Here is a 56,478-nt window from a genome sequence, read left to right on the forward strand (position 1 = left end):
CCGACTTTTTCCCCTGTGGGCAGGCTTTTCAGGATCGTACTCATGTGAGCTTCCAATCATCGTAAGGGCTGATGCGTCCGGCGAATTGGGGCGCGAATATCAAATTTCGCAAGCTTGGGCACCACGTTTGTGCGCCATGACCTACCCTCACGCCGCCGGGCTCGCCCGCGGTTCGCGCCGGCGGCGCAACAGCCGCCGCATCAGCCGGTAGCCGGGCCAGGCGAAGCGGGTCAGCGCGGCATCGATCGCCTCATCCGACAGGCGGGTCGACGGCCAGCGATAGATGTAGCCATGCGCGAGCCAGATCACGAGGAAGGTGACGAGGCCCGCGGCGGCGATATCGGTAAAGAAATGCCCGCCGAAGGCCATGCGCAACACCGAGGTGGCAAGGCCGAACAGGGTCGCGGCCGCATAGGCAAACGGCCGCACCGCGGGTGGGGTCAGCGCGGCCGGCGCCAGGGTCCAGAACGCGGTGGCGCCCTCGCCGGAGAAGAACGAGCAGTTGCGGCCGCAGCGGCCGCGCGGGTCCCACCACGGCACGAACGGCAGGTCGCCCGCGAACTCGGTCACGACGACCGGGCGCGGCCGGCCCCAATGGGATTTAAAGGTGAGATTGGAGAGCACGATGGCCGACAGCGACAAAGTGAGCAGCAGGAAGGCCATGGTGCGGCCCCTCACCAGCAGCGGCCGGTCTGGCCGGATCAGCTTCACCACCAGAGCGATGATCGAGGGCAGAGCGAGGCCCCACGCGACCCACATCGCAGCATCCCGCGCGAACGAGGCGTAGCCATCGAGCTTCAGCGGAAAGCTGTGCGTCTTCGGATCATAGAACAACGCGGCGAGCTTGAGGTCGAGCTCGGGATAGATCCCGAACACGACCCCGATGATCAGCGCCAGCGATAGCGCGACGAAAAGTCCGGTCCGGTTCATGGCTTGCGTTTAGCCGACAACGGGAAACGTGGAAAGTACTGCTGTCCTCTCACCGCACCGAGCCCGACGGCAGGGGCGGAGGTGGCGGCGTTCCAGCGGGCGGCTCGCGCCAGAGCCCCGCACTGCGGCCGGCGATCAGCCAATAGACCAGACCGCCGACGATGCCGGCACCGGTCATGATCTCGAGATGCCGCCGCACGATGCCTTCAAAACGAAAGGTGTCGGGATCGAACGGCACCAGGCCGAGATAGCACGCCAGGCCGACCACGCCGCCACCGATGGCATAGGCGAGCACACTGCGGATCGAGAACGCCTCGGTGATCAGCGCGATCAGAATGGCCGGGATCAGCGCAAAGCCGGAGACGAAGATGAAGCCGAAGCCGATGATCACGTCGAGCGCGCCCTGATCGATCGGTCCTTCGCCAAGATCGGAGAATTCAGGAAACAGGATCGCGGTGACGACGATCATTCCAGCCACGAAACACGCGGCGAGGAAGCCGAACACGATCACGAACAGCCGGCCGATCAGCGCCATCGCAGAAAACCGATGCTAGGCAATCGAAGCTCCGCTTCCCTTCTCGTCATGCCCGGGCTTGTCCCGGGCATCCACGTCTTTCTCTCCTGAGCAGGCACGTGGATGGCCGGTTCAAGCCCGGCCGTGACGACCATGATCAGCAGACGAGCGCACCGATCAATATTCAATCCGTCATCGCCATGGCGCGCAACGCCTCGCGCTCGCGCGCCGAGAGCTTTTCGGTCTCCGATTTCAGCTGACCACAGGCCGCGAGAATGTCGCGGCCGCGCGGCGTGCGCACCGGCGAGGAATAGCCGGCGTTGAAGATGTATTCGGAGAATTTCTCGATCTGCTCCCAATCCGAACATTCATAGGCCGAGCCGGGCCAGGGATTGAACGGGATCAGGTTGATCTTGGCCGGAATGCCCTTGAGCAGCTTCACCAGCAGGCGGGCATCGTCGAGCGAATCGTTGACGCCCTTGAGCATCACATATTCGAATGTGATCCGGCGCGCATTGGAGGCTCCGGGATAGTCGCGGCAGGCCTGCAGAAGTTCGGCAATCGGATATTTGCGGTTCAACGGCACCAGCTCGTTGCGCAGCTCGTCGCGCACCGCATGCAGCGAGATCGCCAGCATCACCCCGATCTCCTCGCCGGCGCGAAGGATGTTGGGCACCACGCCGGAGGTCGACAGCGTGATGCGGCGGCGGGAGATGCCGATGCCCTCATTGTCGGAGGCGATCAGCAGCGCGTCGCGCACCGCATCGAAATTATAGAGCGGCTCTCCCATGCCCATCATCACGATATTGGTGACGAGCCGGTTGCCATGCGGCGTCTCGCGGTCAGCCCAGTCGTTGAGCCGGTCACGCGCGACCATCACCTGGCCTATGATCTCGCCCGCGGTGAGATTGCGCACCAGGCGCTGCGTGCCGGTGTGGCAGAACGCGCAGTTCAAGGTGCAGCCGACCTGCGAGGACACACACAGCGTGCCGCGGTCGGTCTCGGGGATGTAGACGCACTCGACCTCATGGGCCTTCTGCAGAGTGTCGCCGCTCGGCAGCCGCAACAGCCATTTGCGGGTGCCATCATTGGAGATCTGCTCGGCGACCACCTCGGGCCGGTCGACCGTGAAGTGCTCGGCCAAGGCGGCGCGCGTGTCCTTGGAGACGGACGTCATCTCCTCGAAGCTCCTGGCGCCGCGGAAATAGATCCAGTGCCAGAGCTGCTGAACCCGCATTTTCTGCTGCCGCGGCGGCACGCCGATGTCGCCCAGCCGCGCCGCGAGTTCCGTGCGCGACAGACCGAGCAGCGACGGCTTGGCCGGCGGCACGTAGCTTTCGAGCGGAATCTTTTCGAGGGGCGCAGAGCTTTCGCGCAACTCGGCAGTCGATGTCATGTGAAGGGACCCAAATTCTGCGCGCTCGCCGACACTGCCGGCCCAAGGCGCCCATACTCGCTCTATATAGCAAGTTCCGCTGCAATTGCGACCGGAACCGGCACGGTTTGGAGCGATCCGTTAACGCTTGCAATCCTGGGCGATGCGGTCGAGCGCCTGCGCGAGACCTTTCAGCGAGAACGTATCGGTGGTCTCGGTCCCCTTAGCGGAGAGCCCCTTCACCACGGCCTCAGGGGCCCGGCGCATCGCGTCTACCATGCGCTCCTCTTCAGCCGCGTTCTTGATCCACAGCCCGTCGCCCTGGGTGTACATCGCGAAAGACGCGCCGCCGACCTCCAGTGTCGATTCCGAACCGGGCTTCAAGGCGTAGCCGATCATGATCGACACCTCGTTGAACACCTTTTCGGAGGGGCGGGTCGAGACGAAGGCATAAGCCGGGTCACGCGGCCGGTTGGGGGGATTTGTCTTGGACGCGGTCGGCTTGGCCAGCGCGAAGCAGACCTTCTTTCCGTTCGGCGTCGCTGTATAGGCGCCCCAGCCGCCGAACTGGCCGATCAAGGTCGGCTCGGCTCCGCCGACACTTGGCACGGCCGTTTTCGCCTCCTGCTTCGGCGCCGCCTTGGGTGCAGCTTTGGGCGCTGCGTTCTGCGCCGCTGCGAGGCTCGCACCGCCGAACACAAGCGCGGCGCCCGCCGCCAGCGCTGTCAGTCGTCGCCCGAAGACCATGATGAGACGTGCTTCCCCCTAGTGCACCGATTCCGGAGTTCGTACCCTATCGCGACGCCCTCGGCTGCGAACTTTGGAATCGAAGAGCACTAGCAAACCATGAATGAGTGCGGCTTTGAATTGAAGTTCCGATGACGCGCGTGGTGAACCGACCGGAACCTCAAATTCGCGGCACCCAGTCTTGGTTCCATCAATATTGTGACTGGAAGATGGCCCGGCCTGATCACCCTGCGCGACGGATATCGCCAAAAAGGTGCGCTGTTGCAAGGCGAACGCAACTCCCATCGACCGCCTGCCGGCAAAAGATCGCAATGTCTCGCCGCAAACAGGAAGGCGATTGTGGCGCATTCGCAAATCCGGCATGAGAACAATGCGCCGGTTCCCCTCGCGAACTCGCACAGCAGCCTGCCGCAAGCTTCGCGACATTGGGAAACGCTACCAGCATCGTTCGACCAACAAGAAACATCAGGAGCGCCCATGAAAGCCATTCTGTGCTCGCAATACTGCCAACCCGACGACCTCGTCCTGGCCGATGTCGCCGATCCGGTCGCGGGACCCGGTGAGGCGGTGATTGCGATCAAGGCGGCTGCGCTGAATTTCTTCGATATCTTGATGATTCAGGGCAAGTACCAGATCAAACCGCCGTTTCCATTCTCGCCCGGCGCAGAGGTCGCGGGCGTGATCGAGAGCGTCGGCGACGGCGTGACGGATCTGAAGGTGGGCGACCGCGTGATGGCCTCCTGCGGGCACAACGGCGCGCGGGAAAAGATTGCGCTGCCGGCAGCATCCATCGTGAAGATCCCGGACAATCTCGATTTCGACCGTGCGGCCGGCATCATCATCGTCTACGGCACGGCGCTGCATGCACTTGAGGATCGCGCCAGTCCAAAGCCCGGCGAAACGCTGGCCGTGCTCGGCGCCGCCGGCGGCACCGGGCTTGCGGCGTGCGAGCTCGGCAAGCTGATGGGCCTGAAGGTCATCGCCTGCGCGTCAAGTGACGAAAAGCTCGCCTTCGCCAAGGCGCATGGTGCCGAGCTGACCCTGAACTACGCGAAAGAGGATCTAAAGGAAGGCCTGCGTCGGCTGACCGACGGCAAGGGCGTCGACATCATCTTCGATCCGGTCGGAGGCGCTTACGCCGAAGCCGCGCTGCGCTCGATCGCCTGGGAGGGGCGGTTTCTGGTGATCGGCTTTGCCGCGGGCGACATTCCAAAGATGCCGCTCAACCTCGCGCTTCTGAAAGGCTGCGATATCCGCGGCGTGTTCTGGGGCGCCTGGACGAGGGTCAACCCGGCCAAACACCGCGCCAATCTGGAAAAGCTTGCGCGCTGGACGGCCGAAGGCAAGCTATCGTCCCATGTGGACCGCGTCTTCCCGCTGTCACAGACCGCCGATGCCTTAAAGGTTCTCGGTGGGCGCCAAGCCATGGGCAAGGTGATCTTGCACCCTTGAGCGGCGCGGCAGATCGCGGGACGCGCGTCATTGCGTCACATCCGCGGCCGCAACCTCAGCAGAAGCATGCTGAAGAAACATGCCTGCCGCGCGACGCCGTGTCGCGCGGCCACATTTGTGGCGTTGCCTTATTCTGAAAAACTGAAAAGAACGCAAGTAAACCGTGTATTCTGTGGAAATACACGGAATGGACGCAGTCCACCGATGCGGCGAAGCCACAGCGAGCGTGAAATCGACATCGAGCCAGATCAATTGGAGGACGAAAATCACGATCCGTGTATTTACGGATAAATACAACCGAGAAAAATTGTGGCATGGTTAATGTTAACACTTAGTTACTGTTCTCCTTACGATTCCGGTTTTAACTGCACGCTGTTTTGCATGTCTATGCCGCAATGAGATCAAGGATTTTCCAGATTCACGCCAGCGGTCGTCCACTTTTGGGCCGATTCGGATAGTCAATTAGGCAAGGCAATGGGGTGCCTCTAGCAAAAGCGACTGGCCTTGAAGTCTGACAGCTTGAAGGTCACAATTGTTGCGTGAAGATGATGGGGAATAGCTATGGGTGAGCGTACGACCTACGGTCGGTCACACGACAGAGTTTCAGGCGGTCCCGAATATAGTTCGTATCCCGAGGAGACCGCCCAAGAACGGCCGGGGGTCTACCGTTTCGGACGGTCATCTCAGGACACCTATCCTTCCGACGATTCAATGCCGATGTTCTTGTCGGACTACGACGATGAACATGACGGGGCGGGCCTTCCCTATGAGGAGCATTGGCCAGCGCGCCCGCGACGCGCGTCCTTGTCGTCGCGCATCCTGCTCGCCGTTGTCGCTGCTGCCGGCGTGGCGATGTTGTTCGCCCTCGTGACGTCGGATGCGACGCGCGACCTGATCGCCACGGCCAAGGCCTCGATCATCGGTGCGCCCACCGATCCGACCGCGCCGCCGCAGCCAGCCGACACGCAATTGACCGCGCGCGACCTGCAACTGAATGAGCCGGCCCGGCTGCCGCCATCGCAGGCGCCGGTCAGCACCCCGGTGCAGACCGCCTCGGTCGCGCCGAGCCGTGAGGACATCGCCAACGCCTATCAGGCCGCGTTGCAGAACCGCGCTGTGGTCGAACCGGTGGTCGCTGCTGCGCCGCCGGCACCTGTCGCGCCGCCACCGGCCGCGTCGGCGCCGGTTGTCACCGCGCCAAATTCGATCACCGCTCCGGGTGCGGCGACCGCCATCGTGGCCCCCGCCATCGTGGGACCGTCGGTGACCGCTCCGATGCAGTCCCAGCAGCCCAGAGCCCGTCGCATGGATGCCGACGAGCTTGCCGGAATCATGAAGCGGGCCAGGAGCCTGCTGGCGGCCGGCGACATTCCCGCCGCGCGGCTGTTGCTCGAGCGCGCCGCCGACGCGCAGGAAGCCGGCGCAGCGCTGATGCTGGCCCAGACCTACGACGTTCAGGTGCTGGGGACGAGCGACGTCCGCAACATCAACGCCGATCCGACGGCAGCGCGCACTTGGTATCGTCGCGCTGCCCAGCTCGGCTCTGCCGAGGCGCAGCGACGCCTCGATCAATTGCAGAACTAATTATAGACTTCCAAGGCAGGGGAACACATGACACGTTTCAGTGGGCTGGCAGCCCTTGCTGCCATCATGATGACGGCCGCGTTCAGCGCTCATGCGGCAGAAGAATACGATCCGGCTAAGGTCAGCGACAGCCTCAAGGCCATCTTCCAGTTCGGCTCGGCGCAGACCAAGCAGGCGCTCAACGCCAACACCGTGACGATGATCACCGGCACCATCGGCGGCACCTATGTGCAGTTCGGCGCCGACCTCTCCTCGGTGCTCGATGAGGGCAACAAGCTGCGCGTGCTGCCGATCGTGGGCCGCGGCTCGGTGCAGAGCGTGGCCGACATTCTGTTCCTGCAAGGCGTCGATCTCGGCGTGGTGCGCGCCGACACCCTCGATTATCTCGAGCGCAAGGGCTTCGCGCACGACATCAAGAAGCAGTTCACCTATGTGACCAAGCTCTACAACGAGGAAATGCAGGTGATCGCGCCGCTTTCCGTCCACAGCCTGCGCGAACTCGACGGCAAGCGGGTCAGCGTCGACCTTCCGGACGGCGGCACGTTCGTCACCGCGTTGACCACCTTCGAGCGGCTCGGGCTCAACGCCTCCAACTTCCGCTATGTTGAGCAGCGCATCGCGATGGAGAGGCTGAAGAAGGGCGAGCTCGATGCCGTCATCGTGGTCGGCGGCAAGCCCTATAAGTCGGTCAGCAACTTCGTCAATGACGGCGGCCGTTTCCATCTCGTGAATGTCGACTACGAGCGGCCGCTGCAGACCGATTATCTGCCGGCAACCCTCACCTCCAAGGACTATCCGAACCTGATCGCCGAAGGCGACAAGGTCGACACCATCGCGGTGCCCGCGGTGCTCGCTGCCTACAACTGGGCGCCGAACACCGACCGTTATCGCAAGCTCTCCCTTTTCGTTGACGCTTTCTTTTCGAAGTTTCCGGGCTTCCAGAAGCCGCCCTTCCATCCGAAGTGGAAAGAGGTGTCGCTGTCGGCGCCGCTCGCGGGCTGGCAACGCTTCCCCTACGCGAAGCAGTGGCTGGAGACCCATTCCTTCGAAGGCTCGGCGCGCGACCGGTTTGATGATTTCATGAAGCAGAGCAACGCGGCCAAGCGTGTGCAGTCCGACGCCGATCGCGAAGCCCTGTTCAAGCAGTTTCAGGCCTGGGAAGCCGAACGGACCGGCAACACACGCGCCCAGACGGGCCAGCGCTGAAGACACGAACGCTTAGCTAGCTCAGGCAAAGCAAACAGAAGCCCCGCGGCATCACCGCGGGGCTTCTTGTTTTCGGGCTCGCTTGCTTGGCAACGGCCCTGTTACCGGGAGGCGTATCGACGCAGGTCAGGTCGTCTCGTCCGCCTTTGCCGCGTCGTCCAGCCCCCGCTTCAGGGCAGCGCGGGCGGCGGCGCGATGGTCCGGCGTGATGTGCGAGGCGACCATGCGAATGGCGGTGGCGAGCACCGCCGCGTCATCGGTGAAGCCGAGCACCGGCATCATGTCCGGAATGAAGTCGAACGGCAGAATGAAATAGGCGATCGCGCCGAGCAGCGCGACCTGCACATGCCGCGGCGTCTCATGATCGAACGCGCAGTAATAGGCGGCCAGCAGGTCCTCGGCGAAGGGCAGCTTCGCCATCACGCGCTTGAATTTGATCCAGAACCTGCGGCGCACGCTGTCGCGGTCCCGCGCCAGGCGCTCGGCCGGTTCGAAACCCACGGTGTAGTCGGTGCTGTCGGATGCCACGTCTGGTTCCCCTTCTGTCATACGTCGACAGTGTCCCTGCCAAAATGTGGTGACGGCAACGCTGCCCGCAAGACATGCAGGAGCAGCGCTTGAGCAAGGAAGACCGACGGCTCAAGCGCCCATCTGCGTGGCGATTGCGTCCATCGCCCGGGCCAGCTCGATATCCAGGGCGGTGACGCCACCGGCGTCATGCGTCGCCAGCACCACCTCGACGGTGCGGTAGACATTGCGCCATTCCGGATGATGGTCGCGCTTTTCGGCCACCAGCGCGACCCTGCACATGAAGCCGAACGCGGCGTTGAAGTCCTTGAAGGTGAAGGTCCGGGTGATCGCTTCACGCCCGGTCAGTTCAGTCCAGCCGGAAAGCGTCTCCAGGGCTGAGGCCCGTGCGTCGGCCGACAATCGCTCCGCCATGATCGGACTCCCTCTCGTTCATTTTCCCTCATTTGTCCCCGATGAGGGCACAGCCCACGCCGGACACGGCGCGACCGACAGATCCGGTACAAACATACTTCTGCCCGCGCCCGTTCGCCGCAAGGGGAACCTTCACCGGAACAGACCCGAAATCATGGATCTGTCGCATTCAGACGACTTGCGCACATCCGAGTAACCATGACGCAGATGTAACCCTGCTGTTGCAAGATATTTGCTACAAGTTTGGTCTAGCGGCTTGGAACCAGACCCTCGGCGATTGTTGCCAGCGCGATCATGGGAGGATTGGACCTGGTGGAAGCTCAGACCCCAGCGACACCGCGCGTCACGGTGCGTCCTGCCGTGTTCATCGTCATCGCGGGCCTCCTCGCGATTATCGGCGCGCTGGCTGGCGGCTACTACTTCGCGATGCGCCCGGTGCCGCTGAAGATCGCGGTCGGCCCCCCCAACAGCGACGACCTCAAGGTGGTGCAGGCGCTGACCCAGGCCTTTTCGCAAAATCATTCTTATGTGCGGCTGCGACCGGTGCAGACCGAAGGCGCCGCTGAAAGCGCGCAGGCGCTCGCCGACGGCAAGGTCGATCTCGCCATCATCAGAGGTGACCTCAACGTGCCGAAGAATGCGCAAGCCGTTGCGACCTTGCGCAAGAATGTCGTGGTGCTGTGGGTGCCGGCGGGTCGCGGCAAGGGCAAGAAAGGCGGCAAGATCACCAAGATCTCGCAGCTTGCCGGCCACAAGATCGGCGTCATCGGCCGCACCCCCGCCAACGTCAACCTGCTCAAGGTGATCCTGCAGCAATATGGCGTCGATCCCGGCAAGGTCGAGATCCTCCAATTCCCGGTGACAGAGGCCCTGGATGCGGTGCGCAGCCAGAAGGCCGACGTCTGGCTGGCGGCGGGGCCCGTCAACAGCAAGATCACGACCGAAGCGATCGCTGCCTCGACCAAGGACGGCGGCACGCCGACCTTCCTTGCCATCGACTCGGCGGAAGCAATCGCGCAGAACCACCAGGAATATGAATCGGCCGACATCCCGGCCGGCGCCTTCGGCGGCTCGCCGGACCGGCCCGATGACGAGGTGAAGACGATCAGCTTCAACCACCACGTCGTGGCGCGCAAGGGCCTGTCGGAATCGACGGTTGCGGCCTTCACCCGCCAGCTGTTCTCGGTGCGTCAGCAGCTGATGTCGGAATTCCCGCTGGCCGCCAAGATCGAGACCCCCGATACCGATAAGGACGCCGCCATCCCGGCGCATCCGGGCGCGGCCGCCTTCGTCGACGGCGAGGAAAAGACCTTCCTCGACCGCTACAGCGATTTCATCTGGTGGGGACTGATGGCGCTGTCCGCGATGGGCTCGGCCGGCGCATGGTTTGCCGGCTACCTGAAAAAGGATGAGCGGATCATCAACACCTCGATGCGCGACCGGCTGCTCGACATGATCACGATCGCGCGCAAGAGCGATTCCTCCGAGGAGCTCGACAATCTGCAGAGCGAGGCCGACGATATCCTGCGCAACACGCTGGCCTGTTTCGAGGACGGCGCGATCGATCACGCCGCGCTGACCGCCTTCAACATCGCGCTCGAGCAGTTCCACAACGCGGTGGCCGATCGCAAATTGATCCTGATGAGCATGCCGCAAAATCTTCAGCGCACCGGCGCGCAATTGCGCGCCACGGGCACCTAGCTGGATCAGCATCGCCGGCGCATACCGGACAGGCGGTCATCAATCGCAATCCGCCACAGCGGCGTTCCGCTGTAATCCGGATGTCACGGAGTTTTCCTACCTGTCTTGCGCCGTTGCGCCGGCACAGTCCGTCGGCCGACCCGGGAGATGTCCATGACGATCCGAATCCCACGCCACAATTTGCGCAGGCTGTCGCGCCGCCGCTTCCTCTCCACCGCGGCCGCTGCCGGCGTCAGCACGCTGGCCCTGCCCTACCTCAGCCGCGCCTCCGACCGGCCGCAGGTCACCCACGGCGTGCAGTCCGGTGACGTCACCATGGATGGCGGTGTGATCTGGTCGCGCGCCGACCGCCCCTCGCAGATGCTGGTCGAGGTCGCGACGTCAGACACGTTCAAGGATGCCCGCGCGCTGCCGCCGATCGCGGCGCTGCCGGAAAGCGACTACACCGCCAAGATGCTGGTCGAGAACCTGCCGGGCGGCCAGGATATCTTCTACCGCGTCAAATTCCGCGACCTGTCGCATCCCGATGTCGAAAGCGAGCCGGTGACCGGCCGCTTCCGCACCGCGCCGTCGGACAAGCGCGACGTCAGCTTCGTGTGGGGCGGCGATGTCGCAGGGCAAGGCTGGGGCATCAATGCTGACGACGGCGGCATGTTCACCTTTTCGGCGATGAAGAAGCACCGGCCGGATTTCTTCATCCATTCCGGCGACACCATCTATGCCGACGGCGTGATCACCTCCGAGGTCAAGCTGTCCGACGGCAAGCTGTGGAAGAACCTGACCATCCCGGAGAAGGCTAAGGTCGCCGAAACCCTCGACGAATTCCGCGCAGCGCATAAGTACAATTTCCTTGACGACAATGTCCGCGCCTTCAATGCCGAGGTGCCGATCTTCGTGCAGTGGGACGATCATGAGGTGACCAACAACTGGTCCGCCTCGAAGGATCTCCCCGCGACCTACAAGGAGCGCAACATCCAGCTGCTGGCGGCGCGCGCCGCGCGCGCCTTCCACGAGATGTATCCCTTGCGCGAAAGCATCGTCGAGCCCGGGCGCGTCTATCGCAGCATCTCCTACGGGCCGCATCTCGACGTCTTCATGCTGGATGAGCGCTCCTATCGCGGCCCCAACGGTCCGAACCAGCAGAGCGAATATGGCCCCGACGCCTATTTCATTGGGCCGGAGCAGATGCGCTGGCTGAAGCGGGCGCTGTTGAACTCGCGCGCGACCTGGAAGGTGATCGCCTCCGACATGCCGCTCAGCCTGATCGTCTATGACGATGCCGCCAACAAAAAGGGCTCCGAAGCCTTCGCGCAGGGCGATGGCCCGCCGCGCGGCCGCGAGCTCGAGATCGCCGAGATCCTCCGCTTCATCAAGACGGCGCCGATCCAGAACACGGTGTGGCTGACCGCCGACGTGCATTACGCCGCGGCGCATTACTACGATCCGAACAAGGCGCAGTTCCAGGATTTCGAGCCGTTCTGGGAATTCGTCTCCGGCCCGCTGCACGCCGGCACGTTCGGGCCGAACGAGCTCGACAACACCTTCGGCCCCGAGGTGCGCTTCATCAAGGCGCCCGGCCTCGACAAGCAGAACCTGCCGCCGTCAGCCGGCATGCAGTTCTTCGGCCACGTCAAGATCGAGGGTGCCACCGGGCAGATGACCGTGACATTGCGCGATCGCACCGACATCGCGCTGTGGTCGACCACGCTCGATCCGAAGCTGGGGTAAGCGACATCTGCTGACCCGGCCATCGCTCGCACAGTTCGTCCCTCTCCCCGCGCGGGGAGAGGCTTTCAAGCAAGCTCCTGGCACCGAGCGGCGGCGTCAGCCCTTCCGCCGCAGCGCCGCTTCGAGCGCATCGAGGGAGCACGGCTTCGGCAGCCGCGGCCGGTCGGCAAATTCCGCCGGCACGCGGTCGGCGTCGTACCCCGTCGCAAACGCAAAGGGAATCTGCAGCGCGGCGAGCCGCTCAGCCACCGCAAAGCTGTTCTCGCGGACGAGGCCGACATCGAGCAGCGCGAAATCCGGCGCACGTGCATCGATCATGACAAGCGCTTTTGCAACGCTTGCGGCGACGCGCACGGCCGGCACGCCGAAGCCGAGGATCGTATCTTCCAGACCCAGCGCGATGATCGGATCGTCCTCGACGATCAGAACGTCCTGATAATACGCGGGCAAGCCGGGCTGCGAGCCGGTCATAAGCGGGGTTCCAGATATGGAGGACGGCCCCCGCAGCCAGCGCCTTCGCACAAGCACGCCGGCGGGTTCCTGGAACGAAACCACCATACCAGAGTTCCTTTGTCGGTGCACTTGTGAACACAAGGTGCACAGATCACGCATGCGTGCCGCAGGGGAGCCGAGATGCTGAGCCAAGGTGTGACGACACTTGCCCGGGAACGCCCCGACAACAATCTCCTGCGGCGGCTGAGCCCGGCGGACTACGCGCTGATCGCACCCTACCTGACCGAGGACCGCGCGACGCCGAACGAGCTGCTCTACAGTCCGGGCGACGACGTGCAGATCGTGCATTTTCCCTGCGGCCCGGCGCTGACGTCCTATCTCGTTGCCAACGAGGACGGCCGTGACGTCGAGACCATTCTGGTCGGCCGCGAAGGCGCAGTCGGCGGTATCGTCAGCGAAGGGTATCTGCCAGCCTATACGCGCATCGTCGTCAAATTCGGCGGCCCGTTTGCCCGGCTTCCCGTCGCCCGGCTGGCCGCCGCCAAGCTGCAATCGAAGACCTTGCGAAACGTGTTCGCCCGCTACGCCGACTGCATGCTGGCGCAGATGTTCCAGTCCAGCGCCTGCAATGCCATCCACTCGATCGAGCAGCGCACGGCGAAATGGATCATCTCGGCCATGGAGCGCACCGATGGCAACGGTACGGTGCCGCTGACCCACGAGCAGCTCGCGACCCTGCTCGGGGTCGGGCGCAGCTATGCCAGCCGCGTGATCCAGACCTTCAAGGCCGAAGGCATCCTGGACACCCGGCGCGGTGCGATCATGGTGCGCGCGGCAGACGCGCTGAAGCACCGCTCCTGCCTCTGCAACGAAGCGGTGAAGAGCCATTTCGAGGAGGTGCTGCGCGGCGTCTATCCGACCGATCAGGCCGCGGTCGGCTAGCCGCCCTTGCAAATGGCATTTGCCATCCCCGAGCGGAACTTGCCATAGTCCGGACCGCTAGCCGGACGATGGGGGGTCATGGACGGGGCGGCTCTGCATGCGACCTTCGACGTTGTTGCCTGGCTCGCCGCGGGCGCCGCGGGCTGGTGGCTGTCGCGCGTCCAGCGCCTGAGCTTTCCGCAGCAGTCGACCGCGTGGCCCTACGTCGCGGCGCTGTTGTTCGGCGCCGGCGTTGGCGCGTATCTGTTCGGCACCCTCAATCTTTGGCTTTCCGGCCTTGCCGGCGTCGCGCGCTCGGTCGAAGGCGCGCTGGCCGGCGGCATCGTCGCCGTCGAGCTGTACAAATGGCGGCATGGCATCACCTTGCGCACCGGCGCGCGTTTCGCGCTGCCGCTGGCGCTCGGCATCGCGGTCGGCCGGATCGGCTGCTATGTGGCCGGGCTCGACGACTTCACCTACGGCACGCCGACGACGCTGCCCTGGGGTCATGATTTCGGCGACGGCATCCCACGTCATCCGGTGCAGCTCTATGAGAGCGCCGCGATGGCCGCCTTCGCGGCCGCTTACGTCGCCGCCGTGCTGCGGCGGAACGAAGCCATCATCGCCAACGGCTTCTACCTCGCGCTCGGCTTCTACGGCGCCCAGCGCTTCCTGTGGGAACTCCTCAAGCCCTACGGTCCAATCGTCGGACCGCTGACGCTGTTTCACCTGCTGTCGCTCGGCATTGTCGCCTACAGTGCCGCCATGCTGGCGACAGCGCCGCCAGCAAAGGTCATGCATGAACGCGCCGTTGCGTAAATCCCGGCCCTACGTGTTCTGGGGCCAGACCGAATCGCTCTGCGAAACCTGCCTCGCTTTGGTGCCGACCAAGATTCAGATCCTCGACAATGAGGTCTGGTACGAGAAGCGCTGCCCGGAGCACGGGGTGCAATCGACGCTGATCTCGAACGACGCGGCCTATTGGCGGCGCTGCAAGGACTTCATCAAGCCGGGCGACACGCCGCTCGCCTTTCAACGCCGCACTGAATTCGGCTGCCCCTATGATTGCGGCCTCTGCCCGGATCACGAGCAGCATTCCTGCTTGGCGCTGATCGAGATCACCGACCACTGCAATCTGACCTGCCCGGTGTGCTTCGCGGAGTCCTCGCCGCAGCGCTCGCATTTCACGCCGCTCCCGACGATCGAGCGGATGCTGGATGCGCTGGTCCGAAGCGAGGGCGAGCCGGACCTGGTGCAGATCTCCGGCGGTGAGCCGACCCTGCATCCGGATTTCTTCGCCATTCTCGCCGCGGTCCGGGCGCGCCCGATCCGCCATGTGATGATCAACACCAACGGCTTGCGGATTGCCCGCGAGCCGGATTTCGTAGCTCGGCTGGCGGAAAACAAGCGCGGCCTGGAAGTCTATCTGCAGTTCGATTCGCTCTCGCGCGAGGGGCTCACCGAGCTGCGCGGCGCCGATCTGCGCCGCATCCGCCAGGAGGCGCTGGAGGCTCTCGAACGGCACGGGCTTTCGACCACGCTGGTCGTCACTGTGAAGCGCGGCGTCAACGATCACGAGATCGGCGACATCGTCCGCCACGCGCTGCAATGGCGCTGCGTCCGCGGCGTGACGCTGCAGCCGGTGCAGGATGCCGGCCGCAACGAGAACTTCAACAAGGATACCGACCGCATCATGCTGTCGGAGATCCGCCGGCGCGTCGTCGAGACCGGCGTGTTCGGCGAGCAGGACATGATCCCGCTGCCCTGCAACCCCGAAAGCATCTCGATCGGCTACGGCCTGCGCAACGGCACCACCGTGCTGCCGCTGACCTCGATGATTCCGCAGGAGGAGCTGCTGTCGGTGATGCCGAATACGATCAGCCCGGAAAAGTATCCGGCGCTGCGCGAGAAATTCATCGAGCTGTTCTCGCTGTCGTCAGGTCCCCTCAACACCGGCCAGCGCGTCGCCGAGTTTTTGTGCTGCCTGCCGGCGGTCGAAGTGCCGGAGAACCTCGGTTACGAAAACGTCTTCCGCGTCACCATCGTGCAATTTCTCGACCGCTTCAATTTCTGCGTCGGCAACGTCAAGCGCTCGTGCATCCATTTCGTGACCGAAAGCGGCGAGATCATCCCGTTCGACACATACAACCTGTTCTATCGCAACGGGGCCATTGACGGCATCCGTAAGCGGCTGGCGAAAGGCCGGGCATGAGCGATCCGGATTCCGGTTCATTCTCACCGCAGCAGAAGCCTCGGCCCTCTGTACTGGGAGGCTGCTTCACGGCAGTATTCGCTGTCTTTCTTGTACTGATCGCGCTTGCGTTGCTGGTACCGGGGTTATGTCTCGTCGGCGGCTTGCGTGCGTCCGATCTCGCCACTTCGTTCGGTTGGCTCGTGCTCGGCGCGATCTCTCTCGGCGGGCTCCTGATTTTCTTCGCAATCTGGCTCATGAGGCCGCGCCGCCATGAGTGAGCACGACAGCACCCCGCCGCCACTCCCACCTCGCCAGCCCTACCCGCCCGAGCAGCAGGGCGAGGGTTGCCTGACCGGGTTGATGGTGCTTGCCGGCCTGGTCCTGATGTTTCCCAGCGCCTGCGTCATCCTCGTGTTTGGCCAGCAGCTAAAGTCCAGCGATTGGACCAGCCCGATCGGGCTGATCTTCCTCGGCGCGGCTGCCGCAGGCCTAGCGCTGTTCGTGCTCGCGCTGCGCCGCTGGCGCTGACGGGCTACGCATGACCTTGGTTCCCGAGGAGCCAGCTGCTGGGCCGAAATGAACGGCGGCGGCACCGGTACGAATTCGGATCGGAACCGGGACTGATTGTCATTGTTTTTTGGTAGTTTCTGCCTATATTGCGCCGCAACGCGTCAGGTTTGCCCGGTCCCTTTGGCCGGGCTTCCTTTTTGGAGGGCGGGACGCCCTCCGCCTTGGACGCGTTTCGCGAGCGCGCCCCATAGCTAAATGATTGATTTCCCTGTAGGAGCGCGCGCCGCCGGGGACACAGCCCGAGCTTAAGAAAGCTTAAAGAAGCCCGACCATGAACCTTCGCAACATCGCCATCATCGCCCACGTCGACCACGGCAAGACCACCCTGGTCGACCGCCTGCTGCAGCAATCCGGTACCTTCCGCGAAAACCAGAAGGTGGCCGAGCGCGCCATGGACTCCAACGATCTCGAGCGCGAGCGCGGCATCACCATCCTGGCGAAGGCCGCCTCGGTGCAGTGGAAGGACACCCGCATCAACATCGTCGACACCCCCGGCCACGCCGATTTCGGCGGCGAGGTCGAGCGTATCCTCAACATGGTGGATGGCGCGCTGGTGCTGGTCGACGCCGCCGAAGGCCCGCTGCCGCAGACCAAATTCGTGGTCTCCAAGGCGCTCAAGGTCGGGCTGAAGCCGATCGTCGTCATCAACAAGGTCGACCGTCCCGACGCGCGGCCGACCGAGGTCATCAACGAGGTGTTCGACCTGTTCGCCGCGCTGGACGCCAGCGAAGAGCAGCTCGATTTCCCGATCCTGTACGGCTCGGCCAAGCAGGGCTGGATGGCCGACAGCCCCGAGGGTCCGAAGGATCAGGGCATGCAGCCGCTGTTCGACCTGGTGCTGCGCCATGTGCCGGCGCCGTCGGTCGAAGAGGGTCCGTTCCGGATGATCGGCACCATCCTGGAAGCCAACAACTTCCTCGGCCGCATCATCACCGGCCGCATCACCTCGGGCAGCATCAAGCCCAATCAGGCGGTCAAGGTGCTCAACGCCGAGGGCAAGGTGGTCGAGCAGGGCCGTATCTCCAAGATTCTGGCGTTCCGCGGCATCGAGCGTGTGCCGCTCGACGAGGCCGGGGCCGGTGACATCGTGGCCATCGCGGGCCTGACCAAGGGCACCGTCGCCGACACCTTCTGCGATCCGACGGTGGAGCAGCCGCTGGCGGCGCAGCCGATCGATCCGCCCACCGTGTCGATGTCCTTCATCGTCAACAACTCGCCGCTGGCGGGCACCGAGGGCGACAAGGTGACGAGCCGCATGATCCGCGACCGTCTGCTGCGCGAGGCCGAGGGCAACGTCGCGCTGCGCGTCATCGAATCCGCCGACAAGGACGCGATGGAAGTGTCCGGCCGCGGCGAATTGCAGCTCGCCATCCTGATCGAGACCATGCGCCGCGAGGGCTTCGAGCTTTCGGTGTCACGCCCGCGCGTCGTCCTGCAGAAGAACGAGGCGACCGGCCAGTGGCTGGAGCCGATCGAGGAGGTCGTGATCGACGTCGACGAGGAGCATTCCGGCGTCGTCGTGCAGAAGATGAGCGAGCGCAAGGCCGAGATGATCGAGATGCGCCCGTCCGGCGGCAACCGGCTGCGACTGGTGTTCTACGCGCCGACCCGCGGCCTGATCGGCTATCAGGGTGAACTGCTCACCGACACCCGCGGCACCGCGATCATGAACCGGCTGTTCCATGGCTACGCCCCCTACAAGGGCGAGATCCAGGGCCGCCGCAACGGCGTCCTGATCTCCAACGACCAGGGCGAGGCCGTGGCCTACGCCATGTTCAAGCTGGAAGACCGCGGCCCGATGATGATCGAGCCCGGCTGGAAGGTCTATCGCGGCATGATCGTCGGCGAGCACACCCGCGACAACGATCTCGAGATCAACGTGCTCAAGGGCAAGCAGCTCACCAACATCCGCACCACGTCGAAGGACGAAGCAGTCAAGCTGACGCCGCCGATCCGGATGACGCTGGAAAAGGCGCTGGCCTATATCGAGGACGACGAGCTTGTCGAGGTGACGCCGAAGTCGATCCGGCTGCGCAAGAAGCACCTCGATCCAAACGAGCGCAAGCGCGCGGAGAAGGCCAAGGAAGCCGTGGCGTAACGCCCACGGCGTGGGCGCGCCGCGGAAGCGCTGTAGGGCACGGTGGCTCAACTACCACCGTCGTCATGCCCCGCCACCCGGTCCGGCCCTTGGCCGGCCGGATGACAGGCTCCGGCGGGGCATCCAGTAATCCGCAGCCTCTCGGCGTCACACGCTCGTCTCGGAGTACTGGATCACCCGCCTTCGCGGGTGATGACACTGATGGGTGGGGCGGCTGCATGGCCGACGGCGAACGAGCTGGAGTCGACTCGTGAGTAGTCTCCCCTCCTCCATCGACGTCGCGATCATCGGCGCTGGCGCTGCCGGCCTTGGTGCCGGGCATGCGCTGAAGGACTCAGGCCTGTCGTTCATCGTGCTGGAGGCGCGCGACCGGCTCGGCGGCCGCGCCCACACCGTCATGGCCTCCCCTGAGGTGACGTTCGACCGCGGCTGCGGCTGGCTGCATTCGGCCGACCAGAACTCATTCGTTGCGATCGCCAAAAAGCTCGGCTTCAAGGTCGACAAGCGCCGCCCGCCCTGGCGCGAGCAGGCCTATGACGCCTGCTTTCCGCGTCCCGAACGCGAAGAATTTTTGACCGCGCTGGATGCGTACTACACGCGCAGCGCTGAAGCGGCGGCGGAGGCGGTGAGAACGGGCCATGACGCGCCGGCCAGCGACTATCTGGAGCCGGGCAATCGCTGGAATGCGATGATCGACACGATCGCCACCTATGTGAACGGATGCGAGCTCGATCAGACCTCGCTGATCGACAGCGAGGCTTATATCGACAGCGACGTCAACTGGCGCGTCCGCCGCGGCTATGGTGCACTCGTCGCCGCCTACGGCACATCGATTCCGACGGCGTTCAACTGCAACGTCACCCTGATCGATCACGCGGACACCCGCCTCCGGATCGAGACCAGCCGCGGCACGCTGACCGTCGACAAGGTCATCATCACCGTGCCGACCAATCTGATCGCGGACGAAGCGCTGCGCTTCTCGCCGGCGCTGACCGACAAGATCGACGCCGCAGCGGGCCTGCCGCTCGGTGTCAACAACAAGGTGATGCTGGCGCTCGAAGGCTACGACCATCTGCCGAAGGACAGTGGGCTGCGCGGCATGAACGAGCGCGTCGGCGGCGGCGGCTTCCAGCTGCGCCCGTTCGGCCAGCCCTGCATCGAGGGCTTTTACGGCGGCAGCTTCGCGCGCGAGCTGGAGGATGCCGGCGACGGCGCTTTGGCCGCGCAGGCGATCGATGAGGTGGTGGCCCTGCTTGGCAACGACGTCCGGGCGAAGCTCAAACCGCTCGCGGAATCCCGTTGGGCGCATGATCCGTTTGCGCGTGGCGCCTATTCGCACGCCCTGCCGGGCCACGCCGGCAAGCGCGCGGTGCTGGCCTCGCCGGTCGACGACCGGCTGTTCTTCGCCGGCGAAGCCACCCATCCTCACTTCTTCTCCACCGCCCACGGCGCCCGCGACTCCGGCGAACGCGCCGCGCAAGAAGTGCTGAGGTCGTTCAAGAGGCCGTAGCTTTCTCCTCGTCATTCCGGGGCAGCCGCGTTAGCGGCTGAACCCGGAATCTCGAGATTCCGGGTCTGGTCCTTCGGACCATCCCGGAATGACGTGCCCTGATCAGCCCACCTCACCCGCCATCCGCAGAAATTCCCGCATCGCCTGGGTCTGGTGATGCTCCTTGTGGCGCAGGCTGAAGAAATGCCGCCGGGGCAGTGGGAGGTCGGCCACAGCCAGCAGGCCAGCCTTCAAGGCGCGGATGACGACAAGGCGGGAGATCACGGTGACACCCGCGCCGGCCTCGACCGCGCCGCGGACGGCCTCATTGGACGGCAGATCGAAGGCGACATCGAGTTCGGCAGGATCGACACCGAGCTGTCTGAGCGCCGCCTCGAACACCGACCGCGTGCCGGATCCCGCCTCGCGCAGCACCCAGCGCGCCGACCTCAGATCGCTGGCCGTGACCGATGACGCCCGGCAGAGCGGATGACCTGGCGGGGTGACCAGCACCAGCTCATCCTCGGCCACGGGGGTCGCTGCGAGCGCGGGATCGTCGACGTGGCCTTCGACGAAGCCAAGGTCAGCCGAGCCTTCGCGCACATCAGCCGCGACCTGCTCGGTGTTGCCGATCGACAGCGACAGCGTAATCGCCGGATGCGCGGCATTGAACTTGTGAATGAAAGCCGGCAGCCAATAGCCGGCGATGGTCTGGCTCGCAGCCAGCGCAAGCGAGCCGCGCTTGAGGCCTGCGAGATCATCGAGCACGGTCTCCGCGCTGACGACGCGGGCAAGAATGCTTTTGGCTTCGACGAGAAACGCCTTGCCGGCGGCGGTAAGCACGATCCGGCGACCGACGCGATCGAACAATCTGGTCTGATAGCGCGCTTCGAGCGCGGCCACCGCCGCTGACGTCGCCGACTGGGTCAGGTTCAGGTCGCGCGCGGCCTGCGTGACATGCTCGCGGGTCGCGACGGCAACGAAGATCCTGAGCTGCTCGAGCGTCATGTCGCCCTATGTTGTGAGCTTCACCAGCGCCAGGCTGAAGCTTGCGATGAAGAGGAAGGCGAGCAGGCCGAGCGTGAGCGGCCGCAGTCCCTTGGCTTTCAGCTTGGCGAAATCGGTCTCCAGCCCCATCGCGGCGAGCGCCATCGACAGCAGGAAAGTGGTCGCGGTCACGATCATTGTTCGGACGTCAGCGGGAATGGTGATGATGCTGTTGACGCCCACCAACGCAACAAAGCCCAGGACGAACCACGGCAGCGGCGCTTTCGCGCCGGCATGACCATGACCGCCGTGCCGCGCACGTCGCGCGGCCAACACGCCGAGCGTGATCACGACCGGAGCCAGCAGCATCACGCGAGCGAGCTTGGCGACAGTGCCGAACTCGCCGGCCTGCTGCCCCTGCTGGAAGGCGGCCGCGACCACCTGCGCGATCTCGTGGATCGACGCGCCGCTCCACAGTCCGTAGTCATGCGCATCGAGGTGCAACAACGCAGGCAGCAGCGGATAGCTGAACATCGCGACCGACCCGAACACGGTCACGCACGCCACGGCATAGGCGACGTCCTCGTCAGGTGCACGGGTGACCGTGTTGGTGGCAATGACCGCAGACGCGCCGCAGATCGAGGTGCCAGCCGCGATCAGCTCGGTCAGCTTGCGCTCGACCCCGAGCAGCCGACCCATCCACACGGTGAACAGGAAGGTGCCGGTCAGGCTGAGCGCGATCACCGCAAGCCCGCGCGCGCCGACCTCGACGACCTGCTCTGCGGTCAGCTGCAAGCCGAGCAGCACGATGGCAAGCCGCAGCACCCGCCGCAGCGAGAAGGTCACGCCGGCTTTGGCCCGGTGAGGGGTGCCAATCAGGTTATGAAAGGCCATGCCGCTGACGATGGCGAGGATCATCGGACTGAACACGGCGAGCCCCGGCAACTGCCGCAAGCCGAAACCGGCGCCGGCGATCGCGGCTGACAGCAACAGACCGGGCAACAGCTCCGGCACGCCATGCCGGACCGAAACAGAAACGGGATGATGATGGGGGACGATGGCGGATGCATCGGCAGCCAGGTCAGGCGAAGGGGCGGTCATGAAACAATCTCCCAAACCGGAGTTCGGAGGGAGAATTTCATCCTCAAATCAATCGATCCAACGCATTATAATGCACAAATCGTTCGATTGAAACGATCAATTATTCGAACGACGCGGTAACGCAAGCCTTACTGTCGTCCCGGCGACCACGATAGAGGTCACTCCAGCACCCGTTTCCGCAGCTCCGCATCCGGCACGAAGCAGGACTCGTACTTGCCGAAGATGCGGTAGCGGTTGCGCGCGACCAGGCCATAGACCATGTCGCGCAGTGGCTTCGGCACCGCGAACAGCGTGCGCGTCCAGCCCCAGCCCGGCAGGTTCGAGAGCACCGTCAGCGCCGCATCGGATTTCAGATGCGCCTTGCCGCCATGCACGACGGCATTGGTGTCGGGATCACGGGGATCGATGCCGAACGCCCGCGCCAGCTGTGTGCCGTAAGCCGACTGGATCGGCGTGAAGCGGAAACGCTTGTCGCGATCGCGCGCGATCACGAACTGCACCCAGCGCGAGCAGAACACGCAGACGCCGTCGTAGAGGATCACGTCATTGTCGGGCCATTGCGTCATCATCTGTTGTCCAAGGTCGATAGCGCGACCAGCATCAGCACGATCGCGGGCCCGGTCTTGACCAGCGCGCCCAGCGGCTCGAGCCAGAGATCTGGCGTGAAAATGGCGCAGCCGATCAGGTAGCCGAGCGAGACCACGATGCCGGCAACAAGGCCGAACGCCGCCGTGCGGCGAACCGCAATCAACAGGCCGATACTGATGTCCATCATGCTGGTGATAGCCGCAAAAGGCGTCGCAATCGCGTCCGGCCAGCCGCGGCTGGTCAGGATCGCAGTCGTCGCCGGGAACGAGATCAGGAGCGCAATGACGCCGGAGGCGACCCAGAACAGCGAAAGGCTGGCGATTGTCAGCGCCTTGATCAGGTACAGCCGCGCGAACCATTTGTCCTGAATGCTGGCGCCATGGGCGCCAATGGTGTCGTCGATCGCCTTCGGCACAATACCGGTCGCGGCCATCCAGGCTTGCGGATCGCCGTTCACGCCGCGCCGCAATTCGGCCAGCGCCGTCGATCGCAGCGGCGACATCCAGCCGAGATAGCTGACGCAATCGCCGAGCCGCGCGCCGACATCGAGCAGCATACGCGGCAGCGCGATCCGCCGCAGCCTGCTAGTGCCGAGCGCGATCCGGAATCGTTCGATCACGCCGGCGATCGTGACCGGTTGAGGCTGCATCAGATCCCAATTCACCGCGCGGGTCGCATCCTCGTCCAGGGGACGCGCCGCGAGCCAGGCAATCGTCACCGCGATATCCTCGACCGCGACCGGTTGGAACGGCGTTGCGCGGTCTTTGTCCGGCAGTTCAAACGGCAGCGCGGCGAGCGCGCGCACCATCGCGCTGCCGCCATAGGCGCTCGGTGCGATCACGAAGCCGGAACGCAGGATCGCATGCGCGACACCTGACGCCGCGATCAAGCGCTCCGCCTCGCGCTTGGTGGTGGAGAACGCGGTGCGGTCGTCATCCGCGCTGCCCGGAATCGAGATGTGGATCAGGCGCACCGCGCGTTCGGAGCGCGCGATCGCCGCCAGCAGGCGCGCGACGAACTCGCAGTGCACGGCACCGGTGTCGCTGCTAGGGGCGTCCTGCAGCACGCCCAGGCAATTCACGACCACGCCGATGTCGTGGGCGACGAGCAGCCCAGCCATCGCGGAGGCATCGAGCGATAGGATTGGCACCTGCAGATCGAGCGGCGAGACACGCTGCGACGCCGAGAACTTCCGCGCGGCACCGACGACATGGAAGCCGCGCCGACGCAGATCGTCGGTAACAAAGCGCCCGATCAGGCCGGAGGCGCCGAGCACGAGGATGCGGGGGTTTGGCGTGACGCTCATCGCTACCAGCATCAAAATGGCTTCGCGATCATCAGCCAGAGAATGGCCATGACCGAGCCGAAGCCGGGAATGCCGCAGAGAAACCAGCGGCGGAACACCGTGAAATAGCGCGCTGGCAGCGGCATCGATTCCGCTTCGGCCTTGCGCGCGAGATCGCGTAGCTCGATCTGCATGAAGATCACGGGCACCCAGAACAATCCGGCGATCGCATACAGCAGGAGCGATGTAATCAGCCAGCGCTCTTCAAGGCTGGTCGAGCTCAGCCACATCAACAGACCTCCGCTGACCGGCTGCAGCAGCACCGCCGACAACGTGAACAGCATGTCCGCGGTCACCACCACGCCGGCGCTGCGCGCGATGAAGGCAGGCTCACCGCTGCGATGCGCCATCAGCATGAAGAACGCGATACCCGTCCCGGTGCCGAGAATGACGATGGCACCAAGCACGTGCAGATATTTGACCAGGAAATACAGCGTCATCGTGGCTCGATCATCTGACTTGACCGGTGTCGCGCGTCACGGCCGTGCCGCGCTTGAGCGCGCGGTCCAGCGCATAGGCCGCCAGCGCCACGCCATCCTCATGCTCGACCAGCCAGTGTCCGTCCTCGCCTGCGGCCGGCAGTATCGAGAATGTCACCTTGCCGCCACCGTCCTTGAACGCCTCGGCCAGCTGGCCCGAAAATGCCGGCGGGAAATAGCTGTCATTGGCCGCCGCGAGCCAGGTCACTGGCACCCGCGCGTGCCGGCCGAATTCGCGTGCCGCTTCGACCAGCCGCTCGGGCGAGCAGAAGCGTCCGGCGACATCATCGGCGTGACCGCCGCGGCCCGGTGCGAACACGACGATCGCGGCAAGGATTTTCGGATCCCGCCCGGTCAGGGCCAGTGCGCCCCAGCCGCCGGCGGAATGGCCGATGATCACGGCGCCCTCCTTGCGCACGAAATCCTGATCTCGCACGAACGTGAGCGCGCGCCAGATCTGCGCTGCCGTGGCGCGGCCGGAGTTGAGATAGTCGGCCTCCTCGCAGCCGCCCTGGTCCTCGAGATACGCCCCGCCGGTCGCGCCATGGCCAAGCCGCTCCGGCACCAGCACGGCGAAGCCGCGCGCCACGAGCAACGCCGCCAACGCATGATAGTCCGGCTGCGGCATCTGGGCGCGGCGCAGGGCATTCTGTGTCGAGGCATGGGCCACGACCGCGAGCCGAAACGGCCCGGCGCCGGCAGGCCTGTAGAGCAGCGCCAAAGCCGGCCGCGCCGGATCTTGTGACGGAATCCGCCAGACCTGTGCGCCGGCCGGGCCATCACCGACCGGGCCGAACGCCTGTGCGCGCGCGACCGATCCCAGCGGCATCAGCAGCGCCGGCAGCAACAAAAAGCCATAGGCGAAGTGCATCGCGTGTCCGGAAAGTTAGCCACTCTGTGGAGCTTAGCCGAACCGCGACCGAATCAGGCCGGCTTTTGCCGACCTCGGCAACGACGACAGCGCGACCATCGTCGCCCGCTCCGGTGTTGCCGAATTGTCCCCTTTCGGCACAGCTTTCTTACCCTGTGATGCAGAAAATCCACAGGTTAACCGATCTTTAACGTTGGACCTTGAAGCGGCGCCGCCGACTTGCTTTGATCCCGCCATGAGCACAACCCTGATCGAAGTCCGTCCGGCCAAGGCTGCAGATGCGGCGGCGGTGGCGTCTGCCCATGACGAAGCCTGGCGCTCCGCCTATCAGGGCATCATTCCCGGCGCCGAGCTGGAAAAGCTGATCAATCGCCGCGGCCCGCATTGGTGGGACAGCGCGATCCGCAAGGGCAGCCGGGTCAGCGTGCTGGTGTTCAACGACAAGATCGCAGGTTACGCCAATTACGGCCGCAATCGCGCCCGCAGCCTGCATTTTGACGGCGAGATCTACGAGCTCTATCTGCGACCGGAATTTCAGGGGCTGGGGTTCGGTCGCCGGCTCTTCACGGCAGCCAAGCGCGACCTCGCGCAAAGCGGCCTGAAGAGCATGGTGGTGTGGGCGTTGTCCGACAACGACCCCGCCACTGAGTTTTACCGCACGTTGGGCGGTCGCATGGTGGCGCGCTCCTCCGAGCGATTCGGGCCGAAGTCGCTCGACAAGGTCGCCTTCGCCTGGACCAATTAAGCCTAAACGCGATTGCCGAACTGGACGCATCGTCTGGCGTTGAAGTAGTTATTGCAGAGCCGCAAATTTTTTGCGACTGCGAATGAGTGCGTTTATGCTTTGAACGCCTCACCTTCACGTCTCCAGTCTTCAGGTTTCCAGTCCAAACGGAGTCCCCCATGCGCATCGACGCCATCCCGATCGGGAAAGATCCGCCGCGCGACGTCAACGTCGTCATCGAAGTACCGGTGGGTGGCGAACCGATCAAATACGAGCTCGACAAGGACGCCGGCACGCTGTTCGTCGATCGCTTCCTCTACACGGCGATGCGCTATCCCGGGAATTACGGCTTCATCCCGCACACGCTGTCGAACGACGGCGACCCCTGCGACGTCCTGATCGCCAACACCCGCGCCATCGTGCCGGGTGCTGTCATGAGCGTGCGCCCGGTCGGCGTGCTCCTGATGGAGGACGAGGCCGGCGGTGACGAGAAGATCATCGCAGTGCCGTCCTCCAAGCTCACCCAGCGCTACGACAAGGTGCGCACCTACAGCGACCTGCCGGACATTACGCTGGCGCAGATCCAGCACTTCTACGAGCACTACAAGGACCTCGAGCCCGGCAAATGGGTCAAGGTGCTGCGCTGGGGCAATGCCGACGACGCGCATCAGCTGATCGCCGAAGGCATCGCCCGCGCCAAGGCGGCGAAGAAGTAGGCGCGGCTGCCACGCAACCCGCGATAGACTTCTTCACAAGCTTTGAGGCAAGGTCAACGACGTCGCAAGCGAGGCTTGCGGCGTCGTTTTGCTGTGGGGGTAAGTGCGATGGGCCGGCTGCTCAGGATCGTGAGGACTATCACTCTGCTCGCAGTGTTCGCCGTGATAGTCGTGCTCGCGGTCCTCACCTTTAATACCGAGCGCCAGGGATCGCGCCAGCTGCAGGTCACTGCGCTGCCGAAAATCTCGATCGAACCGCAGGCCGCGGCACAGCGACTGGCCGAAGCCGTGCGCTTCCGCACCATCTCCAGCTATGACGATCCCGAGCAGAATGCCGACGCCTTTGCGGCCCTGAAGGCGCACATCGAAACCAGCTTTCCGGCATTTCACGCCGCCGCCAAGCAGGAGGTGATCGCAGGCCATAGCCTGCTCTACACATGGCCCGGCAGCGATCCCGCTCTGAAGCCGATCGCGCTGCTCGCGCATCAGGACGTGGTGCCGATCGCACCGGGCACGGAAGCCGACTGGAGCGAGCCGCCGTTCGCGGGCCACATCAAGGACGGCTTCATCTGGGGCCGTGGCGCCTGGGACGACAAGGGCAATCTCTATGCGATGCTCGAAGCGGCTGATGCGCTGGCGAAGGCCGGCCTCACACCGAAGCGCACGATCTATTTCGGCTTCGGCCATGACGAGGAGGTCGGCGGCACCAGGGGCGCCAAGGCGATCGCAGCATCGCTGGCGGCGCGCAATGTCCGGCTCGACTTCGTCCTCGACGAAGGCCTGCTGATCTCCGAAGGCGGCATCAAGGGCCTCGCGAAACCTGCGGCGCTGATCGGCGTCGGCGAGAAGGGCTATGCGACCCTGATTCTGACAGCGAAGGCGACGCCGGGCCATTCCTCGATGCCGCCGCACGACACCGCGATCGGCATGATGAGCGCGGCGCTGGCAAAGCTCGAGGCCGACAAGCTACCGATGCGGATCGACGGCGTGGTCGGCGAAATGTTCGCGACGCTGGCGCCGGAGATGAGTGGCTTCAACCGCGTGGCCCTGTCCAATCTCTGGCTGTTCAAACCGCTGCTGCTACGCGAATTCGAAAAGACCGGCCCCACCGAAGCCATGGTGCGCACCACCACGGCGCTGACGATCTTCAACGCCGGCGACAAGGACAATGTGCTGCCGGGCGTGGCATCGGCCACGGTGAATTTCCGCCTGCTGCCGGGCGACACCCAAGCCAGCGTGATCGATCATGTCACGCGCACCATCGCCAATGACCACGTCGCGATCGCGCCGGTTGCGAGCAACACCGAGCCGCCGCCGGTGACCTCGATCGCAAGCGCTCCCTATCAACTGATGAGCCGCACCATCCGCGAGATCTTTCCCGATGCCGTGGTGGCGCCGGGCCTGATGATCGGCGGCACCGACTCGCGGCATTATGTCGGCGTTGCCGACAACCTCTTCCGCTTCTCGCCGCTGCGGGCCACCAACGAGGATCTCAAGCGCTTTCACGGCACCAACGAACGGCTCTCGGTCGACGGCTATGCCGACATGATCCGCTTCTACCGGCGGCTGCTGGAGGCGAGCGCCTCCTGAGGCAAGCCAAGCCCGCTGATAGAAGACGCATGGCGCCGCCAGGCGGCCGCGCCTCGTCTTGCGCCCCCGGTACATTTACGGGTTCTTAGCCATCCGGCTTTACGCTGTTTCGGATCAATCCGTGCGCCCCAGCGCGGGGCGGAGTGGAGGGTCCGATGGCAGAACGGCAGAAGGGCGAGCGCGTCGTTTTCGAGCGCGGCATCCCCGCCTTCATGATGGGCATCGACGGAACCTGGCGGCGCAATTGCACCATCGAGGATGTGTCCGAGACCGGCGCCAAACTGACTGTCGACGGCTCGGTCGAGGGATTGCACCTGAAGGAGTTCTTCCTGCTGTTGTCGTCCACGGGCCTGGCCTATCGGCGTTGCGAACTCGCCTGGGTGAACGGCGACCAGATCGGCGTTAACTTCTTGAAGCTTGGCGACCGTAAGAAGAAGGCCAACCGCCGCGCGGCCGAGGACGCCTGATTGCCGGGAGCCGCGGCGCTTTAACGCTGCCAAACTACCGTAGAATCCGCGTCGCATAATCGTCATCACGGCTCGCTATCGCAGCGGGTCGAGACGATTCATGCCCGCCGTGGTATGATTCGGGTTCCCTGGTTCGAGACGCCGAAGGATGCCTGTGAAGCCGCACAAAGCCATGGTTCTCGCCGCCGGTCTGGGCCTGCGCATGCGCCCACTGACGGACAGCGTGCCGAAGCCGCTGGTACGCGTTGCCGGCCGGCCGCTGCTCGACCATGTGCTGGACCGGCTCGCCGAGGCCGGCGTCACCGAGGCGGTGGTCAATGTGCATTATCTGCCGGACCAGATCATCGATCATGTCGCGAGCCGCAGGGCGCCGCGGGTGATCATCTCCGACGAGCGCGACCAGGTGCTCGGTACCGGCGGCGGCGTGGTGAAGGCGCTGCCGCTGCTCGGCCACGAGCCGTTCTTCCATGTCAATTCCGACACGATGTGGATCGAAGGCGTGCGGCACAATCTGACGCGGCTGGCCGATGCCTTCGATCCGGAGCGGATGGACATCCTGCTCCTGATGGCGCCGACCGCCAGCTCGATCGGCTATAGCGGCCAGGGCGACTATTCGATGCTGGCCGACGGCGCCTTGCGCAAGCGCCGGGAACATCAGGTGGTTCCGTTCGTCTATGCAGGCGCGGCGATCATCTCGCCGGCGATCTTCGATGGCGCGCCGCAGGGCGATTTCTCGCTGGTGACGATGTTCGACAAGGCGAACGAACAGGACCGTCTGTTCGGCCTGCGGCTTGATGGCGTCTGGATGCATGTCGGCACGCCCGAGGCAGTCAGCGCTGCGGAAGAGGCGCTGCTGGAGAGCGCGGCGTAGTTCACGCTCCGCCCCGAGCTCCGCTGCTGTCCCGGGACCCATATCCATCGGCGGACATGAGAGACACGCTGCAGAGGCACGCTGCTTGACAAGCTCGCGCCCGCAAGGACGCGACCGTGATCGAGGCTGCCCGGCGGGCGAATCACATCGACGATTGCTCCTGAAATAATTCGCGACGACGACTGATCCGGCTCGAAATGGCTGCGCCGAAAAACTCATTTCACGGGCATCTTCAAGACGATCCTTCCCTCCGGGTCCTGCTGCGGAAAAATATCTCTTTCGCTTTTTCAGAAACAATGCATTCTTGCTTCGTCCCGCCTCGTTGCGAGGGGCGTACGCGTCGTCACGGACGTTGAGCGCGGGATGCGATGGACGTGTTGCTGCCGGAAGACGAACGGCGGCGATGCGGACGGCGAAATCGCGTGGTCCTGACACCCCGACGCTGGTGTCCCGCGCAATGCGCGTCAGCGCGTTGTCGCGGACGTGACGAAGCTTTCGCTTTGCGCGGATATGGTGGCCAACAAGCCCGGTGCACCAGGGAGAGCGCGTATAAGCCGTAAACCATTCGCGCAGGGAAGGCCGGTGCTATCCGGCTGGACCTGTGGTTCCTGCCCCGTGCACTTTTCACGCACGGGGGCCACGGGCATCAGCCGATGCCCGGCCTTCCCTGCGCCCTCCTGCTCGGTGAGGGTGACAAATGCGCAAAGCTCGGACGCGATAGGCGCCGCGAGGACGCGGATCTGCGATTTCTCCAACCGTCATGCCCGCGAAGGCGGGCATCCAGTACGCCGCGGCCCCACGATCGGCAACTGCTGCCTCTGGGATACTGGGTCACCCGCCTTGCGCGGGTGACGACACCAGAATCTTGGCCATAGGGACAACGAAAGAGCGGTCATGACCTATCAACACCCATCCACAGGCCGTACATGACCGCGCCCCGCTCGCTGCCTATATAGACGCTGAGGAGCCCGAATCAGCGGATCATGCGCGTCTTCACCGTTCCCATCTCAGCGCCGTTCCTGCGCACCGTGATCGCGGCGCTGATTGACGGCCGCCTGGTCGATGGCTTCGAGGCGCGCTCCGATCCGGGGCGGCTGGCGAGCGCGACGCTGTATCTGCCGACCCGGCGCTCCCTGCGCGTGGCGCGCGACATGTTCCTCGAGGAACTCAAGACCGATGCCGTGGTGCTGCCGCGGTTGGTCGCGCTCGGCGATATCGATGAGGACGAGCTTGCGTTCGCCGAGGACAGTGAATCCTTCGCCGGCACGGCGCCGCTGGAGATTCCGGACAAGCTCGGCGAGCTCGAGCGCCGCCTGACTCTGGCACGCTTGGTCGCGGCCTGGGCCAAGACGCCGGTCTCCGCGCCACTGGTGGTCGGCGGCCCCGCCTCGACATTGGCGCTCGCCGGCGACCTCGCGCGGCTGATCGACGACATGGTCACGCGCGACGTCGCCTGGGATGCGCTCGACGGCCTGGTGCCCGATCAGCTCGATCGCTATTGGCAGCATTCGCTCGACTTCCTGCGCATCGCGCGCACCGCATGGCCGGCTTACCTTGAGGAGATCCAGCGCATCGAGCCGGCGGCGCGGCGCGATCTGCTGATCGCGGCGGAAGCTGCGCGTCTCACCGCCCATCCGGATGGACCGGTGGTTGCGGCCGGCTCGACCGGCTCGATGCCGGCAACGGCAAAATTCCTGCAGGCCGTGGCGAAGCTGCCCCATGGCGCCGTGGTGCTGCCGGGGCTCGATACCGACCTCGACGAGGAAGCGTGGCGCAGCATCGGCGGCATCAGGGGCGCAAACAAGACAACTAACAAGGACGCGAAGAACGACGCGGTCGGCCGCGCGCAGGCCTCCTACAATCATCCGCAATACGCCATGCAGATGCTGCTGCGCCGCTTCGGTATCCAACGGCGCGACGTCGTCCGCCTCGCCCATCCCGCCCGCGGCGGACGCGAGGTGCTGATCTCCGAAGTGATGCGGCCGTCCGAAGCGACCGCAGCCTGGCACGACCGGCTGCGCCAGATCGACGTGGCCGCGAACATCGCGGCCGCGATGGATCATCTCGCCGTGGTCGCCGCGCCCAATCCGGAGATGGAGGCACTGGCGATCGCCATCGCGATGCGCGAGGCGCGGCATCTCGGCAAGTCGGCCGCCCTGGTGACGCCGGACCGCGCGCTGGCGCGGCGGGTGATGGCGGCGCTGACGCGCTGGCACCTGACCTTCGACGACTCCGGCGGCGATGCGCTGCTGGACACGCCTGCCGGGATCTTTGCGCGGCTCGCGGCCGAAGTCGCCGCCAGGGGCCTCGAGCCGCCGGCCTTGCTGGCGCTGCTCAAGCATCCGCTGTGCCGGCTCGGCGCCGCATCGGGCGCATTCAGAGGCGCGATCGAGACGCTGGAATTGGCGGTCTTGCGCGGCACCAGGCCACAACCGGGCAGCGCGGGCCTGGCGCGGGATTTCGCGCGCTTCCGCGACGAGCACACCAAGCTGCACCAGGGCGAGGTAACGTCACTGCATCAGGCCGAGCCGCGGGCGCGGCTGTCCTCGGAGCAGCTCGATCGCGCGCAAGGTCTGATCGAGCGCCTGCAGCAGGCGTTGGCGCCGCTGGAGAACCTCACCTCACCGAAGCCCTATGACTTCGCTGAGCTCGCGGCGCGGCATCGCGAGGTGCTGGCGGCGCTGTCGCGCGACGATCTCGGCCTCAGCGTCGCCTTCGCCGAACGCGATGGCGCAGGCCTGGCGCGCTGCTTCGACGATCTGCTCAGCAAAGGCGAGCGCTGCGGCCTGATGCTTCCGCTCGCCGACTATCCCGACGTCTTCCAGACCGCGTTTAGCGATCGCGCCGTGCGACGCCCCGAGCGGCCCGGCGCGCAGCTGCAGATTTATGGTCCGCTCGAATCGCGCTTGATGCAGGCCGACCGCGTCATCGTCGGCGGGCTGATCGAGGGCGTGTGGCCGCCGGCGCCGCGCATCGATCCCTGGCTCAGCCGCCCGATGCGGCATCAGCTTGGCCTCGATCTCCCTGAAAGACGCATCGGCTTGTCGGCGCACGACTTCGCGCAGCTCCTCGGCAGCCCCGAGGTGATCCTCACCTACTCCGCCAAGGCCGGCGGCGCACCGGCGGTGGCCTCCCGCTTCCTGCATCGGCTGGAGGCGGTCGCCGGCGATATCAGTTGGAACGCTGCGACGTCGCGCGGCGAAATCTATGTGCGCTACGCCGAAGCGCTGGACCAGCCGGCGGAGGTCAGGCCGATCGCGCAGCCGATGCCGAGGCCGCCGCTGGCCGCGCGCCCCCTGCGCATGTCGGTCACCGCGATCGAGGACTGGCTGCGCGATCCCTACACCATCTTCGCCCGCTATATTCTGCGCCTTGATGCGCTCGATCCCGTCGACATGCCGCTCTCGGCCGCCGACCGCGGCTCGGCGATCCATCAGGCGATCGGCGAGTTCACGGAAAACTTCGCACAAGCTTTGCCGCTCCATCCCGCTCACGCGCTGCGCCTGATCGGTGAGAAACATTTCGCGCCGCTGATGGAACGCCCCGAAGCCCGTGCCCTGTGGTGGCCACGCTTCCAGCGGATCGCGACGTGGTTTGCCGCCTGGGAGAGCGCGCGGCGCGAGCACATCGAAGAATTGACCGCCGAGATCCGCGGCGAGATCGGCATTCCGCTCGGCGACAACAGGACCTTCACCTTGTCCGCGCGCGCCGACCGGATCGAGCGCCGCAGCGACGGCTCCTTCGCGATCCTCGACTACAAGACCGGACAGCCGCCGACCGGCAAGCAGGTCAGGATGGGACTGGCGCCGCAGCTGACGCTGGAAGCGGCGATCCTGCGCGAGGGCGGCTTCGAAGGGATTCCGGCCGGCAGCCTGGTCGGCCAGCTCGCTTATGTCAGGCTGTCCGGCAACAATCCGCCGGGCGAAGAGCGCGTGCTGGAATTGAAGATCAACAAGGGTGATGCGCCGCAGCCGCCCGATGCCGCCGCACGCGAGGCGCGTGACAAGCTCGAAGCGCTGATCCGCAGCTTCGAGGACGAGAACCAGGCCTACACCTCCTTGAACCTGTCGATGTGGGCGAACCGCTACGGTGCCTATGACGACCTCGCGCGCATCAAGGAATGGTCGGCGGCGGGCGGATTGGGGATCGAGGAATGGTGAAGGCGCCGCGCCCGATTCCTGCAGCCGTGCGCGAGGCGCAGACCCGCGCCTCGAACCCGGCCGCGTCAGCGTTTGTGTCGGCCAATGCCGGCTCGGGCAAGACCCACGTGCTGGTCCAGCGCGTGATCCGGCTTTTGCTCGACGGCGTACCGCCGGAAAAGATCCTCTGCATCACCTTCACCAAGGCCGCGGCCGCCAACATGGCGGAGCGCGTGTTCTCGACTTTGGGCCATTGGGTCACGCTCGACGACACCGCGCTCGATCATGCGATCAAAGAGGCCGGCATTCCGCATCCCGATGCCGCGCTGCGTGCCGCTGCACGAAAGCTGTTCGCGAGCGCCCTGGAGACGCCGGGTGGGTTGAAGGTGCAGACCATCCACGCGTTGTGCACGCGGCTGCTGCAGCAGTTTCCGTTCGAGGCCAATGTGCCGGCGCGCTTTGCTGTGCTGGACGAGCGCGACCAGACCGAGATGATGGAGCGCGCCAACCTGAAGGTGCTGCTGGATGCCTCGCGCGCACCCGACAGCGCCATCGGCCGCGCGCTCCAGGTCGCAATGGCGAGCGCGGCCGACGTCACCTTCAAGGACGTGGTCCGTGAGGCCTGTCTCAGCCGCGATCATTTCATGGCCTGGACCGATGGCGCTGACCATGTCGATGTCGCCGCGGCACAGCTCTCACAAGTGCTCGGCGTCGCGGCCACTGACACGGTCGAGGCGATCGAGCGCGACATCCTCGACGGCCCCAATCTGCCGCGCGCCGACTGGCTGCAGATCGCCGCGCAGCTCGACGCCGGCGCCAAGACCGAGCAGAAGCAGGCGGATCAACTGCGCGCGGCGCTCGCCTTCTCCGGCAGCGACCAGGTCGATGAATATCTCTGCCTGTTCCTGACCGACGACAAGCAGCCGCGGAAATCCCTGCTGACCAAGAAATTCGCCGACGCCAATCCAGCGGTGGCCGCGTTGTTCGAGGCCGAAGCGCGCCGGCTCGACCTGCTGATCGAAAAGCGCCGCGCTGCAATCATGCGCGACCGCACGGAGGCCTTGCTGCGGATTGCGACAGCGGCCGCAGCGAACTACCGGCGCGAGAAGCAGGAGCGCGGCCTCCTCGACTATGACGACCTGATCGACAAGACGCTGGCGATGCTCAACCGCGTCTCTTCGGGCTGGGTGCACTATAAGCTCGACCGCGGCGTCGACCATGTGCTGATCGATGAGGCTCAGGATACGAGTCCCCGGCAATGGGAGATCGTCGCCCATATCATCGAGGAGTTCACCGCCGGTGTCGGCGCCCGCGACGACCTAGTCCGTACCATCTTTGCCGTCGGTGACGAGAAGCAGTCGATCTTTTCGTTCCAGGGCGCAGACCCGCATGAGTTCGACGCGCGGCGGCGGCAGCTGCAGAAGCGCTTCACCGAAGCGGGGCTGACCTTCGATCCCGTCTCCTTCACCTATTCGTTCCGCTCCGGTCCGGTCATTCTGCATGCCGTCGATCAGGTGTTCCGCGATCCGCAAATCTATCGCAGCATCCATTCGCCCGATATCGGCTATCCCATCCATAACTCACTGGCTGACGCCGGCCCGAGCCTGGTCGAGCTCTGGAGCTTGTGCGAGCGCGACGACACCAAGGACATCGAGGGCTGGCGCGCGCCATTCGACGGCGTCGCGGTGACGAGCCCCGAGGTGAAGCTCGCCCGGCGCATCCAGGCCGAGATCAAGCGGCTGATCCGCGATGGCACCATGACCGGCCATGATGGCTCGCGCCGGCGCTTGAGCTACGGCGACATGCTCATCCTGGTACGCCGGCGCGGCAACGCATTCGATGCCGTGATCCAGGCACTCAAGCACGCCGGCATTCCGGTCGCGGGTGCCGACCGTCTGAAGCTGACCGAGCACATCGCGATCATTGACCTGATGAACCTCGCCGACGCGCTTCTGCTGCCGAAAGACGATCTCGCGCTCGCGACCGCGCTGAAAAGCCCGCTGTTCGGCCTGACCGACGATGATCTCTTCACTTTAGCCTGGCAGCGCAGGGGATCCTTGCGCGAGGCGCTGGTGGCGCATGCGGCCGCGGACGAGCGCTTGCAGCGCGTGGTGCGGCGGCTGCAGCAATGCGAGCGCCGCGCCGGCGAAGAGACGCCGTTCGGCTTCTATGCCTGGCTGCTCGGCGGCGATGGCGGCCGCCGCCGCATCCTGGCGCGGCTCGGCCACGAAGCCAACGATGCGCTGGATGAATTCCTCGAGCTCGCTCTGTCCTACGAAAGCAAGGCGCCGGCCTCGTTGCAGGGCTTCATGGCCTGGCTGCGCGCCGCCGACACCGAGGTGAAGCGCGACATGGAAATCTCGCGCGACGAAGTACGCGTGATGACCGTGCACGGCGCGAAGGGCCTGGAGGCATCAGTCGTCTTCCTGGTCGATACGACGTCCTCGCCGTCCGATACGCAGCGGTTGCGGCTGATCCATGTGCCAGATGGCGAGAAGGAGATCGTGGTCTGGGCTGGACGCAAAGCCGACGATCCCAAACCTGTCGCAGCCGCGCGCGCGGCGATGCTGCAGGAGACCGAGGACGAATATCGGCGCCTGCTCTATGTCGCGATGACCCGTGCGGCCGACCGGCTCGTCATCGGCGGCTGCATGCCCGGCAACATGAACAATGTCCGCCCCGGCAGCTGGTACGACCTGATGGCGCGCGGGCTCGATGCGGCCGGTCTTCAGGTGCAGACCATCGAGACGCCGGACGGACCGGTGAAGCGCTACGCACGCGCCGAAGACATTGCGGCGCTGCCCGGCGCGGAGGAGCGGCGCGTCACCGCCGAAGCGATCGAGCTGCCGTCCTGGCTGCGCATCGAGGCCGCGGAGGCGCCTGCCGCTGATCTGGTGTTGCGGCCGTCCGATCCCGGCGCTGGCGAACAGCGCCGGGCGAAGGCGGGCGAGGCGATGATGGCGCGGAGCGAGGCGATGCAGCGCGGCACGCTGGTGCATCGCCTGTTGCAATCCCTGCCCGACGTGGCACCGACGCGGCGCCGTGATGCGGCGCTCAAATATCTGGCGCGTAACACGGCCGATTGGCCGGAGGACGAGCGCGGGAAGCTGGCGGCACGTGTGCTTGGGGTGATCGAGGAGCCGCGCTTTGCCGCCGTGTTCGCCTCAGGCAGCCGCGCGGAGGTCTCCATCGTCGGCCGGCTCAGCCTGCCCGGCCAGCCGCCGGCGCTGGTGTCCGGCCAGATCGACCGGCTGGTCGTGACCGATGCCGAGGTGCTGATCGTCGACTTCAAGACCAACCAAAGCCCGCCGTCCGAGCTCGCCGAGGTGCCGCCGGCCTATGTCCGCCAGCTCGCGCTCTACCGCGCGGTGTTGCGCCAGCTGTACCCGGACCGCGCCGTCCGCGCCGCCCTGCTCTGGACCGAAGCCCCTGAACTGATGGAGCTTTCCGCCTCCGCTCTGGACGCGGAACTGCTATCCCCGCACATCTGAGTGACGCAACTTGACCCGGCAACCGACCGTTCATAGCTTTGCAGGCACGATTATGGGCGCGAATCTCGCGCCGCTCTCCAACCAAACGAGGTATTCCCATGGCCGTTGGCAAGGTTTCCGATACCGATTTCGACACTGAGGTGCTGAAGGCGGACGGCCCCGTCGTCGTGGATTTCTGGGCTGAATGGTGCGGCCCCTGCCGGATGATCGCGCCGGCGCTGGATGAGATCGCGGGCGCAATGGGCGACAAGGTCAAGATCGTGAAGCTCAACGTCGATGAGAGCCCGAAGACGGCCTCCAAATACGGCGTGATGTCGATCCCCACCCTGATGATCTTCAAGGGCGGCGAGATGGCCTCCCGCCAAGTCGGCGCCGCGCCGAAGGCGAAGCTCCAGCAGTGGATCACGGCCTCGGTCTGATCGGCGCAGAGGATTTTTTGGTTGAACGGCCGGCGATTTCGCCGGCCGTTTGCGTTGAGAGCAGGAGTTTGTCGCGTTTTGAGCGTTGCCCGCCATGCCCTCCCGCCTCCGCAAATCCGCTTCCCGCCACGCCGGTTTGCAGGCGATGGAGGCGCGCTCGGTCGATGCCATTCCGCGCGGCAAGGAGTGGCAATACGAGCCGAAATGGGACGGCTTCCGTTGCCTCCTGTCACGCAACGGCGAGGATGTGACGATGCAGTCGAAAGCGGGCGAGGACCTCACGCGCTATTTCCCGGAGGTGGCCGCGGCCGCACGCGAGCTGAAAGCCGAGCGCTTCGTGCTCGACGGCGAGCTCGTGGTGCCGCATGGCAAGACGTTCTCGTTCGACGACCTGCTGCAACGGATTCATCCCGCCGCCAGCCGGGTGACGAAGCTGTCGCAGGAAACGCCGGCGCTGTTCCTGGCCTTCGATCTGCTTGCGACGGAGCGCGACGGCGAGTTGATGGAGCACAGGCTGGACGAACGCCGGCCGGCGTTGGAAGCGTTCGCGGAGGCAAACTTCCGCGGCCATCCGACCTTTCGGCTGTCGCCCGTCACGACCAGCTTTGCGACCGCCGAGAAGTGGCTGGCGCGCTCCGGCGGCGGCTCGGACGGCGTGATCGCCAAGCGCATCGACCTGCCCTATCGGCCCGATAGCCGCGACGGCATGCAGAAGATCAAGCGCTTCCGCTCGGCCGACTGCGTGATCGGCGGCTTCCGCTACGCGACCAACAAGGGCGCGGGCGGCAAGAAGGTGGTCGGCTCGCTCCTGCTCGGCCTCTATGATGACGAAGGGCGGCTCCATCACGTTGGCTTCACCTCGGCGATCAAGAAGGAGGAGAAGCCTGCGCTGACCGCCAAGCTGGAGCCGTTGATCTCGCCGCCCGGTTTTACGGGCAATGCGCCCGGCGGCCCGAGCCGCTGGTCCACCGAACGCTCGACACAATGGTGCCCGCTGAAGCCGAAGCTCGTCATCGAAGTCTGCTACGACCATTTCTCCGGCGAGCGCTTTCGCCACGGCACTTCGATCCTGCGCTGGCGCCCGGACAAGGCGCCGCGGCAATGCACCTTCGATCAGCTCAAGCAGAAGGCGGCCGATCCGATGAAGCTGCTGGCGTGAGGCCGCTACCTGATCCAGCCGGTCGCTAGCGCCGATGCCAATTCCGGCATGCCGTTCCGCAGCGCCAGGGCCGCCATCGCCTCGTGATCATAAGGCACATGGCGGAAGGTCACCGACCATGCGCTCGCGCTTTGCTCCAGGATTGCGTAGCGCGCATCCGGGGTGCCGGCTTGAACGACGTGCGGATGCGGATGTCGGTCGCGATAGCCAGGACAGCCGACGCTGCCCGGATTGACGATCAGCCGGCCGTCCCTCAGCCGCACCGCGCGGGCGATGTGGCTATGGGCGCAGAGGATGAGGGGCTGTTCGATGCCCTCGGCAGCGGCTTCGATCGTCTCCAACGTTGCTGTCGCGATTGTCCCGTCAGCATGCACCGCCTCGAGCCAATAGATCTCGTCGCTCGCGGGCGTCGCGTGACAGAGGAAGACCTGGTCCTTGAAGACGCGCGTCGCCGGGATCGCGCGCAGCCAATCGAGATGCGCGAGGTCGAGCTGGGCATAGGCCGGCCGGTCCCAGGAGCCCATCTTCTCGACCGGTCGGTCGATCAGATAGCGGTCGTGATTGCCGAGCACTTGGACCGCATCGAGGCCCATCAAGATGTCCATGGTCCGGCGCGCATCGAGGGCCCCGCTCGCCGTGTCGCCGAGATTGACGATCTCCGTAATGCCTTGCGCTCTGATGTCGGCGAGCACGGCTTCCAGCGCGAGATGGTTTCCGTGGACGTCGGCAATCGCGGCGAAGCGCATGGCGGATTCGATCTACGCCGGCGGCGTGCCGTTGATCGCCAGCACATGGCCGGCGAGATAGAGCGAGCCGGTGATCAGGATGCGCGGCGGCAGCTCGTAGGCGAGGCGCGCGATGCCGGACAGCGCCGCTTCGACACCGGCGGCGATCTCGACGCGCATGCCGAGCGTGCGCGCGGCATCAGCCAGATCGGAAGGCGCCATCGCCTTGTCCTGATCCGGGATCGGCACGACGATGATGTGGCGCGTCAGCCCGGCGAAATTGGCGAGAAAGGCCCGTGCGTCCTTGTTGGCCATCATGCCGACGATCACGACCAGCGGCCGTGACACCCGCTCTTCGAGGTCGCCGATCGCGGCAGCGACGACGCGGCCGCCTTCGGCATTGTGGCCGCCATCCAGCCAGATCTCGGAGCCCTGCGGTCCGAGCGTGGTCAGCGCGCCTGTCGACAGCCGCTGCATCCGTGCCGGCCATTCCGCACCGGTGATGCCGGCTTCGAAGGCTCTGGTCGGAAGCTTGAAGGTATCGATCGCGCGCAAGGTCGCGATCGCAAGCCCGGCGTTGCCGAACTGATGGCGGCCGAACAGCTTGGGTGCGGGGAGATCCAGAAGCCCGCGATCGTCCTGATAGACCAGCCGGCCGCGCTCGACATTGACATGCCAGCCTTCGCCGGCCGCAAACAGCAGCGCGCGCATGCGCTTGGCCTGTTGCTCGATCACGGCCATCGCCTCCGGCTCCTGCTCGGCCGAGATCACCGGACAGCCCCGCTTGATAATCGCAGCCTTCTCGGCGGCGATCGAGGCCAATGTAGTGCCGAGGAATTCCATGTGATCCATGCTGATCGGCGTCAGCACGCTCGCCGCGACCTGCTCGACCACATTGGTCGAGTCGAGCCGGCCGCCGAGGCCCACTTCAAGCAGGACTGCGTCCGCCGGATGCCGCGCGAACAGCAGAAAGGCGGCGACGGTCTTGACCTCGAAGAACGTGATCGGCGCGCCAGCATTCACCTGTTCGCATGTCGACAGCGCATCGCGCAGTTGGGCGTCGTCGACCAGAACGCCACCGCCGACACGGCCGAGCCGATAGCTCTCATTGATGCGGACCAGCCAGGGCGAGGTAAAGACATGAACCCGCAGGCCCGCGGCTTCCAGCATTGCGCGCAGGTAAGCGACGGTCGAGCCCTTGCCATTGGTGCCGGCGACATGGATCACCGGCGGCAGCTGGCGCTCGGGATTGCCGAGCTGCGCCAGCAATCGGTGCATGCGATCCAGACCCAGATCGATCTGGCTCGGATGCAAGGCGGAGAGCCGCGCGATCAGCTCGTCAAGCGAAGCAGCGTGCTGGAACGCGGAGTCGTTCACGCTGACGGCGCGATGGCAGGCGCTTCGGGTGCAGCGATCGCCTTCTCAGGCGGCGGCAGCTGCGGCATCGGCTTTGGAGGCTCGATGGCCGGAGATTTGGTCAGCAGCCGGCAGAGCCGCGCCAAGGTCGGGCGCAGGTCGTGGCGATGCACGACCATGTCGACCATGCCGTGGTCGCGGAGATATTCGGCGCGCTGGAAGCCCTCCGGCAGTTTCTCGCGGATGGTCTGCTCGATCACGCGGGCGCCGGCGAAACCGATCAACGCCCCGGGCTCGGCGATCTGGACGTCACCGAGCATCGCATAGGATGCCGTCACGCCGCCGGTGGTCGGATTGGTCAGCACGACGATATACGGCTGTCGCGCCTCGCGCAGCATCTGCACCGCAACCGTGGTGCGCGGCATCTGCATCAGGGACAGAATTCCCTCCTGCATGCGCGCGCCGCCGGAGGCCGCGAACACGATGAAGGGGCACTTCTTCTCCACCGCGAGCTCGAGCCCGCGAACGATCGCCTCGCCTGCGGCCATGCCGAGCGAACCGCCCATGAAGTCGAAATCCTGCACGGCGATCACGACGCCCATGCCTTCGAGCTTGCCATAGCCGACCTTGACGGCGTCGTTTAGCCCGGTGCGGGCGCGCGCATCCTTGATGCGGTCGGCATAGCGGCGCTCGTCACGGAATTTCAGCGGATCGGGTGTGACCTCAGGCAGCGCCACGTCGAACCAGGTCTCGTTGTCGAAGGCGGATTTGAGCCGCGCCACTGCGCCCATGCGCATGTGGTAGTTCGAGCCGGGAATGACGAACTGGTTGGCCTCGACATCCTTGTAGAACACGAGCTGCCCGGAATCCGGGCATTTGATCCACAGGTTCTCCGGCGTCTCCCGCCGCAGGATGTTACGGATCTTCGGCCGGACCACATTGGTAAGCCAGTTCATGTATCGCTCCGTAGGACGGTCGCCCAAATCGATATATGGCGGTGAAGCCTTGGCCCGGCAAGCCGGAGCCGAGATCGGACACCAGTGACGCTATTCCGCCGCTTGCTTGGCACCATGCACGCCCTGCGCGAGCGCTGCGGCAAGGTCGGCCACCGCGCTCACCGTCTTGGCGGTCGCACGCCCCTCGCCATCCAGGCTGCCTCTGACGGCATCGACCAGAGCAGTCCCGACCACGGCGCCATCGGCATGTTCGGCAATCGAGCGCGCGGTCTCGGGGGTCCGGATGCCGAAGCCGACGCAGACCGGCAGCGCGGTGTGTCCCTTGATCCGCGACACCGCAGCGCTGACCGCCTTGGCATCCGCCGCCGCCGCGCCGGTGATGCCGGTGATCGAGACATAGTAGACGAAGCCGGAGGTGTTCGCGAGCACGGCTGGCAGGCGCTTGTCGTCGGTGGTCGGCGTTGCCAGGCGAATGAAGTTGAGCCCGGCCTTCAGCGCCGGCACGCACAGCTCGTCGTCCTCTTCCGGGGGCAGGTCGACGATGATCAGGCCGTCGACACCGGCCGTCTTCGCATCGGCCAGAAACGGTTCGACGCCATAGATGTAGATCGGGTTGTAGTAACCCATCAGTACGATCGGCGTCGCGTCGTCGCTGGCGCGGAAGCTGCGCACCATCGCCAGCGTCTTGCGCAAGGTCATGCCGGCCTTGAGCGCGCGCAGCCCGGCCGCCTGGATCGACGGACCATCGGCCATCGGATCGGTGAAGGGCATGCCGAGCTCGATGATGTCGGCGCCGGCCTGCGGCAGCGCCTTGACGATCGCAAGCGAGGTCTCGGGATCGGGATCGCCGGCCATCACGAAAGTGACGAAGGCCGAACGCGCTTCTTTCTTCAATTGCGCCAAACGCGCCTCGATGCGGGTGGTCACGACTTTTTCCCTCGCAGGATATCACCGACCTGCGGCACGTCCTTGTCGCCGCGACCGGAGAGATTGACCACCATCAGGTGATCCTTTGGCCGTTGCGGCGCGAGCTCCATCACTTTGGCGATCGCATGCGCCGGCTCCAGCGCCGGGATGATCCCTTCCAGGCGCGACAGCAGCTGGAACGCCGCGAGCGCCTCCTCGTCGGTCGCAGACAAATATGTCACGCGACCGATCTCGTGCAGCCAGGAATGCTCCGGTCCGATGCCGGGATAATCGAGGCCGGCCGAGATCGAATGCGCCTCCTGGATCTGTCCGTCCTCGTCCATCAAGAGATAGGTACGGTTGCCATGCAGGACGCCGGGCCGACCGCCGGCGATCGAAGCCGCATGCAATTGCGTCAGCCCGTGGCCCGCCGCCTCCACGCCGAAGATCTCCACTGAGGGATCATCGAGGAATGGGTGGAACAGGCCCATCGCATTCGAGCCGCCGCCGATACAGGCGATGAGCGAATCCGGCAGACGACCTTCCATCTCCTGGATCTGGACGCGGGTCTCGTTGCCGATCACCGACTGGAAGTCGCGCACCATCATCGGATAAGGGTGCGGCCCGGCGACGGTGCCGATGCAGTAGAAGGTGTTGTGGACGTTGGTGACCCAGTCGCGCAGGGCTTCGTTCATCGCGTCCTTCAAGGTGCGCGCCCCCGACTGCACCGGGACGACCTTGGCGCCCAGCATCTCCATGCGGATCACGTTCGGCTGCTGCCGCTCGACATCGACCGCGCCCATATAGACCACGCATTCGAGGCCGAAGCGGGCGCAGAGCGTCGCCGTTGCCACCCCATGCTGGCCGGCACCGGTTTCGGCGATGATCCGCTTCTTGCCCATGCGCCGCGCCATCATGATCTGGCCGAGCACGTTGTTGACCTTGTGCGAGCCCGTGTGGTTGAGCTCCTCGCGCTTGAAGTAGATCTTGGCGCCACCGAGATGTTCGGTCAGCCGCTCGGCGAAATAGAGCGGCGAGGGACGGCCGACATAGTGCTTGAGATAGCCGTCCATCTCCGCCTGGAATGCCGGATCGGCTTTCGCTTGGGCATAGGCCTTTTCGAGATCGAGGATCAACGGCATCAGCGTTTCGGCGACGAAGCGGCCGCCGAAAATGCCGAAATGCCCACGCTCGTCGGGGCCGCTGCGGAAGGAATTCGGACGTATTGTCGTCATCGGACGCTCAACTCTTCGCTGGCGCGCGCGGCGCGCACAAACTCTCGGATCATATTGCTATCTTTCACGCCCGGTGCGCGCTCGACGCCAGAGGAAACGTCGACCCCTCCCGCACCTGTGATTCGGACGGCCTCGCGGACATTGCCGGCGCTCAATCCTCCCGACACCATGAACGGCAGATCGAGCTTCAGATCATCGAGCAGATGCCAGTCGAACGTGGCGCCAAGCCCGCCCGGGCGGGTGGCGTCCTTGGGCGCACGGGCATCGAACAGGATCCGGTCGCAGACGGCCGCATAGCCGGACAGCGAAGCCAGATCGGCCGCGGTCTCGACCGGGATCGCCTTCATCACCGGCAGGCCGAAACGCTGCTTGATGTCGCGGACGCGGGCAACGCTCTCGCGACCATGAAGCTGCAGGAGATCCGGCCGCAAGGTCTCGATGACATTCTCGAACGTGACGTCGTCGGCATCGACCGTCAGCGCCACTTTGAGCGCGCGGCCCTTGGCTTGGCGGCCGAGCTCGCGCGCCGTTTCGAGGCCGAGATGCCGAGGCGACGGCGGAAAGAACACGAACCCCACCATGTCAGCGCCGGCGTCCAGCGCCGCGTCGAGCGTTTCGCGCGTGGTCAGGCCGCAGATTTTGACGAGCAGGGACATCAATTGGAAACGCAATTCCGGGCAAAAAAGATCACCCCCCACAGGGGGCTTGCCGCGGGTTCTACAACGCAGCGCCCTGCTTGTCTCGCCCATAAGGCGCAAAAAGCCCAGCCGGAGCGGACGGGACCAGCTGCCCCTGGGAGCCCCGCGCCGCCGCCGAAGTCGCCCTGACATTGGCGAGCTCGACCCGCGCAGCCTCAGCGTCGGCCTGATGCTGACGCGCGGCCCGGCGCCAGCGTCGCTGGCCGACCCAGGTTGCGAAGCCGCCGGCGATGACGCCGACCACGGCCGCAGCGAGGATCAACACGAACAGAGGCAATGGCACCGCGGAGGCGGCATCCGTCGGGTCAAACGGATTGAACGACACGGTAACGAAATGCCGGTTGGCCACCGCAAACGCGATGAACAACAGGAACAGCGGAATGACGATCACGGCGGTGAGGAATTTTCGCATGACACTCGCTCGCGACGATCGGAGCAGATCGCAAACCCGCCCGACGGCAACCGCCGCCTTGCGCAACAGGGTTCAGGACGAACTGGGTTCAGTCGTTTCCGTCCCCGGCTCGCGGTTCAGCCGCTCGCGCATTTCCTTGCCGGTCTTGAAGAACGGCACGCATTTCTGGTCGACCGGCACATGGGCGCCGGTGCGGGGATTGCGCCCGGCCCGCGCCGGACGGTGTTTGACGGAAAAGGCGCCGAAACCGCGCAGCTCGACCCGATCCCCGCGCGCCAGCGCGGCGACGATCTCGTCGAGGATCGCATTCACAATGTTCTCGACATCCCGCTGATAGAGATGCGGGTTGTGCTCGGCGATACGCTGAACAAGCTCGGATTTGATCATCGAGAGGCTGTATCCGCAAAAATTCAGCGTCCATTTCCGTGAAAATACCTTGAACTGTCAAGACGCTAAATCATTCGTTGCCTACGTGAAATTGCGTGACAAAGCCGGAAAACCGGCTCTCGCAGACCACACGTAAAACGCGAAAAATGCGATGACGCGGTCTTGGCGGGTTTCAATTGCCTCCCGCCGGCTGCCAGAGCGCCAGCATCCCATCCAGTCCGAAGCGATCCACCGCATGCGTGACGCCGGCGTGCTCGATCTGACGCGCAATTGCGCCGAGACCCACGGCATCGAGCGCGATCGAGGTCGCCGTGCGCAAAAAGGTGAGATCGCCGAACTGCGGCGTGAGCCTGTAGTCGCGCACGGGCAGATCCTTTTTGACGTTCTTGTTTTCGACAAGCCAGGCAATTGCCTTCTTCTCGTCACCGAGCTCATCGATCAGCTTCAGATCGATCGCCTGCCGCCCCGTGAACACGCGGCCGTCGGCAACCTTCTCGAGCTGGGCATCATCCATGCCCCGCCGCTCCTTCACGAGCCCGCGAAACCAGGCATAGGAATCCTTCACCAGCGCATCGAGCGCCTCACGCGCTTCAGGACTGGTCGGCTCGAAGCCGTTCGGCGCGGCCTTCAGCGGCGAGGACTTCACCTCCTCGACCTTGACGCCGATGGTCTTCAACAGCTCGCTGACATTCGGATATTGGAACAGCACGCCGATCGAACCGACCAGCGAGCTCTGCTGCGCGACGATGTGATCGGCCGCGATCGCGGTGATGTAACCGCCCGATGCCGCAAGCCCTTCGACCACGACGACCAGCGGTTTCTTGGCCTTCAGCCGCGTCAGCGAATCATACAGCTGCTCCGAGCCCGCAGTGGTGCCGCCCGGCGAATTGATATGAACGACCACCGCGGCAGCCCCGGAATTCTCCAGCCGCTCCAATGCCTCGACGCGGTCCTGGTCGCTGCGGATCAGGCCTTCGATATTGACCCGGGCAATCGATCCCGACGTCGTCAGCGCGGTGCGCCCGCGCGGCGACATCACGAGACCAACCACCGACAGCGCTCCGATCGCGATCAGCACGGCGGCGACGCGCCAGAAGGTCAGCTTGCGACGCAGCCTGCGGCGATCGACGATCACGTCCGAATCAAGCGACATGGATTTCTCCCGGAAATATCAGCGCGTTTTGCACAACCGTCCGAATACGAGGTTGCTGGATTACATCAATTGCGGCCCAATTTGAAGAAAGCATGGCTCGCCACGATGCCGCCGGAGGATCGCCACGCCGCGCGCCCGGCGCCTGCCGAGCACGCCGGCTTTTTTCCCTGCAGAAACAGAAAAGCCCCGGTCGAAACCGGGGCTTTGATGCTTGTCATGAAGTCGCCGACTTACTTCTGGTCGCGGTTCTTGAGCGCGGTGCCCAAGATGTCGCCGAGCGTCGCGCCCGAATCGGAGGAGCCATACTGCGCGATGGCTTCCTTCTCTTCCGCGACCTCCAGCGCCTTGATCGAGACCTGCACCTTGCGGGCCTTCTTGTCGAACTGGATCACGCGGGCATCGACCTTCTCACCGACCGCAAAGCGTTCGGAGCGCTGATCGTTGCGATCGCGCGCCAGCTCGGAGCGCTTGATGAAGGTGGTGAAGTCGGTGCCGACGATCTTGACGTCGATGCCGCCATCCTTGACGTCGAGCACTTCGCAGGTGACGACCGCGCCCTTCTTGACATCGCCCGGCTCGGCGAAGGGATCGCCCTCGAGCTGCTTGATGCCGAGCGAGATACGCTCCTTCTCCACGTCGACGTCGAGCACCACGGCCTTCACCATGTCGCCCTTCTTGTAGTTGTCGATGACCTGCTCGCCCGGGAGCTTCCAGTCGAGGTCGGACAGGTGGACCATGCCGTCGACATCGCCCTCGAGACCCAGGAACAGGCCGAACTCGGTCTTGTTCTTGACCTCGCCCTCGACCACCGAACCCGTCGGATGCTTCTCGACGAAGACCTCCCACGGATTGCGCATGGTCTGCTTGAGGCCGAGCGAGATGCGGCGCTTGACCGAATCGACCTCGAGCACCTGCACCTCAACCTCCTGCGAGGTCGAGACGATCTTGCCGGGGTGCATGTTCTTCTTGGTCCACGACATCTCCGAGACGTGGATCAGGCCTTCGATGCCCGGCTCCAGCTCGACGAAGGCGCCGTAGTCGGTGATGTTGGTGACGCGGCCGTGGAAGCGCGCACCCAGCGGATACTTCGCCTCGATGCCCTGCCACGGATCATCCAACAGCTGCTTCATGCCCAGCGAGATGCGGTGCGTCTCGTGGTTGATCTTGATGATCTTGACCTTGACCGTCTGACCGATCGAGAGCACCTCGGTCGGGTGGTTGACACGCCGCCAGGCGATGTCGGTGACGTGCAAGAGGCCGTCGATGCCGCCGAGGTCGACGAACGCACCGTAATCGGTGATGTTCTTGACCACGCCGTCGATCACCTGACCCTCTTCGAGGTTCTGCACCAGCTCCTGGCGCTGCTCGGCGCGGGTCTCTTCCAGCACGGTGCGGCGCGACACCACGATGTTGCCGCGGCGGCGATCCATCTTGAGGATCTGGAACGGCTGGGAGTTGTTCATCAGCGGCGCGACGTCGCGGATCGGACGGATGTCCACCTGGGAGCGCGGCAGGAACGCCACGGCGCCGTCGAGGTCGACCGTGAAGCCGCCCTTGACCTGGTTGAAGATGACGCCGTTGACCTTCTCGTTGTTCTGGAAGGCCTTCTCGAGCTTGCCCCAGCTCTCTTCGCGGCGGGCCTTGTCGCGCGACAGCACGGCTTCGCCGAGCGCGTTCTCGATGCGATCGAGGAACACTTCGACCTCGTCGCCGACCTTCAAATCGCTGTCACGGCCGGGGCCTGAGAATTCGCGCAGCGCAACGCGGCCCTCGGTCTTCAGGCCGACGTCGATGACGGCCATGTCCTTCTCGATCGCAACCACCTTGCCCTTGACGACGGAACTTTCCTGCAGGTTGCCGCGCGTAAAGGACTCATCCAGCATCGCGGCAAAATCATCGCGGCTGGGGTTGTAGGAAGCAGCAGTGGTACTCGAAGCCATTGGTTCTCCAGATGCGGACAGTCTCGCCGGCGGGGGTTGATCGGCGCATCGAACGCGCAGTGCCTGGAGGTCCGCGAAAACTCCAGACGACCGCTGATTTGCGCGAAACGCGCAAAAGCGGGCCGGCAGTGCCTGCACATGCGATACGTTTGAATGTGTCCGGCTGATCGAACTCGATTGAACCGCAATCGAGCTATCGATGATCAAGGGCGGGAGCGGGCATTCCTCCAATGACGCCGGCGGAAAATATCAAACCCGCTGACGGCCCGCTCGGACGGCCTCGACAATATCGATGGCGGCCCGGACGCCGCTCTCTATATCCAAATGAGAGTTGTCAAGCAAGTAAGCATCCGGTGCTTGTTTTAAAGGAGCGACGGCGCGGTTCTGGTCGCGCTCGTCCCGCGCCAGGATGTCGGCCAGGACGACGGCTTCATCCGCCTCCTCGCCCCGGGCACGCGCCTCCAGCGTCCGGCGCTGGGCGCGGATCTTGGGATCGGCGACGACATAGATTTTCACGTCGGCGGTGGGGCAGATCACCGTGCCGATGTCGCGGCCGTCGAGCACGGCGCCCGGCGGGCTTGCCGCGAACTGGCGCTGAAACGTGACCAGCGCCTCCCGGACCTTCGGCAGGGCCGAGACGACCGAGGCCGCGGAACCCACCACCTGCGATTTCAGGGCCGGATTGTCGAAGCTTTCCGGATCGAGCTTCAAGGCGGCCTGGACCGCCCTGACTTCGTCGTTCAGGTCGATACCAGCCGTCAGCAGGGCATGGGCCACGGCACGATAGATCACGCCGGTATCAAGATGCCGATAACCGTAATGGGCGGCCAGCCGCTTGGCGAGCGTGCCCTTGCCGGAGGCCGCCGGGCCGTCGATGGCGATGATCATGCGAAATCCGCGCCCGCCTTGCGCATCAGCGGGATGAAATCCGGGAAGCTGGTAGCGATGAAAGCGGTGTCGTCGACCTTGACCGGCTGATCGGCGGCCAGTCCCATCACCAGGGCCGACATCGCGATCCGGTGATCCATATGGGTCGCCACCACCCCGCCACCGGGCACGTGGCCCCTGCCCTCCACGATCAGGTCGTCGCCCGAGATCTCGACCTTGACGCCGTTGACCCGCAGCATCGCCGCGGTCGCCTCCAGCCGGTCGGACTCCTTGACACGCAGCTCGTGCAGGCCACGCATGACCGTGGTCCCCTCGGCATAGGCTGCGGCCACCGCCAGCACGAGATATTCATCGATCATGGATGGCGCGCGCTCCGGCGGCACCTCGACCCCGCGCAAGCGCGAGGCCCGGACCCGCAGCCGCGCCATCGGCTCGCCGGCATCGCCGCGGACGTCGCGCTCCTCGATCGACGCGCCCATCTCGCGGAGCGTCGTGAACAGGCCGGTTCGCAGCGGATTGGTCATCACATCCGGCAGTTCGATGTCGGAGCCTTCGACGATCAGCGCGGCCACCACTGGAAAGGCCGCCGAAGAGGGGTCGGCTGGAACGATCACCCTCGCGCCGCGCAGCTCGGGCTGGCCAGTCAGCGCGATACGCCGGCCATGCGCACCTTCCGCCGTCGTGACGATCTCGGCGCCGAAATGCTTCAGCATCAGCTCGGTGTGGTCGCGGCTCGCCTCCCGCTCGATCACGGTGGTGACGCCGGGGGCGGCCAGTCCCGCCAGCAGCACCGCCGACTTGATCTGGGCCGAGGCCACCGGAGTGCGATATTCGATCGGAACCGGGTCGCGGGCGCCCTGCAGGGTCAAGGGCAGCCTGCCACCCTCGCCGCCGGCAATGACTTTGGCACCCATCAAAGCGAGCGGATCGAGCACCCGGCGCATCGGCCGGCTGCGCAGCGACGCGTCGCCGTCGAACACGGCCGTGATCGGGCAGCCCGCCACCGCGCCCATCACCAGCCGGCAGCCGGTGCCGGAATTGCCAAAATCCAGGGTTTCGCTCGGCTGGGCGAAGCCACCGACGCCGACCCCGCGGACAGACCAGGCAAAATCGCCCGTCCGCTGCACGGTAGCACCCAGCGCCTGCATCGACTTGGCGGTATTGAGCACGTCTTCGCCCTCGAGCAGGCCGGAAATCGTGGTCTCACCGACCGCAAGCGCCCCCAGAATGAGGGCCCGGTGCGAGATCGATTTGTCGCCTGGGACGCGAATCGTACCCGTCAGGGGACCACTGGCGCGGGATTCGAGCGGGGTCGGGACTACTGAAGCGGACAAGGTCATACCCTCGGGTCAAGTCGGGGTCGGCAGGTATCACACGCCTGCCCGGCCGTCACCGGCCAACGAAATTCTCGTGCGCAGCGCTATTGACAGCGGCCCCGCAACTAGCCAAGTGAAGCACCGCTTTTCAGACATTGCCAGGACGCTGCACGTGGCCAAAGCCGAGCTTGGAACCAAACGCGTTTGCCCGACGACGGGCAAAAAGTTCTATGACCTCAACAAGAACCCGGTGATTTCACCCTACACCGGCGAGGTGGTGCCGATTGCGCCTGTGGCACCGGCGCGCATGCCGCGCGGCGAGGCCGCCCGCGCTGCAGCCCATGCCGACACCACGCCGGAGCCTGCGGAGACCGAAGAGTTGGTCTCGCTCGAGGAGGCCGATGCCGAGGAGAACACCGGGAAGGTCAAGGCGGCCGTTCCCGAATCGGAAGACGACATCGAGATCGACGAGACCCTCGACGACGATGAGGATGATGACTCGACCTTCATCGCCGACGAAGAAGAAGGTGATGAGGACGTCACCGACATCATTGGCGACGTCGGCGGTGACGAAGACACTTGAGATAATTCTGAAAACGTGTTTCACGGTGCATCCCGGCGCGTCGCCCAGACCGCCGGTGCTGTTAAGGGGCCATAGCTCAGCTGGGAGAGCGCTTGCATGGCATGCAAGAGGTCGGCGGTTCGATCCCGCCTGGCTCCACCACGCTTCGCCCTTCGGGCTACGCGTGGCGCAGCCGCGCCGGAGCCCGAACGGCGAAGCGTGGTGCCCGGCGAAGCCCAACGGGCGAAGACGGGCTGAGGCATACTCCAAGCTTTCGTTTCACGCCTACGAGCGCAATGATCGATGTGGTACGTCTACATTATCCGTAGCGTTGCCTTTCCCGATCAAGAATATGTTGGCGCGACTGCCAATCTGAGGCAGCGCCTCCCAGACCATAACGCAGGCCGATCGCCGCATACAGCGAAGTTCAGACCGTGGACACTGGTCTGGTACTGCGCCTTTCCGGACAAACAGAGGGCGCTTGCGTTTGAGGCCTATCTCAAATCGCATTCGGGACGGGCATTCTCGAAGAAGCGTCTGGTCGGCCCTGCTTGAAACGGGGCCTCTGCGGCAAAGCTCACCCCTCCCCCGCCGCCGAATTCAGGCTCTCCCGCAGCGCCACCAGATTCTTCTGCAGCGCCGTCAATTCGGCAACCGAGCATCCGGTCGCGGCGAGAATCGCCGGCGGCACGATGGTCCTGGCCTTCTCGCGCAAGCCTGCGCCCTGTGTGGTCAACCCCACCAGCACCTGGCGCTCGTCCTCGGCCGAACGCGTGCGCTTCACCAGATGCGCGCTCTCCAGCCGCTTGAGCAGTGGGGTCAAGGTGCCGGAGTCCAGAAACAGCCGCTCGCCGATCTCCTTGACTGACAGGCTGTCGCGCTCCCAGAGCACCAGCATCACCAGATATTGCGGATAGGTGAGCCCGAGCCGGTCCAGCAGCGGCTTATAGACGCGATTGAACGCATGCGCGGTCGAATACACCGCAAAACAGAGCTGGTTTCCGAGCAGAAGCGGCGCGTCCGCCGCGGCTTTCTTAGGCATGCTGACCTCAGCGCAGATCGTGACCCATCTAGGGTGCGGCAGGTCCGCCGATCAACGGCGAGCGTCGCGATCACGAAATTTCGATCGACAATTATATTGCACACAATTTAATTGCGTGCAATATGCGTCGCATTGAAATTCGCAACTGGGAGATCCCGACCATGTCCGTGAACGTGCTCTACAAGACCAGCGCCAAGGCAACCGGCGGCCGCGACGGCGAAGCCAAGACCCTCGACGGCGCGCTGAGCGTCAAGCTCGCAACGCCGAAGGAACTCGGCGGTGGCGGCGGCGCCGGCAACAACCCCGAGCAGCTGTTCGCCGCCGGCTACGCCGCCTGCTTCCTCGGCGCGATGAAGTTCGTGGCCTCCCAGGGCGGCCCGAAGGTGCCGGCTGACACGTCCGTGACCTCCACCGTCGGCATCGGACCGCGTTCGGAAGGCGGCTTCGGCATCACGGTCGAGCTTGCAGTGTCGCTGCCCGGTCTCGCCAAGGCCGACGGGGAAGCGCTGGTCGCGAAGGCGCATCAGGTGTGCCCCTATTCGAACGCCACTCGCGGCAATGTCGACGTCAAGCTGAGCGTGGTTTGACCTTAGTTATTCCATGATACGGCAGGGGATCGCACTCAGTGATCCCTTGCCCTTTTGTGCATCGCCGCGTCGCGATCTCGGATTTGCGCCGTCGCGCCGCCAATGCTTAATGATCGCGAGTTGGCTCAGAACCTCGCGAACCCAAAGATGACACCACCCTTTGCTCCCGGCGCGATGGCCGGCCTGCGCGTAATCGATCTGACGCGCGTGCTTGGCGGTCCCTATTGCACCCAGATTCTTGCCGATCACGGCGCCGACGTGATCAAGGTCGAACCGCCGGCCGGCGACGAGGTGCGCGATTGGGGGCCGCCCTTTCACGAGGAGGACGCGGCCTACTTCGTCGGCATCAACCGCAACAAGCGCTCGGTCGGGCTGGACCTCGCCGCAGAAGGCGGTCGCACGGTACTGATGAAGATGCTGGAGACGGCGGACGTCCTGATCGAGAACTTCAAGCCGGGTACGCTGGAGAAGTGGGGCATCGGCAGTGATGTTCTGCGCGAGACATTCCCGAAGCTGGTGCATTGCCGCATCTGCGGCTTCGGCGCCGACGGACCGCGTGGCGGCAATCCCGGCTATGATGCGATCATCCAGGCGATGACCGGCATGATCGCCGCGACCGGCTCGCCGGAAAGCGGCCCGATGCGCATTGGCGTGCCGCTGGTCGACATCACCACCGGCCTCTATGCCGCGATCGGCATCCTGATGGCGCTGTCAGAGCGGCAACGCTCCGGGATCGGGCAGTTCCTGGAAGTGACGCTGTACGAGACCGGGCTCGCCATCATGCACCCGCACACGGCAAACTATTTCATGCACGGCAAGCCGCCGTCGCTGACCGGCAACGAGCACCCCAATCTCGTACCTTACGCGATCTTCCCGACCAAGACCGACGACATCTTCATCGGCGTCGGCAATGACGGCACGTTCCGGAAACTGTGCAAGGAGATCGGACGCCCCGAGCTCGGCACCGATCCGCGCTTTGCCCGCAATCGCGACCGCGTCGCCAACCGCGAGGCGCTGCGCGAAGAGCTCGCTGCCGTGTTCAAGGAGTTCGACGCCGAGCCGCTGTGCGACCGGCTGCTCGGAGCCGGCCTGCCCGCCGGGCCGGTCCAGAAGATCGATCAGGCGTTGACCAACCCGCATACGCTCTACCGGGGCGATATTATCCAAAAGGATTGGTACAAGGGTGTCGCCTCGCCGATCCGGCTCGACCGCACCAAACCAAGCCTGCGCGCGACGCCCCCGAAATTCAGCCAGCACGCCCGCGAAGTGCTGGGCGAGTTCGGCTATTCGGAACCGGAGATCGAGACGCTGATGCAGCAAGGCGTCGTTTGCACCGAACGCAAACGCTGACGCCATCGACCTGTCGTCTCGTCGCCTTACAAACTACGGGATGGCGGGCTCGCATGAGAGCTGAGTTTGCGCGTGCTTGCTTCGACCATTTCCCGCAACCCGTGCGACGCACTTTTCCCCGCCTGTACAGACGGTTATAAGTTCACATAACCGTCATCTGACACTGCTACGGCCCCAACGCCGATGACGCTCCACGGGAGGTATTTTTTGATGTCACTTCGACAATTTTGCGCTGCCGCTGCAACTGCAGCCGCCTTGGCATTCACGGCCGCCTCGCCGGCTCATGCCGTGACCGAGATTCAGTGGTGGCACGCGATGACGGGCGCGAACAATGACGTCATCGTCAAGCTCGCCAATGATTTCAACGCGTCGCAGAGCGACTACAAGGTGGTCCCGACCTACAAGGGCAACTACGCCGATACTATGAATGCCGGCATCGCCGCCTTCCGTGCCGGTAACGCGCCGCACATCATGCAGGTGTTCGAGGTCGGCACCGCGACCATGATGGCCGCAACCGGCGCTGTGAAGCCGGTCTACAAGCTGATGCAGGAGGCCGGGGAGAAGTTCGATCCCAAGAGCTACCTGCCCGCGATCACCGGCTATTACTCGACCTCGAAGGGCGAGATGCTGTCGTTCCCCTTCAATTCGTCCTCCACAGTCATGTGGATCAATCTCGATGCGCTGAAAAAGGCCAACATCGCCGAGATTCCGAAGACCTGGCCGGAAGTCTTCGACGATGCGAAGAAGCTGAAGGCTGCCGGCTATTCCACCTGCGGCTTCTCCGGCTCGTGGGTCACCTGGGTCAATCTCGAGCAGCTCTCGGCCTGGCACAACGTGCCGCTCGCCAGCAAGGCCAACGGCCTCGACGGCTTCGACACGGTTCTCGAGTTCAACGGGCCGCTGCAGGTCAAGCACCTGGAGAACCTGGTCGAGCTGCAGAAGGACAAGACTTACGACTATGCCGGCCGCACCAACACCGGCGAAGGCCGCTTCACCTCGGGCGAATGCCCGATCTACCTGACCTCGTCGTCGTTCTTCGGCAACGTCAAGGCCCAGGCCAAGTTCAACTTCACGGCGGCGCCGATGCCCTATTACCCCGACGTGAAGGGCGCCCCGCAGAACTCCATCATCGGCGGCGCCTCGCTCTGGGTCATGGGCGGCAAAACCGCAGAGGAATATAAGGGCGTCGCCAAATTCCTGACCTTCCTCTCGGACACCGACCGTCAGGTCTACATCCACAAGGAGTCCGGCTATCTGCCGATCACCAAGGCGGCCTACGAGAAGGCCAAGGCGGAAGGATTCTACAAGGACCAGCCCTACCTCGAAACGCCGCTGCTCGAACTGACCAACAAGGAGCCGACCGAAAATTCGCGCGGGCTGCGGCTCGGCAACATGGTACAGCTCCGTGATGTCTGGTCCGAAGAGATCGAGCAGGCGCTCGCCGGCAAGAAGACCGCCAAGCAGGCGCTGGATGCCGCCGTCGAGCGCGGCAACCAGATGCTGCGGCAGTTCGAAAAGACGGCCGTGAAGTGAGGCCGTGAGCGGCAGGCCCGAATTGACGGCCTGCCGCTCCAATCACCATGCAGAAGAACGCGATTTTCCAGTCAAGGCTGTTGCCCTACGCGCTGATTGCGCCCCAGCTCGCGATCGTGCTGATCTTTTTCTACTGGCCCGCGGCGCAAGCCGTCGTGCAGTCGTTCCTGCTGCAGGACGCGTTCGGACTTTCGACCAGCTTCGTCTGGTTTGAGAACTATCAGGACCTGCTGCAGGACGCCGATTACTTCGCCACGATCGGTCGTACCTTCGCGTTCTCATTCGCGATCGCGTTCTCGTCCCTCTCCTTTGCGCTGCTGCTCGCCGTGATGGCGGATAAGCCGCTACGTGGCGGCACGCTGTATCGGACGCTGCTGATCTGGCCCTATGCGGTGGCTCCGCCGGTCGTCGGCGTGCTCTGGATCTTCATGCTGCACCCCTCGCTCGGCGTGCTCGCCCGCTATTTGCGCGCGATGGGCGTCGACTGGAATCCCCTGCTCGACGGCAATCAGGCGGCGCTGCTGATCATCCTGGCGGCCGCCTGGAAGCAGATTTCCTACAACTTCCTGTTCTTTCTCGCC

At 64.9% G+C, this 56,478-nt stretch carries 53 protein-coding genes and 1 tRNA gene (1 of these 54 only partly in view); 28 read left to right on the plus strand and 26 right to left on the minus strand.

Annotated features, from left to right (window positions below; translation table 11 throughout):
* Window positions 1-147: 147 nt before the first annotated feature.
* From BRAS3843_RS25155 to BRAS3843_RS25170, 4 genes are all read right to left on the minus strand, one after another.
* Window positions 148-930, minus strand: a complete 783-nt coding sequence (locus tag BRAS3843_RS25155) for a phosphatase PAP2 family protein (RefSeq protein ID WP_008971910.1) — start codon at window positions 928-930, stop codon at window positions 148-150.
* Window positions 931-979: 49 nt separating this feature from the next.
* On the minus strand, window positions 980-1,465 hold the full coding sequence (locus BRAS3843_RS25160; protein WP_008971911.1) for a hypothetical protein: 486 nt from the start codon (window positions 1,463-1,465) through the stop codon (window positions 980-982).
* A gap of 163 nt (window positions 1,466-1,628) precedes the next feature.
* Window positions 1,629-2,840 (minus strand): 23S rRNA (adenine(2503)-C(2))-methyltransferase RlmN, encoded by a 1,212-nt coding sequence (gene rlmN, locus BRAS3843_RS25165; protein ID WP_008971912.1) that lies wholly within the window; start codon window positions 2,838-2,840, stop codon window positions 1,629-1,631.
* Between the two features lie 120 nt (window positions 2,841-2,960).
* The gene (locus BRAS3843_RS25170) at window positions 2,961-3,566 is read right to left on the minus strand and encodes an invasion associated locus B family protein (protein WP_008971913.1); all 606 of its coding nucleotides are present in this window, start codon (window positions 3,564-3,566) and stop codon (window positions 2,961-2,963) included.
* Between the two features lie 477 nt (window positions 3,567-4,043).
* Here BRAS3843_RS25170 and BRAS3843_RS25175 point away from each other — a divergent pair, with 477 nt between their 5' ends.
* From BRAS3843_RS25175 to BRAS3843_RS25185, 3 genes are all read left to right on the plus strand, one after another.
* A complete protein-coding gene (locus BRAS3843_RS25175; protein WP_008971914.1) occupies window positions 4,044-5,018 on the plus strand; it encodes an NADPH:quinone oxidoreductase family protein in 975 nt (324 codons plus the stop codon).
* 561 nt (window positions 5,019-5,579) lie between these two features.
* Complete coding sequence (locus tag BRAS3843_RS25180) at window positions 5,580-6,602, plus strand: hypothetical protein (RefSeq protein ID WP_008971915.1); 1,023 nt, start codon at window positions 5,580-5,582, stop codon at window positions 6,600-6,602.
* Between the two features lie 27 nt (window positions 6,603-6,629).
* The gene (locus BRAS3843_RS25185; protein ID WP_008971916.1) at window positions 6,630-7,808 is read left to right on the plus strand and encodes a TAXI family TRAP transporter solute-binding subunit; all 1,179 of its coding nucleotides are present in this window, start codon (window positions 6,630-6,632) and stop codon (window positions 7,806-7,808) included.
* 126 nt (window positions 7,809-7,934) lie between these two features.
* On the opposite strand, the gene BRAS3843_RS25190 is transcribed toward BRAS3843_RS25185, so the two are convergent.
* Window positions 7,935-8,336: a YkvA family protein gene (locus BRAS3843_RS25190; protein WP_244425466.1), complete on the minus strand. Its 402-nt coding sequence runs from the start codon at window positions 8,334-8,336 to the stop codon at window positions 7,935-7,937.
* Between the two features lie 111 nt (window positions 8,337-8,447).
* On the minus strand, window positions 8,448-8,750 hold the full coding sequence (locus BRAS3843_RS25195; protein ID WP_008971918.1) for a 4a-hydroxytetrahydrobiopterin dehydratase: 303 nt from the start codon (window positions 8,748-8,750) through the stop codon (window positions 8,448-8,450).
* A gap of 360 nt (window positions 8,751-9,110) precedes the next feature.
* Here BRAS3843_RS25195 and BRAS3843_RS25200 point away from each other — a divergent pair, with 360 nt between their 5' ends.
* A complete protein-coding gene (locus tag BRAS3843_RS25200; protein WP_008971919.1) occupies window positions 9,111-10,451 on the plus strand; it encodes a TRAP transporter substrate-binding protein in 1,341 nt (446 codons plus the stop codon).
* Between the two features lie 153 nt (window positions 10,452-10,604).
* Window positions 10,605-12,179, plus strand: coding sequence for an alkaline phosphatase D family protein (locus BRAS3843_RS25205; protein ID WP_008971920.1), 1,575 nt, complete (start codon window positions 10,605-10,607; stop codon window positions 12,177-12,179).
* 96 nt (window positions 12,180-12,275) lie between these two features.
* Here BRAS3843_RS25205 and BRAS3843_RS25210 read toward each other — a convergent pair whose 3' ends face one another.
* Window positions 12,276-12,650, minus strand: a complete 375-nt coding sequence (locus BRAS3843_RS25210) for a response regulator (protein WP_008971921.1) — start codon at window positions 12,648-12,650, stop codon at window positions 12,276-12,278.
* A 162-nt stretch (window positions 12,651-12,812) separates the two neighbouring features.
* Between BRAS3843_RS25210 and BRAS3843_RS25215 the strand changes: the two genes are divergently transcribed.
* The 7 genes from BRAS3843_RS25215 to BRAS3843_RS25245 all read left to right on the plus strand — a co-directional run bounded on the left by BRAS3843_RS25215 (window position 12,813) and on the right by BRAS3843_RS25245 (window position 19,925).
* Window positions 12,813-13,574 carry a helix-turn-helix domain-containing protein gene (locus tag BRAS3843_RS25215; RefSeq protein ID WP_008971922.1) on the plus strand — a complete coding sequence of 254 codons (762 nt, stop codon included), beginning with the start codon at window positions 12,813-12,815 and terminating at the stop codon, window positions 13,572-13,574.
* Window positions 13,575-13,652: 78 nt separating this feature from the next.
* On the plus strand, window positions 13,653-14,372 hold the full coding sequence (locus tag BRAS3843_RS25220; protein WP_008971923.1) for a prolipoprotein diacylglyceryl transferase family protein: 720 nt from the start codon (window positions 13,653-13,655) through the stop codon (window positions 14,370-14,372).
* Complete coding sequence (locus BRAS3843_RS25225; protein WP_008971924.1) at window positions 14,353-15,765, plus strand: radical SAM protein; 1,413 nt, start codon at window positions 14,353-14,355, stop codon at window positions 15,763-15,765. The genes BRAS3843_RS25220 and BRAS3843_RS25225 overlap by 20 nt, the downstream gene beginning before the upstream one ends.
* Window positions 15,762-16,025, plus strand: a complete 264-nt coding sequence (locus tag BRAS3843_RS25230) for a hypothetical protein (protein WP_008971925.1) — start codon at window positions 15,762-15,764, stop codon at window positions 16,023-16,025. The genes BRAS3843_RS25225 and BRAS3843_RS25230 overlap by 4 nt, the downstream gene beginning before the upstream one ends.
* Window positions 16,018-16,275 (plus strand): hypothetical protein, encoded by a 258-nt coding sequence (locus tag BRAS3843_RS25235; RefSeq protein WP_008971926.1) that lies wholly within the window; start codon window positions 16,018-16,020, stop codon window positions 16,273-16,275. Before BRAS3843_RS25230 ends, BRAS3843_RS25235 begins: the two co-directional genes overlap by 8 nt.
* Window positions 16,276-16,588: 313 nt before the next feature.
* Window positions 16,589-18,415, plus strand: a complete 1,827-nt coding sequence (gene typA, locus BRAS3843_RS25240) for a translational GTPase TypA (RefSeq protein ID WP_008971927.1) — start codon at window positions 16,589-16,591, stop codon at window positions 18,413-18,415.
* Window positions 18,416-18,665: 250 nt separating this feature from the next.
* A complete protein-coding gene (locus BRAS3843_RS25245) occupies window positions 18,666-19,925 on the plus strand; it encodes an NAD(P)/FAD-dependent oxidoreductase (RefSeq protein WP_008971928.1) in 1,260 nt (419 codons plus the stop codon).
* A 102-nt stretch (window positions 19,926-20,027) separates the two neighbouring features.
* Here the strand turns inward: BRAS3843_RS25245 and BRAS3843_RS25250 are convergent, their stop codons facing one another.
* The 6 genes from BRAS3843_RS25250 to BRAS3843_RS25275 form a co-directional block, all read right to left on the minus strand.
* On the minus strand, window positions 20,028-20,912 hold the full coding sequence (locus BRAS3843_RS25250; RefSeq protein ID WP_008971929.1) for a LysR family transcriptional regulator: 885 nt from the start codon (window positions 20,910-20,912) through the stop codon (window positions 20,028-20,030).
* Window positions 20,913-20,918: 6 nt separating this feature from the next.
* The gene (locus tag BRAS3843_RS25255) at window positions 20,919-21,893 is read right to left on the minus strand and encodes a YeiH family protein (protein WP_008971930.1); all 975 of its coding nucleotides are present in this window, start codon (window positions 21,891-21,893) and stop codon (window positions 20,919-20,921) included.
* Between the two features lie 257 nt (window positions 21,894-22,150).
* Entirely contained in the window at window positions 22,151-22,558 is a 408-nt protein-coding gene (locus tag BRAS3843_RS25260; protein WP_008971931.1) for a thiol-disulfide oxidoreductase DCC family protein, read from the minus strand.
* Entirely contained in the window at window positions 22,558-23,886 is a 1,329-nt protein-coding gene (locus tag BRAS3843_RS25265; protein WP_008971932.1) for an SDR family oxidoreductase, read from the minus strand. Before BRAS3843_RS25265 ends, BRAS3843_RS25260 begins: the two co-directional genes overlap by 1 nt.
* Window positions 23,887-23,897: 11 nt before the next feature.
* Window positions 23,898-24,365: a DUF2269 domain-containing protein gene (locus BRAS3843_RS25270; protein WP_008971933.1), complete on the minus strand. Its 468-nt coding sequence runs from the start codon at window positions 24,363-24,365 to the stop codon at window positions 23,898-23,900.
* Window positions 24,366-24,375: 10 nt separating this feature from the next.
* A complete protein-coding gene (locus BRAS3843_RS25275) occupies window positions 24,376-25,275 on the minus strand; it encodes a prolyl oligopeptidase family serine peptidase (protein ID WP_008971934.1) in 900 nt (299 codons plus the stop codon).
* A gap of 235 nt (window positions 25,276-25,510) precedes the next feature.
* Here BRAS3843_RS25275 and BRAS3843_RS25280 point away from each other — a divergent pair, with 235 nt between their 5' ends.
* The 9 genes from BRAS3843_RS25280 to BRAS3843_RS25325 all read left to right on the plus strand — a co-directional run bounded on the left by BRAS3843_RS25280 (window position 25,511) and on the right by BRAS3843_RS25325 (window position 38,851).
* Entirely contained in the window at window positions 25,511-26,020 is a 510-nt protein-coding gene (locus BRAS3843_RS25280; RefSeq protein ID WP_008971935.1) for a GNAT family N-acetyltransferase, read from the plus strand.
* 158 nt (window positions 26,021-26,178) lie between these two features.
* Window positions 26,179-26,715, plus strand: coding sequence for an inorganic diphosphatase (gene ppa, locus BRAS3843_RS25285; protein ID WP_008971936.1), 537 nt, complete (start codon window positions 26,179-26,181; stop codon window positions 26,713-26,715).
* 108 nt (window positions 26,716-26,823) lie between these two features.
* On the plus strand, window positions 26,824-28,305 hold the full coding sequence (locus tag BRAS3843_RS25290) for a M20 family peptidase (protein WP_008971937.1): 1,482 nt from the start codon (window positions 26,824-26,826) through the stop codon (window positions 28,303-28,305).
* A gap of 155 nt (window positions 28,306-28,460) precedes the next feature.
* Window positions 28,461-28,772 (plus strand): PilZ domain-containing protein, encoded by a 312-nt coding sequence (locus BRAS3843_RS25295; protein ID WP_008971938.1) that lies wholly within the window; start codon window positions 28,461-28,463, stop codon window positions 28,770-28,772.
* A gap of 148 nt (window positions 28,773-28,920) precedes the next feature.
* Window positions 28,921-29,643, plus strand: a complete 723-nt coding sequence (locus BRAS3843_RS25300) for a nucleotidyltransferase family protein (protein ID WP_008971939.1) — start codon at window positions 28,921-28,923, stop codon at window positions 29,641-29,643.
* A gap of 983 nt (window positions 29,644-30,626) precedes the next feature.
* Window positions 30,627-33,803 carry a double-strand break repair protein AddB gene (gene addB, locus BRAS3843_RS25310; protein WP_008971941.1) on the plus strand — a complete coding sequence of 1,059 codons (3,177 nt, stop codon included), beginning with the start codon at window positions 30,627-30,629 and terminating at the stop codon, window positions 33,801-33,803.
* Window positions 33,797-37,273: a double-strand break repair helicase AddA gene (gene addA / locus BRAS3843_RS25315; protein ID WP_035982723.1), complete on the plus strand. Its 3,477-nt coding sequence runs from the start codon at window positions 33,797-33,799 to the stop codon at window positions 37,271-37,273. The genes addB and addA overlap by 7 nt, the downstream gene beginning before the upstream one ends.
* 98 nt (window positions 37,274-37,371) lie before the next feature.
* On the plus strand, window positions 37,372-37,692 hold the full coding sequence (gene trxA / locus BRAS3843_RS25320; protein WP_008971943.1) for a thioredoxin: 321 nt from the start codon (window positions 37,372-37,374) through the stop codon (window positions 37,690-37,692).
* A 145-nt stretch (window positions 37,693-37,837) separates the two neighbouring features.
* Entirely contained in the window at window positions 37,838-38,851 is a 1,014-nt protein-coding gene (locus BRAS3843_RS25325; protein ID WP_008971944.1) for an ATP-dependent DNA ligase, read from the plus strand.
* 5 nt (window positions 38,852-38,856) lie between these two features.
* Here BRAS3843_RS25325 and BRAS3843_RS25330 read toward each other — a convergent pair whose 3' ends face one another.
* From BRAS3843_RS25330 to aroA, 12 genes are all read right to left on the minus strand, one after another.
* The gene (locus BRAS3843_RS25330; RefSeq protein WP_008971945.1) at window positions 38,857-39,597 is read right to left on the minus strand and encodes a metallophosphoesterase family protein; all 741 of its coding nucleotides are present in this window, start codon (window positions 39,595-39,597) and stop codon (window positions 38,857-38,859) included.
* A 12-nt stretch (window positions 39,598-39,609) separates the two neighbouring features.
* Window positions 39,610-40,953 carry a folylpolyglutamate synthase/dihydrofolate synthase family protein gene (locus BRAS3843_RS25335; protein ID WP_008971946.1) on the minus strand — a complete coding sequence of 448 codons (1,344 nt, stop codon included), beginning with the start codon at window positions 40,951-40,953 and terminating at the stop codon, window positions 39,610-39,612.
* Window positions 40,950-41,888, minus strand: coding sequence for an acetyl-CoA carboxylase, carboxyltransferase subunit beta (accD, locus tag BRAS3843_RS25340; RefSeq protein WP_008971947.1), 939 nt, complete (start codon window positions 41,886-41,888; stop codon window positions 40,950-40,952). Before accD ends, BRAS3843_RS25335 begins: the two co-directional genes overlap by 4 nt.
* A gap of 90 nt (window positions 41,889-41,978) precedes the next feature.
* Complete coding sequence (gene trpA, locus BRAS3843_RS25345) at window positions 41,979-42,815, minus strand: tryptophan synthase subunit alpha (protein WP_008971948.1); 837 nt, start codon at window positions 42,813-42,815, stop codon at window positions 41,979-41,981.
* On the minus strand, window positions 42,812-44,029 hold the full coding sequence (gene trpB / locus BRAS3843_RS25350; protein WP_008971949.1) for a tryptophan synthase subunit beta: 1,218 nt from the start codon (window positions 44,027-44,029) through the stop codon (window positions 42,812-42,814). Before trpB ends, trpA begins: the two co-directional genes overlap by 4 nt.
* Window positions 44,026-44,685, minus strand: coding sequence for a phosphoribosylanthranilate isomerase (locus tag BRAS3843_RS25355; protein ID WP_008971950.1), 660 nt, complete (start codon window positions 44,683-44,685; stop codon window positions 44,026-44,028). Before BRAS3843_RS25355 ends, trpB begins: the two co-directional genes overlap by 4 nt.
* A 61-nt stretch (window positions 44,686-44,746) precedes the next feature.
* Window positions 44,747-45,139: a lipopolysaccharide assembly protein LapA domain-containing protein gene (locus tag BRAS3843_RS25360; protein WP_008971951.1), complete on the minus strand. Its 393-nt coding sequence runs from the start codon at window positions 45,137-45,139 to the stop codon at window positions 44,747-44,749.
* Between the two features lie 72 nt (window positions 45,140-45,211).
* Entirely contained in the window at window positions 45,212-45,526 is a 315-nt protein-coding gene (locus BRAS3843_RS25365; protein ID WP_008971952.1) for an integration host factor subunit beta, read from the minus strand.
* Between the two features lie 172 nt (window positions 45,527-45,698).
* A complete protein-coding gene (gene sppA / locus BRAS3843_RS25370; protein ID WP_008971953.1) occupies window positions 45,699-46,679 on the minus strand; it encodes a signal peptide peptidase SppA in 981 nt (326 codons plus the stop codon).
* Between the two features lie 230 nt (window positions 46,680-46,909).
* Entirely contained in the window at window positions 46,910-48,619 is a 1,710-nt protein-coding gene (rpsA, locus tag BRAS3843_RS25375; protein WP_008971954.1) for a 30S ribosomal protein S1, read from the minus strand.
* A gap of 249 nt (window positions 48,620-48,868) precedes the next feature.
* Entirely contained in the window at window positions 48,869-49,507 is a 639-nt protein-coding gene (gene cmk, locus BRAS3843_RS25380; RefSeq protein ID WP_008971955.1) for a (d)CMP kinase, read from the minus strand.
* Window positions 49,504-50,841 carry a 3-phosphoshikimate 1-carboxyvinyltransferase gene (gene aroA / locus BRAS3843_RS25385; RefSeq protein WP_008971956.1) on the minus strand — a complete coding sequence of 446 codons (1,338 nt, stop codon included), beginning with the start codon at window positions 50,839-50,841 and terminating at the stop codon, window positions 49,504-49,506. Before aroA ends, cmk begins: the two co-directional genes overlap by 4 nt.
* Window positions 50,842-50,995: 154 nt before the next feature.
* Here aroA and BRAS3843_RS25390 point away from each other — a divergent pair, with 154 nt between their 5' ends.
* The 3 genes from BRAS3843_RS25390 to BRAS3843_RS39820 all read left to right on the plus strand — a co-directional run bounded on the left by BRAS3843_RS25390 (window position 50,996) and on the right by BRAS3843_RS39820 (window position 51,940).
* Window positions 50,996-51,406, plus strand: coding sequence for a TIGR02300 family protein (locus tag BRAS3843_RS25390; protein ID WP_008971957.1), 411 nt, complete (start codon window positions 50,996-50,998; stop codon window positions 51,404-51,406).
* 65 nt (window positions 51,407-51,471) lie between these two features.
* Window positions 51,472-51,547 (plus strand) — tRNA-Ala (locus BRAS3843_RS25395).
* A 141-nt stretch (window positions 51,548-51,688) separates the two neighbouring features.
* On the plus strand, window positions 51,689-51,940 hold the full coding sequence (locus tag BRAS3843_RS39820; protein ID WP_083841435.1) for a GIY-YIG nuclease family protein: 252 nt from the start codon (window positions 51,689-51,691) through the stop codon (window positions 51,938-51,940).
* Between the two features lie 22 nt (window positions 51,941-51,962).
* On the opposite strand, the gene BRAS3843_RS25400 is transcribed toward BRAS3843_RS39820, so the two are convergent.
* Window positions 51,963-52,427, minus strand: a complete 465-nt coding sequence (locus tag BRAS3843_RS25400) for a MarR family transcriptional regulator (RefSeq protein WP_008971958.1) — start codon at window positions 52,425-52,427, stop codon at window positions 51,963-51,965.
* Between the two features lie 161 nt (window positions 52,428-52,588).
* Between BRAS3843_RS25400 and BRAS3843_RS25405 the strand changes: the two genes are divergently transcribed.
* The 4 genes from BRAS3843_RS25405 to ugpA all read left to right on the plus strand — a co-directional run.
* Entirely contained in the window at window positions 52,589-53,014 is a 426-nt protein-coding gene (locus tag BRAS3843_RS25405; RefSeq protein WP_008971959.1) for an organic hydroperoxide resistance protein, read from the plus strand.
* A 147-nt stretch (window positions 53,015-53,161) separates the two neighbouring features.
* A complete protein-coding gene (locus BRAS3843_RS25410) occupies window positions 53,162-54,364 on the plus strand; it encodes a CaiB/BaiF CoA-transferase family protein (protein ID WP_008971960.1) in 1,203 nt (400 codons plus the stop codon).
* Between the two features lie 210 nt (window positions 54,365-54,574).
* On the plus strand, window positions 54,575-55,897 hold the full coding sequence (ugpB, locus tag BRAS3843_RS25415; protein ID WP_035982725.1) for a sn-glycerol-3-phosphate ABC transporter substrate-binding protein UgpB: 1,323 nt from the start codon (window positions 54,575-54,577) through the stop codon (window positions 55,895-55,897).
* 47 nt (window positions 55,898-55,944) lie between these two features.
* Window positions 55,945-56,478, plus strand: partial view of a sn-glycerol-3-phosphate ABC transporter permease UgpA gene (gene ugpA / locus BRAS3843_RS25420; RefSeq protein ID WP_008971962.1) — the 5' portion only. Its footprint extends 348 nt past the window's final position; 534 of the gene's 882 nt are visible here — the first part of the coding sequence; it begins with the start codon at window positions 55,945-55,947; the stop codon falls past the right edge of the window.

Origin of the sequence: Bradyrhizobium sp. STM 3843 (genome assembly GCF_000239815.1) — a bacterium.
Lineage (GTDB): Bacteria > Pseudomonadota > Alphaproteobacteria > Rhizobiales > Xanthobacteraceae > Bradyrhizobium.

Excerpts from the sequence above, each read along its gene's own strand:
- BRAS3843_RS25155 (WP_008971910.1), bottom strand. The coding sequence starts at position 930 with ATGAACCGGACCGGACTTTTCGTCGCGCTATCGCTGGCGCTGATCATC.
- BRAS3843_RS25160 (WP_008971911.1), bottom strand. The coding sequence starts at position 1,465 with ATGGCGCTGATCGGCCGGCTGTTCGTGATCGTGTTCGGCTTCCTCGCC.
- rlmN (WP_008971912.1), bottom strand. The coding sequence starts at position 2,840 with ATGACATCGACTGCCGAGTTGCGCGAAAGCTCTGCGCCCCTCGAAAAG.
- BRAS3843_RS25170 (WP_008971913.1), bottom strand. The coding sequence starts at position 3,566 with ATGGTCTTCGGGCGACGACTGACAGCGCTGGCGGCGGGCGCCGCGCTT.
- BRAS3843_RS25175 (WP_008971914.1), top strand. The coding sequence starts at position 4,044 with ATGAAAGCCATTCTGTGCTCGCAATACTGCCAACCCGACGACCTCGTC.
- BRAS3843_RS25180 (WP_008971915.1), top strand. The coding sequence starts at position 5,580 with ATGGGTGAGCGTACGACCTACGGTCGGTCACACGACAGAGTTTCAGGC.
- BRAS3843_RS25185 (WP_008971916.1), top strand. The coding sequence starts at position 6,630 with ATGACACGTTTCAGTGGGCTGGCAGCCCTTGCTGCCATCATGATGACG.
- BRAS3843_RS25195 (WP_008971918.1), bottom strand. The coding sequence starts at position 8,750 with ATGGCGGAGCGATTGTCGGCCGACGCACGGGCCTCAGCCCTGGAGACG.
- BRAS3843_RS25205 (WP_008971920.1), top strand. The coding sequence starts at position 10,605 with ATGACGATCCGAATCCCACGCCACAATTTGCGCAGGCTGTCGCGCCGC.
- BRAS3843_RS25210 (WP_008971921.1), bottom strand. The coding sequence starts at position 12,650 with ATGACCGGCTCGCAGCCCGGCTTGCCCGCGTATTATCAGGACGTTCTG.
- BRAS3843_RS25215 (WP_008971922.1), top strand. The coding sequence starts at position 12,813 with ATGCTGAGCCAAGGTGTGACGACACTTGCCCGGGAACGCCCCGACAAC.
- BRAS3843_RS25220 (WP_008971923.1), top strand. The coding sequence starts at position 13,653 with ATGGACGGGGCGGCTCTGCATGCGACCTTCGACGTTGTTGCCTGGCTC.
- BRAS3843_RS25225 (WP_008971924.1), top strand. The coding sequence starts at position 14,353 with ATGAACGCGCCGTTGCGTAAATCCCGGCCCTACGTGTTCTGGGGCCAG.
- BRAS3843_RS25230 (WP_008971925.1), top strand. The coding sequence starts at position 15,762 with ATGAGCGATCCGGATTCCGGTTCATTCTCACCGCAGCAGAAGCCTCGG.
- BRAS3843_RS25235 (WP_008971926.1), top strand. The coding sequence starts at position 16,018 with ATGAGTGAGCACGACAGCACCCCGCCGCCACTCCCACCTCGCCAGCCC.
- typA (WP_008971927.1), top strand. The coding sequence starts at position 16,589 with ATGAACCTTCGCAACATCGCCATCATCGCCCACGTCGACCACGGCAAG.
- BRAS3843_RS25250 (WP_008971929.1), bottom strand. The coding sequence starts at position 20,912 with ATGACGCTCGAGCAGCTCAGGATCTTCGTTGCCGTCGCGACCCGCGAG.
- BRAS3843_RS25260 (WP_008971931.1), bottom strand. The coding sequence starts at position 22,558 with ATGACGCAATGGCCCGACAATGACGTGATCCTCTACGACGGCGTCTGC.
- BRAS3843_RS25265 (WP_008971932.1), bottom strand. The coding sequence starts at position 23,886 with ATGAGCGTCACGCCAAACCCCCGCATCCTCGTGCTCGGCGCCTCCGGC.
- BRAS3843_RS25270 (WP_008971933.1), bottom strand. The coding sequence starts at position 24,365 with ATGACGCTGTATTTCCTGGTCAAATATCTGCACGTGCTTGGTGCCATC.
- BRAS3843_RS25275 (WP_008971934.1), bottom strand. The coding sequence starts at position 25,275 with ATGCACTTCGCCTATGGCTTTTTGTTGCTGCCGGCGCTGCTGATGCCG.
- BRAS3843_RS25280 (WP_008971935.1), top strand. The coding sequence starts at position 25,511 with ATGAGCACAACCCTGATCGAAGTCCGTCCGGCCAAGGCTGCAGATGCG.
- ppa (WP_008971936.1), top strand. The coding sequence starts at position 26,179 with ATGCGCATCGACGCCATCCCGATCGGGAAAGATCCGCCGCGCGACGTC.
- BRAS3843_RS25290 (WP_008971937.1), top strand. The coding sequence starts at position 26,824 with ATGGGCCGGCTGCTCAGGATCGTGAGGACTATCACTCTGCTCGCAGTG.
- BRAS3843_RS25295 (WP_008971938.1), top strand. The coding sequence starts at position 28,461 with ATGGCAGAACGGCAGAAGGGCGAGCGCGTCGTTTTCGAGCGCGGCATC.
- BRAS3843_RS25300 (WP_008971939.1), top strand. The coding sequence starts at position 28,921 with ATGCCTGTGAAGCCGCACAAAGCCATGGTTCTCGCCGCCGGTCTGGGC.
- addB (WP_008971941.1), top strand. The coding sequence starts at position 30,627 with ATGCGCGTCTTCACCGTTCCCATCTCAGCGCCGTTCCTGCGCACCGTG.
- addA (WP_035982723.1), top strand. The coding sequence starts at position 33,797 with ATGGTGAAGGCGCCGCGCCCGATTCCTGCAGCCGTGCGCGAGGCGCAG.
- trxA (WP_008971943.1), top strand. The coding sequence starts at position 37,372 with ATGGCCGTTGGCAAGGTTTCCGATACCGATTTCGACACTGAGGTGCTG.
- BRAS3843_RS25325 (WP_008971944.1), top strand. The coding sequence starts at position 37,838 with ATGGAGGCGCGCTCGGTCGATGCCATTCCGCGCGGCAAGGAGTGGCAA.
- BRAS3843_RS25330 (WP_008971945.1), bottom strand. The coding sequence starts at position 39,597 with ATGCGCTTCGCCGCGATTGCCGACGTCCACGGAAACCATCTCGCGCTG.
- accD (WP_008971947.1), bottom strand. The coding sequence starts at position 41,888 with ATGAACTGGCTTACCAATGTGGTCCGGCCGAAGATCCGTAACATCCTG.
- trpB (WP_008971949.1), bottom strand. The coding sequence starts at position 44,029 with ATGACGACAATACGTCCGAATTCCTTCCGCAGCGGCCCCGACGAGCGT.
- BRAS3843_RS25355 (WP_008971950.1), bottom strand. The coding sequence starts at position 44,685 with ATGTCCCTGCTCGTCAAAATCTGCGGCCTGACCACGCGCGAAACGCTC.
- BRAS3843_RS25360 (WP_008971951.1), bottom strand. The coding sequence starts at position 45,139 with ATGCGAAAATTCCTCACCGCCGTGATCGTCATTCCGCTGTTCCTGTTG.
- BRAS3843_RS25365 (WP_008971952.1), bottom strand. The coding sequence starts at position 45,526 with ATGATCAAATCCGAGCTTGTTCAGCGTATCGCCGAGCACAACCCGCAT.
- sppA (WP_008971953.1), bottom strand. The coding sequence starts at position 46,679 with ATGTCGCTTGATTCGGACGTGATCGTCGATCGCCGCAGGCTGCGTCGC.
- rpsA (WP_008971954.1), bottom strand. The coding sequence starts at position 48,619 with ATGGCTTCGAGTACCACTGCTGCTTCCTACAACCCCAGCCGCGATGAT.
- cmk (WP_008971955.1), bottom strand. The coding sequence starts at position 49,507 with ATGATCATCGCCATCGACGGCCCGGCGGCCTCCGGCAAGGGCACGCTC.
- BRAS3843_RS39820 (WP_083841435.1), top strand. The coding sequence starts at position 51,689 with ATGTGGTACGTCTACATTATCCGTAGCGTTGCCTTTCCCGATCAAGAA.
- BRAS3843_RS25400 (WP_008971958.1), bottom strand. The coding sequence starts at position 52,427 with ATGCCTAAGAAAGCCGCGGCGGACGCGCCGCTTCTGCTCGGAAACCAG.
- BRAS3843_RS25405 (WP_008971959.1), top strand. The coding sequence starts at position 52,589 with ATGTCCGTGAACGTGCTCTACAAGACCAGCGCCAAGGCAACCGGCGGC.
- BRAS3843_RS25410 (WP_008971960.1), top strand. The coding sequence starts at position 53,162 with ATGACACCACCCTTTGCTCCCGGCGCGATGGCCGGCCTGCGCGTAATC.
- ugpB (WP_035982725.1), top strand. The coding sequence starts at position 54,575 with ATGTCACTTCGACAATTTTGCGCTGCCGCTGCAACTGCAGCCGCCTTG.